General features: G+C 38.1%; 59 protein-coding genes and 4 pseudogenes (1 of these 63 running past the window's edge). 26 read left to right on the top strand and 37 right to left on the bottom strand.

Features of this window, described 5'->3' with window-relative positions; translation table 11 throughout:
- The 3 genes from STA7437_RS27260 to STA7437_RS23870 all read right to left on the bottom strand — a co-directional run.
- A protein-coding gene (locus tag STA7437_RS27260) for a Mom family adenine methylcarbamoylation protein (RefSeq protein WP_015195662.1) crosses the window boundary here: on the bottom strand, positions 1–218 show its 5' end (the start). It extends 1564 nt beyond the left edge of the window; the window shows 218 of its 1782 coding nt (coding positions 1–218); the start codon lies at positions 216–218; the stop codon falls past the left edge of the window.
- A gap of 28 nt (positions 219–246) precedes the next feature.
- The gene (locus STA7437_RS26355; protein ID WP_245562205.1) at positions 247–414 is read right to left on the bottom strand and encodes a hypothetical protein; all 168 of its coding nucleotides are present in this window, start codon (positions 412–414) and stop codon (positions 247–249) included.
- A 105-nt stretch (positions 415–519) separates the two neighbouring features.
- Positions 520–1695 (bottom strand): transposase, encoded by a 1176-nt coding sequence (locus tag STA7437_RS23870; RefSeq protein WP_015191547.1) that lies wholly within the window; start codon positions 1693–1695, stop codon positions 520–522.
- Positions 1696–1819: 124 nt separating this feature from the next.
- Between STA7437_RS23870 and STA7437_RS26010 the strand changes: the two genes are divergently transcribed.
- Complete coding sequence (locus STA7437_RS26010; protein WP_083856901.1) at positions 1820–3718, top strand: helicase-related protein; 1899 nt, start codon at positions 1820–1822, stop codon at positions 3716–3718.
- A 34-nt stretch (positions 3719–3752) separates the two neighbouring features.
- On the opposite strand, the gene STA7437_RS23860 is transcribed toward STA7437_RS26010, so the two are convergent.
- Positions 3753–5060, bottom strand: a complete 1308-nt coding sequence (locus STA7437_RS23860) for a type II restriction enzyme (protein ID WP_015195661.1) — start codon at positions 5058–5060, stop codon at positions 3753–3755.
- Positions 5035–6048, bottom strand: a complete 1014-nt coding sequence (locus STA7437_RS23855) for a DNA adenine methylase (RefSeq protein ID WP_015195660.1) — start codon at positions 6046–6048, stop codon at positions 5035–5037. The genes STA7437_RS23860 and STA7437_RS23855 overlap by 26 nt, the downstream gene beginning before the upstream one ends.
- 114 nt (positions 6049–6162) lie before the next feature.
- On the opposite strand from STA7437_RS23855, the gene STA7437_RS23850 reads away from it, so the two are divergent.
- Entirely contained in the window at positions 6163–6705 is a 543-nt protein-coding gene (locus STA7437_RS23850; RefSeq protein WP_015195659.1) for a hypothetical protein, read from the top strand.
- Here STA7437_RS23850 and STA7437_RS23845 read toward each other — a convergent pair.
- From STA7437_RS23845 to STA7437_RS23785, 13 genes are all read right to left on the bottom strand, one after another.
- The gene (locus tag STA7437_RS23845; protein ID WP_015195658.1) at positions 6692–6883 is read right to left on the bottom strand and encodes a helix-turn-helix domain-containing protein; all 192 of its coding nucleotides are present in this window, start codon (positions 6881–6883) and stop codon (positions 6692–6694) included. The genes STA7437_RS23850 and STA7437_RS23845 overlap by 14 nt on opposite strands.
- A 398-nt stretch (positions 6884–7281) precedes the next feature.
- Positions 7282–7707: a hypothetical protein gene (locus STA7437_RS23840; RefSeq protein ID WP_015195657.1), complete on the bottom strand. Its 426-nt coding sequence runs from the start codon at positions 7705–7707 to the stop codon at positions 7282–7284.
- Positions 7708–7727: 20 nt separating this feature from the next.
- Complete coding sequence (locus STA7437_RS23835; protein ID WP_150109199.1) at positions 7728–8066, bottom strand: hypothetical protein; 339 nt, start codon at positions 8064–8066, stop codon at positions 7728–7730.
- 218 nt (positions 8067–8284) lie between these two features.
- Entirely contained in the window at positions 8285–8653 is a 369-nt protein-coding gene (locus STA7437_RS23830; protein ID WP_015195655.1) for a hypothetical protein, read from the bottom strand.
- A 10-nt stretch (positions 8654–8663) separates the two neighbouring features.
- Entirely contained in the window at positions 8664–8816 is a 153-nt protein-coding gene (locus tag STA7437_RS26725; protein WP_015195654.1) for a hypothetical protein, read from the bottom strand.
- 157 nt (positions 8817–8973) lie between these two features.
- The gene (locus STA7437_RS23825; RefSeq protein WP_015195653.1) at positions 8974–9339 is read right to left on the bottom strand and encodes a hypothetical protein; all 366 of its coding nucleotides are present in this window, start codon (positions 9337–9339) and stop codon (positions 8974–8976) included.
- Between the two features lie 18 nt (positions 9340–9357).
- A complete protein-coding gene (locus tag STA7437_RS23820; protein WP_015195652.1) occupies positions 9358–11112 on the bottom strand; it encodes a vWA domain-containing protein in 1755 nt (584 codons plus the stop codon).
- Between the two features lie 140 nt (positions 11113–11252).
- The gene (locus tag STA7437_RS23815) at positions 11253–11777 is read right to left on the bottom strand and encodes a hypothetical protein (RefSeq protein ID WP_015195651.1); all 525 of its coding nucleotides are present in this window, start codon (positions 11775–11777) and stop codon (positions 11253–11255) included.
- Between the two features lie 2 nt (positions 11778–11779).
- Positions 11780–12442 (bottom strand): hypothetical protein, encoded by a 663-nt coding sequence (locus STA7437_RS23810; RefSeq protein ID WP_015195650.1) that lies wholly within the window; start codon positions 12440–12442, stop codon positions 11780–11782.
- 3 nt (positions 12443–12445) lie between these two features.
- Entirely contained in the window at positions 12446–12826 is a 381-nt protein-coding gene (locus STA7437_RS23805) for a DnaJ domain-containing protein (protein ID WP_015195649.1), read from the bottom strand.
- A 29-nt stretch (positions 12827–12855) separates the two neighbouring features.
- On the bottom strand, positions 12856–13428 hold the full coding sequence (locus tag STA7437_RS23800; protein WP_015195648.1) for a hypothetical protein: 573 nt from the start codon (positions 13426–13428) through the stop codon (positions 12856–12858).
- Between the two features lie 127 nt (positions 13429–13555).
- A complete protein-coding gene (locus tag STA7437_RS23795; RefSeq protein ID WP_015195647.1) occupies positions 13556–14935 on the bottom strand; it encodes a WD40 repeat domain-containing protein in 1380 nt (459 codons plus the stop codon).
- Between the two features lie 11 nt (positions 14936–14946).
- Complete coding sequence (locus tag STA7437_RS23785; protein WP_015195646.1) at positions 14947–20373, bottom strand: nSTAND1 domain-containing NTPase; 5427 nt, start codon at positions 20371–20373, stop codon at positions 14947–14949.
- A gap of 151 nt (positions 20374–20524) precedes the next feature.
- On the opposite strand from STA7437_RS23785, the gene STA7437_RS23780 reads away from it, so the two are divergent.
- The gene (locus STA7437_RS23780) at positions 20525–20767 is read left to right on the top strand and encodes a type II toxin-antitoxin system HicB family antitoxin (RefSeq protein WP_015195645.1); all 243 of its coding nucleotides are present in this window, start codon (positions 20525–20527) and stop codon (positions 20765–20767) included.
- Positions 20767–20985: a type II toxin-antitoxin system HicA family toxin gene (locus tag STA7437_RS23775; protein ID WP_015195644.1), complete on the top strand. Its 219-nt coding sequence runs from the start codon at positions 20767–20769 to the stop codon at positions 20983–20985. The genes STA7437_RS23780 and STA7437_RS23775 overlap by 1 nt, the downstream gene beginning before the upstream one ends.
- Before the next feature lie 44 nt (positions 20986–21029).
- Here STA7437_RS23775 and STA7437_RS23770 read toward each other — a convergent pair whose 3' ends face one another.
- Together STA7437_RS23770 and STA7437_RS23765 are read right to left on the bottom strand one after the other, a co-directional pair.
- On the bottom strand, positions 21030–21551 hold the full coding sequence (locus STA7437_RS23770; RefSeq protein ID WP_015195643.1) for an NADAR family protein: 522 nt from the start codon (positions 21549–21551) through the stop codon (positions 21030–21032).
- A gap of 108 nt (positions 21552–21659) precedes the next feature.
- Positions 21660–23186, bottom strand: a complete 1527-nt coding sequence (locus STA7437_RS23765) for a DEAD/DEAH box helicase family protein (protein ID WP_015195642.1) — start codon at positions 23184–23186, stop codon at positions 21660–21662.
- 371 nt (positions 23187–23557) lie between these two features.
- Between STA7437_RS23765 and STA7437_RS27255 the strand changes: the two are divergent.
- The 3 genes and pseudogenes from STA7437_RS27255 to STA7437_RS23755 all read left to right on the top strand — a co-directional run.
- Positions 23558–23638 (top strand): annotated as a pseudogene (locus STA7437_RS27255) (BrnT family toxin); the annotation flags it as partial.
- A 67-nt stretch (positions 23639–23705) separates the two neighbouring features.
- Positions 23706–23849 (top strand): BrnT family toxin, encoded by a 144-nt coding sequence (locus STA7437_RS27250; protein WP_245562219.1) that lies wholly within the window; start codon positions 23706–23708, stop codon positions 23847–23849.
- On the top strand, positions 23836–24138 hold the full coding sequence (locus tag STA7437_RS23755; protein ID WP_015195640.1) for a BrnA antitoxin family protein: 303 nt from the start codon (positions 23836–23838) through the stop codon (positions 24136–24138). The genes STA7437_RS27250 and STA7437_RS23755 overlap by 14 nt, the downstream gene beginning before the upstream one ends.
- Before the next feature lie 10 nt (positions 24139–24148).
- On the opposite strand, the gene STA7437_RS23750 is transcribed toward STA7437_RS23755, so the two are convergent.
- The 6 genes from STA7437_RS23750 to STA7437_RS23725 all read right to left on the bottom strand — a co-directional run bounded on the left by STA7437_RS23750 (position 24149) and on the right by STA7437_RS23725 (position 31500).
- Positions 24149–24472, bottom strand: coding sequence for a DUF4926 domain-containing protein (locus STA7437_RS23750; RefSeq protein WP_015195639.1), 324 nt, complete (start codon positions 24470–24472; stop codon positions 24149–24151).
- 31 nt (positions 24473–24503) lie between these two features.
- Positions 24504–29720: an nSTAND1 domain-containing NTPase gene (locus tag STA7437_RS23745; RefSeq protein WP_015195638.1), complete on the bottom strand. Its 5217-nt coding sequence runs from the start codon at positions 29718–29720 to the stop codon at positions 24504–24506.
- Positions 29721–29738: 18 nt separating this feature from the next.
- Positions 29739–30149, bottom strand: coding sequence for a hypothetical protein (locus STA7437_RS23740; RefSeq protein ID WP_015195637.1), 411 nt, complete (start codon positions 30147–30149; stop codon positions 29739–29741).
- An 84-nt stretch (positions 30150–30233) separates the two neighbouring features.
- Positions 30234–30626 (bottom strand): DUF1822 family protein, encoded by a 393-nt coding sequence (locus STA7437_RS23735; RefSeq protein WP_245562211.1) that lies wholly within the window; start codon positions 30624–30626, stop codon positions 30234–30236.
- Positions 30627–30631: 5 nt separating this feature from the next.
- Positions 30632–31090, bottom strand: a complete 459-nt coding sequence (locus STA7437_RS23730; RefSeq protein WP_015195636.1) for a hypothetical protein — start codon at positions 31088–31090, stop codon at positions 30632–30634.
- 92 nt (positions 31091–31182) lie between these two features.
- Entirely contained in the window at positions 31183–31500 is a 318-nt protein-coding gene (locus STA7437_RS23725; RefSeq protein WP_015195635.1) for a hypothetical protein, read from the bottom strand.
- 440 nt (positions 31501–31940) lie between these two features.
- Here STA7437_RS23725 and STA7437_RS23720 point away from each other — a divergent pair, with 440 nt between their 5' ends.
- Both STA7437_RS23720 and STA7437_RS23715 read left to right on the top strand, forming a co-directional pair.
- Positions 31941–32867, top strand: a complete 927-nt coding sequence (locus STA7437_RS23720; RefSeq protein WP_015195634.1) for a hypothetical protein — start codon at positions 31941–31943, stop codon at positions 32865–32867.
- Positions 32868–32944: 77 nt separating this feature from the next.
- Positions 32945–33622 (top strand): hypothetical protein, encoded by a 678-nt coding sequence (locus STA7437_RS23715; protein ID WP_015195633.1) that lies wholly within the window; start codon positions 32945–32947, stop codon positions 33620–33622.
- Between the two features lie 47 nt (positions 33623–33669).
- On the opposite strand, the gene STA7437_RS23710 is transcribed toward STA7437_RS23715, so the two are convergent.
- Together STA7437_RS23710 and STA7437_RS23705 are read right to left on the bottom strand one after the other, a co-directional pair.
- The gene (locus STA7437_RS23710) at positions 33670–34041 is read right to left on the bottom strand and encodes a hypothetical protein (RefSeq protein ID WP_015195632.1); all 372 of its coding nucleotides are present in this window, start codon (positions 34039–34041) and stop codon (positions 33670–33672) included.
- A 137-nt stretch (positions 34042–34178) separates the two neighbouring features.
- Complete coding sequence (locus STA7437_RS23705) at positions 34179–34505, bottom strand: hypothetical protein (RefSeq protein WP_015195631.1); 327 nt, start codon at positions 34503–34505, stop codon at positions 34179–34181.
- A gap of 545 nt (positions 34506–35050) precedes the next feature.
- Between STA7437_RS23705 and STA7437_RS26005 the strand changes: the two genes are divergently transcribed.
- Together STA7437_RS26005 and STA7437_RS25215 are read left to right on the top strand one after the other, a co-directional pair.
- Positions 35051–35245, top strand: a complete 195-nt coding sequence (locus STA7437_RS26005; RefSeq protein ID WP_051036145.1) for a recombinase family protein — start codon at positions 35051–35053, stop codon at positions 35243–35245.
- Between the two features lie 46 nt (positions 35246–35291).
- On the top strand, positions 35292–38252 hold the full coding sequence (locus STA7437_RS25215; RefSeq protein WP_015195630.1) for a bifunctional serine/threonine-protein kinase/formylglycine-generating enzyme family protein: 2961 nt from the start codon (positions 35292–35294) through the stop codon (positions 38250–38252).
- Between the two features lie 140 nt (positions 38253–38392).
- Here STA7437_RS25215 and STA7437_RS23685 read toward each other — a convergent pair whose 3' ends face one another.
- A complete protein-coding gene (locus STA7437_RS23685; RefSeq protein WP_015195629.1) occupies positions 38393–39676 on the bottom strand; it encodes a protein kinase domain-containing protein in 1284 nt (427 codons plus the stop codon).
- 461 nt (positions 39677–40137) lie between these two features.
- On the opposite strand from STA7437_RS23685, the gene STA7437_RS23680 reads away from it, so the two are divergent.
- From STA7437_RS23680 to STA7437_RS25210, 3 genes and pseudogenes are all read left to right on the top strand, one after another.
- A complete protein-coding gene (locus STA7437_RS23680; protein ID WP_015195628.1) occupies positions 40138–40686 on the top strand; it encodes a recombinase family protein in 549 nt (182 codons plus the stop codon).
- Positions 40679–42163, top strand: a complete 1485-nt coding sequence (locus tag STA7437_RS23675; RefSeq protein ID WP_015195627.1) for a Mu transposase C-terminal domain-containing protein — start codon at positions 40679–40681, stop codon at positions 42161–42163. Before STA7437_RS23680 ends, STA7437_RS23675 begins: the two co-directional genes overlap by 8 nt.
- A 34-nt stretch (positions 42164–42197) precedes the next feature.
- A pseudogene (locus tag STA7437_RS25210) lies at positions 42198–42368 on the top strand (AAA family ATPase); the annotation flags it as partial.
- Positions 42369–42475: 107 nt separating this feature from the next.
- Here the strand turns inward: STA7437_RS25210 and STA7437_RS23665 are convergent.
- The gene (locus STA7437_RS23665; RefSeq protein WP_015191547.1) at positions 42476–43651 is read right to left on the bottom strand and encodes a transposase; all 1176 of its coding nucleotides are present in this window, start codon (positions 43649–43651) and stop codon (positions 42476–42478) included.
- Between the two features lie 132 nt (positions 43652–43783).
- Between STA7437_RS23665 and STA7437_RS26350 the strand changes: the two genes are divergently transcribed.
- Positions 43784–44185: an AAA family ATPase gene (locus STA7437_RS26350; RefSeq protein WP_322785869.1), complete on the top strand. Its 402-nt coding sequence runs from the start codon at positions 43784–43786 to the stop codon at positions 44183–44185.
- A gap of 152 nt (positions 44186–44337) precedes the next feature.
- Positions 44338–44715, top strand: a complete 378-nt coding sequence (locus STA7437_RS23655; protein WP_015195626.1) for a recombinase family protein — start codon at positions 44338–44340, stop codon at positions 44713–44715.
- Positions 44716–44942: 227 nt separating this feature from the next.
- Here the strand turns inward: STA7437_RS23655 and STA7437_RS23650 are convergent, their stop codons facing one another.
- Both STA7437_RS23650 and STA7437_RS27540 read right to left on the bottom strand, forming a co-directional pair.
- A complete protein-coding gene (locus tag STA7437_RS23650) occupies positions 44943–45242 on the bottom strand; it encodes a hypothetical protein (protein WP_015195625.1) in 300 nt (99 codons plus the stop codon).
- A 68-nt stretch (positions 45243–45310) separates the two neighbouring features.
- The gene (locus STA7437_RS27540) at positions 45311–45445 is read right to left on the bottom strand and encodes a hypothetical protein (protein ID WP_281169290.1); all 135 of its coding nucleotides are present in this window, start codon (positions 45443–45445) and stop codon (positions 45311–45313) included.
- A 329-nt stretch (positions 45446–45774) separates the two neighbouring features.
- Between STA7437_RS27540 and STA7437_RS25715 the strand changes: the two are divergent.
- A pseudogene (locus STA7437_RS25715) lies at positions 45775–46098 on the top strand (SDR family NAD(P)-dependent oxidoreductase); the annotation flags it as partial.
- 117 nt (positions 46099–46215) lie between these two features.
- On the opposite strand, the gene STA7437_RS23645 reads toward STA7437_RS25715, so the two are convergent.
- Positions 46216–46449 carry a hypothetical protein gene (locus STA7437_RS23645; protein ID WP_015195624.1) on the bottom strand — a complete coding sequence of 78 codons (234 nt, stop codon included), beginning with the start codon at positions 46447–46449 and terminating at the stop codon, positions 46216–46218.
- 207 nt (positions 46450–46656) lie between these two features.
- On the opposite strand from STA7437_RS23645, the gene STA7437_RS23640 reads away from it, so the two are divergent.
- From STA7437_RS23640 to STA7437_RS23615, 8 genes and pseudogenes are all read left to right on the top strand, one after another.
- Positions 46657–47004 (top strand): hypothetical protein, encoded by a 348-nt coding sequence (locus STA7437_RS23640; protein WP_015195623.1) that lies wholly within the window; start codon positions 46657–46659, stop codon positions 47002–47004.
- A 198-nt stretch (positions 47005–47202) separates the two neighbouring features.
- Positions 47203–47367: pseudogene (locus STA7437_RS27830) on the top strand (HNH endonuclease signature motif containing protein); the annotation flags it as partial.
- Positions 47368–47828: 461 nt separating this feature from the next.
- Complete coding sequence (locus tag STA7437_RS23635; RefSeq protein ID WP_015195622.1) at positions 47829–48281, top strand: hypothetical protein; 453 nt, start codon at positions 47829–47831, stop codon at positions 48279–48281.
- Positions 48282–49281: 1000 nt separating this feature from the next.
- Complete coding sequence (locus tag STA7437_RS26720) at positions 49282–49428, top strand: hypothetical protein (protein ID WP_015195621.1); 147 nt, start codon at positions 49282–49284, stop codon at positions 49426–49428.
- Positions 49425–49859, top strand: a complete 435-nt coding sequence (locus tag STA7437_RS23630) for a hypothetical protein (protein ID WP_015195620.1) — start codon at positions 49425–49427, stop codon at positions 49857–49859. The genes STA7437_RS26720 and STA7437_RS23630 overlap by 4 nt, the downstream gene beginning before the upstream one ends.
- A complete protein-coding gene (locus tag STA7437_RS23625) occupies positions 49859–51643 on the top strand; it encodes a hypothetical protein (protein ID WP_015195619.1) in 1785 nt (594 codons plus the stop codon). The genes STA7437_RS23630 and STA7437_RS23625 overlap by 1 nt, the downstream gene beginning before the upstream one ends.
- A gap of 28 nt (positions 51644–51671) precedes the next feature.
- Positions 51672–52805: a hypothetical protein gene (locus tag STA7437_RS23620; protein WP_015195618.1), complete on the top strand. Its 1134-nt coding sequence runs from the start codon at positions 51672–51674 to the stop codon at positions 52803–52805.
- A gap of 43 nt (positions 52806–52848) precedes the next feature.
- Positions 52849–53574 carry an NADPH-dependent FMN reductase gene (locus tag STA7437_RS23615; RefSeq protein WP_015195617.1) on the top strand — a complete coding sequence of 242 codons (726 nt, stop codon included), beginning with the start codon at positions 52849–52851 and terminating at the stop codon, positions 53572–53574.
- 202 nt (positions 53575–53776) lie between these two features.
- Here STA7437_RS23615 and STA7437_RS23610 read toward each other — a convergent pair whose 3' ends face one another.
- Positions 53777–54553, bottom strand: coding sequence for an NYN domain-containing protein (locus STA7437_RS23610; RefSeq protein ID WP_015195616.1), 777 nt, complete (start codon positions 54551–54553; stop codon positions 53777–53779).
- Positions 54554–54705: 152 nt separating this feature from the next.
- Here STA7437_RS23610 and psb34 point away from each other — a divergent pair, with 152 nt between their 5' ends.
- Positions 54706–54876 carry a photosystem II assembly protein Psb34 gene (psb34, locus tag STA7437_RS26345; protein WP_015195615.1) on the top strand — a complete coding sequence of 57 codons (171 nt, stop codon included), beginning with the start codon at positions 54706–54708 and terminating at the stop codon, positions 54874–54876.
- An 88-nt stretch (positions 54877–54964) separates the two neighbouring features.
- Here psb34 and STA7437_RS23600 read toward each other — a convergent pair whose 3' ends face one another.
- From STA7437_RS23600 to STA7437_RS23590, 3 genes are read right to left on the bottom strand one after another with little or no spacing between them, the layout of a single operon-like run.
- A complete protein-coding gene (locus STA7437_RS23600; protein ID WP_015195614.1) occupies positions 54965–55309 on the bottom strand; it encodes a DOPA 4,5-dioxygenase family protein in 345 nt (114 codons plus the stop codon).
- Between the two features lie 42 nt (positions 55310–55351).
- Positions 55352–56482, bottom strand: a complete 1131-nt coding sequence (locus STA7437_RS27535) for a ParB/RepB/Spo0J family partition protein (RefSeq protein WP_015195613.1) — start codon at positions 56480–56482, stop codon at positions 55352–55354.
- Positions 56469–57110 (bottom strand): ParA family protein, encoded by a 642-nt coding sequence (locus STA7437_RS23590; protein ID WP_015195612.1) that lies wholly within the window; start codon positions 57108–57110, stop codon positions 56469–56471. Before STA7437_RS23590 ends, STA7437_RS27535 begins: the two co-directional genes overlap by 14 nt.
- Positions 57111–57188: the final 78 nt, after the last annotated feature.

Below are 57188 nucleotides of genomic sequence, written 5' to 3'. Positions count from 1 at the left end.
AGTTTTTCGGCAAATGATAGAAGTTCTTCTTGGAGTGTTATCGGCAATAGCCAATCGAATCCATCGGAAGAAATACCCGTAGCCGTGAGAGCAGAAAGTGAAGAGTGGGTCGGAATCGCTCTACCCAAATCGACACGTTCGCATTCAGCCAGAATGTCCGACAGTCCCAGAGTAGTCAAACACAATTCATTTTCCCTAACAATTTCTTTTCCTAACATAGCGATCGCCTCTTCGATAGGAAAATAGTTAAATTAGGTTGAGTAAGTCGGGATAGATCGAAGAGATTACACTCCTAATCCTTTCCCTCTGAGCAGAATTAGCTTGAGAAAAAGCAGCACGAAAATCTGGAAGTAGGATACCAATCAACCCAGAATTAGCAGCAATCTTTCTCGCCTGATGCTCTAAATAATCCAAAGTGATGAAATCATCAAAACAAAACTCTAAATCTTCATCACGGGGCGCATAAATGCCTGGGGAGACCCCAGGCGACGGCCCTTACAAGGGTAGGTTTTTTACAATCTACGAAGAATCAGAAAAAGCCAAATCGCTGAAGTGATTGAAAGAGAAAGGAAGCAAACGACCAAGAGCGACAGACTGACCATTGAGCAGTCGCGCTACTATAGTTAACAAACCATTAAGAAAACAAGAGATTTGACGAGTAGGAGTGGGTTCAAAAGCTAAAGAGCGATCGCCAATTAATTCATCCTTAGAGGAAATTTCCTGTTCTCCACCCAGAGTAACCATCCACAGCATAGCCACTGCCATTGCTAACCAATGACGTTCGGCTCTCTCGGCTTTCAAAAGACGAGTTTTATGCCATTGCCAACCATCACTTTTGACATCTCTATAGGAACATTCAATCCAAGAGCGAAATCCATACCAACCAATATCAGCATCAGTTGATTTTAAATCCGTGAGAATTAACCAAGGGTCAGTATAACCCTCATCCCATCGAGCTAGAAGAGTACAATCAATCTGATTGCTTTTAAAGCAAGTCACTCGTCCAGACCAACTCTCGCCAGCATCAGTTACAACTGTTGATAGAGAATACCATAAAGATGAATTTTGTCGTCGATATTGACCTTGGTGATTAATTCGTAAAAACGGATGCCAACCTAATTTCACAATCTGTTCGTATAGCCAAGGAGCATACAATCCTCTATCAGCACTAACGATTACCTTCCAATCTGTCGGCACAACATTGTTGAGAGATTGAAACAGTTCTTTCCAGTACGGTTTCCAACTACCTTTGTCTGTCCCTTTAACCACTTTCCAAGCTATAGGAATGGCACTACCTCGATATAAAACATTGATTGAAAGAACTACAAAATTTTGACCGATACTGGTGGCATCTAATGCCATTGGTAACTCTTGATTACTTTGAGGTAGTAAATCGACAATCCATTTTAGTAATGAGGCAAAACAGCCTTTTACTTCCAGAGATACTCTTTTATTCCCTGTTTTGGCTTTGGCTGTTTCTTCTTTGTACCATTCTTTCAATCTTTGGCGTACCGTATTGTCTTTCTCCTGATTGATTTTGGCAATTAACGTGGAAACTTTAGTCAGACTGCTTGATTGTGTCATTACCATTCCAAAACTCCAGGTTGCTAATCCAGAAACTTGAGGTAGACTCAGGTCTGGAAATTTTTGACTGACAATCTGTTTCCAATCTTTGAGATGTTGATTTAATTTCATCTCATGATAACTATACTATTTACTTCTCTTAATACTTTTACCTTATTTCTGAGCTTTTACTCCTCCCTTTGTAAAAAACCTACCCTTGTAAGGGGGACAAGATACCCTAACCCACTTTCAACGCATCTTTAGGGATGTTTATAACGAAACTGAAGCCAAGCCAATTGAAACTAAACTACAGAAGCTATCCCAACGGGTTAAGCATATCTTTATCGCTATTGACGAAATTACAGGCGATCGCAGTGGAGTAGACTTTTTACTAGGGGTTAGCGAACGATTAAAACTATATGGATTAACCAACCAAAATTACTTTAATACCAAAATTATTGTCGCAGATGCTTCGATTATTGATGCAGATGTTATCAAGCAACACTTATCAGATACTGCTGCCGAACCCAACAAAATATTTTTCAGAAAAGCCCCCAAATTAAATGCCTGTCTGACAACTGAATCATTTACATTTAATGCTGCCCCTGCTATAGCTATTAATACTAACTCCTATCCCGCAAATAATCTGCACATTACTTACAAAACATTAATTCAATCCCTTAGATTTCAAGAACGAAATAAGAAAGTTTACAGTACAAAAAAATACGACCTGGAACAACGTACACAAACAGAAATAATTAACGATCTAGAAAAAATACAAGCAAATTCACCTAAAGAACAAATAATTGTTTATATCCAAGATAAAAACCGCTTAAGCGATTTAATTAATACTCTTCAAAGTAATAAACAACGATTTGAACCCGATCTAGACTACTTAGAAATACACGCAGATTTATCTCAATTTGATAAACAAAAAATACACAAACATAAAGACCAAGTTCAAATCATCTTTATGACTGCTTCTGCTAGTCGAGGCTTATCTTTTCCTCGTGCCAAACATATTCTGGTAGATTTTCCTCGTTTCGAGATTGAAGCCAACTTAATGGAAGTCATTCAAGTAATCTATCGCGGGAGAGGAAACCCTCAAATAGATGCAGAAGATAAACATTTGATTTTCTATCTTACCGAACAAGCTGTTTACTATATTGAAGATGGAGATGACCGTAAATATTCACTACAAGAAAGTAAACTCAATCTACTTAACTTTTTAATCATTCTTCACGTCTCAATCAGAACGAGAATATATGGTTACGGGAATATTGCTAACGAAAAATACATGATGATTCCTGTAGGTGGAAAGTCAGTTTTTACCGCAGGAGAGTCTCTTAGCAATAAAATCGAAAAATTAATTAGAAGCCTCAAAAAAGAGTTTCGCAAACGCAGCCACGATTTACGCATTCAAAAAGCTGCTAAACAATTAGAAGAGTTGATGAAGACAGCAGATATTACTATTCACGATCTGGCAAAAAAAACAACAGATAAGCAATTATCTTATCTAAAATTATTAGATGATATTCGCCAAGCTTTTAATAAGTTAATTGATGGTAGTTTGCATACACTACTCGATTTTCCTGCAATTCAAACAGGATATATATTGGGAAGTTTACTTATAGTATCGCTAGATAATAAAAAAGTAGAAGAAGTTTATCGACTGAAAATAGACGACCAGACTATAACTTTAGCAGAAATTCTCTCTGAATTAGAACAAGATACCCGTTTATCAGAAAATATTCAGGTTTCAATTAAAGATGCTTTACAGTTGATCGTAGAGTTAGAACAGCAAAAGTATCGCAATCAAAGATTAGAACAAGAAAACAAATATTTCGACCGTTATTATGCCGTTCCACTATTTGTATTTTTGGTCAACGAGACTTTTACAACTTATTTTAGAAACAAAGAAATTGAACCTGAAGACCAAAGATTTCGGGATATTTTAGAAGTTTATGTAAGTTCTATATTTCCCATAGGTCAAATTATACCAATTGGTTACAAATACGAAAAAATTCCTTTCTTAATCTTTCGCAGCTATAGTCTCAAAGAGATGAGAGAGAAGCAATTCAGCGATAAATATTTGATGAATTCTAAAGAACTTAACATATTAAATTTGATTTTGTCTCAGTCTGAATTACAGTAATTTGTATCTCCAAGATAAAAAATTTTGTTTGAAATTATGGAGTGGTCATAGGTAATTCTAATATCCACTCAAGCCACCTTTCAACAGTGCTAGCTCTACGCATTTGAGTAGATTGAGAACCTTCTGAAATCTTTTCAGTTCCGTTCTTCATAATTGCTACAATCTCTTCTTTTGTTGGTCTTTGAGCTTTATCGAAGAAAATTTTTAAGGATAAGTTGAATATTCTGTGTCTCAATATACACCGAACTAATTCTAAGCTCCGTTTTCGTGGATGCTGAGATATGATAGTTTGACCCAATTCACTTAAAATATAGGTAACTTCATTCTCTTTAGTTTTTACTCTATTAACTAACTCTAAATAATTTGCTGCTGAAACATAGTAATTAGTCTGCCTAACATCAAAGGCATAGTTAAGAGTTATATCGTCTGTATTAAGAGGCTCTTCCGCATTGTATAATCGCCCCAAAAGATCGATGATTCTTGGAAAGCTATTTGCTTGGGGAAAGGTTTCACTTCGGTCGGGGACAATATTAGTAGTTTCTAAAATGTCTCTTATATCTGAAATTTCTATTTCTGACTTACTAATACAATATTTATACTCTGAAACTAGTTCGATAGAGTTATATACCTGTAAATCTGTGAAGCGAAATTTATAGAAGGTAAAAATATCGTTGGAAATTGTCAGAAAAATAGGAATAACTTCCTTAGAGATTTTGGAACTCCACAGTCGATAGGGATAGTAAAGTTGTCTAATAATAAAGTCATTAACAGTTTCAGCTTTAGCTTCAACAATGGCAAGTTGGCTATCTCCTTCAAAACCACCATCGATTTCGCACTGAGATTTGTTCACATCTATGATTTGCCTCGTGCCATTCTGGGTATTTTGAATATAGTATTTGAATGTCCCTGTAGACATTCTGCCTAAAATTGTAAAGTTGGTAGTTTCTCCAAGTACATCATCAATCATGCCTGAGAGAAAAGCACAGATAATAGCGGAAGACTCGGAGTAGATGTTGCTAGGCTCAAGGGTTTCAATGTTAGCTGGAAGTTCTCGATAAGCAACCTCTTCTGTAGACTTTTTGGGAAGCTGAAAATAACTTTCAAAACTCCCAATAATGTAATTCCCTCGCGAGGTAGGCTGAATCGTTAAGTTGTTGTCTTTAAATATTTGGGGCAGTTGGACGGCATGGTCGAACTTCGTCATTAAGCGAGCTTCACGCTGCTGATTGATTCTCGTAGAAGAAATCTGGAAAAAGCCATCTTGGGCAATGCGAGCGAGAATTTGTTCCTCCTCAAAAATAATCTCCCAGGCTTTATCATTCTTTGACTGGTTTGCGGTCATATCTGTTATGGATTAGCAGTTCGTTGATTCTGCCCCGTTTTGATGCCACCGCGTTAATCGCCCTAGAAGCTTTAACCTCTACAATCTCATACTTAGGGTCAGAATAAAGTTCTTTGATAAAAGTAGCAGAGGAATTGCTTACTAGTACCTGACAACCACGCTCGGTTAATTTGTCACAGACTTTTTTCAGTCTAATCTGCTCTTCTTCTCCAAACCCATTAACACTATAACCAGTAAAAGATGAAGTGTCAGAAATTGGATGATAGGGTGGATCGAAATAAATAAAAGCTCCTTTCTTTGCGGTAGCTACCGCCTTAGCAAAATCGCCTTCGATGATTTTGACATCTCTTCGATTGAGATAGGCACTGACCGACCTAATGACCGCAGGGTCGGCAATTACAGGGTTAGAGTAGTTGCCATAAGGCACGTTGAATTGACCACTACTGTTGACGCGAAATAAACCATTAAAACAAGTTTTGTTGAGATAAATGATTCTGGCAGCCCGCTCTACAGCACTTTTATCCTTAAAATCGTTTTTGCGATCTTGTTCTCGCAACCAATAATAATGCTCTTTAGAGTTTTTCTTCTGATGTTGTTGACACAATTCTAGTAGCTCTTCAGGATTGTCTTTAATTACGTGATAACAATTGATAAGCTCTCCATTGGTATCGTTGATGACGCTTTTTTTTGGCTGTAGGGAGAACAATACCGCACCCGCACCAACAAAAGGTTCGTAATATTGAGTGAATTTGTGAGGGACATACTCTTGAATGGCAGGTAAAAGCTGCCGTTTCCCGCCAGCCCATTTCAGGAATGGTTGCGCGAGAACGTTGTGCTTGTATGTTTTTTTGCCTTGGTGCGCGTTCCCAAGGGGCTGACTCTGAAAACAAGTTCCAGAGCTTGAACGCCCCGTTTGCGTCTTACGCCGACGCGGGGTCGCACCGTTTTTCTTAGCTTGAGGCAGTTTGGCAGCAGTATTATCTGGCATTGTTTAAGATGTGGTGTCCACTAATTAAAGGTATCATCTCTAAAGATAAGCACAAGGTAGAATGTCTTAATTTACTAGTACAATAATACCAAAAAATTGATTTTTTAAACAACTATGAATGCTGCTGCTGCTCAAAACTTAATTTTTTTTGGGATGAAAAAGCTAGGCAAAGCAGTAGCGGAAGTGACTTTAGAGGATTGTAATTCTGAGATTTTGATTCCATTGGCATTTTTAGATTCAATTGCTGCTGCCGAACTAATAATTCGTGGACACATACTAGAAGTGGAAGCAGAAACAGAAATGGAAGACTTGCGGGCAATCGAACTGATACACGGCTATTCATCCCAAATTGCTTTTCCTCGTCTTCCAGAGGTACTGAGAAAATCAACTGGCTATATTATTAAAAACCTCGATATTTACCGCCAAACAGCCCATTTAAGGACGCGGTTGTTTGGAGAGGAAGTAAACTCCCAGGAGTTAGTTGAATTTACCCTTCGCTTTGCTTTTGAGGCAATCGAACCAATGATGATTGAATTCTGGGAGCAGATTATCCTGCTTCATTTACCTGAATATGATTTCGAGATAGACCAGCATATTGAAACCTATTTGATTCGCTATCAAATTGATGTCTCAGACCACGATTCTATGGGAATGTAGTCGATTTAATAAATTTAGTTTGTTTAATATCGCAACCCAGCAAATTTAAAAACTTAAACAGGCGATCGCAATTTAAGCTATCTAGATTACCTTTAGTCAGATTAAGCGATGGCTTTGGAATGTTTAAATCGGCAAAAACATTACCAATGCTTGCTTCTCTAAGATTTACTTCTATCATACTGCTACCTCCTATTTCCTATTCTTCTGAATTTGAAGACTTGGCTTCAATTTCTGCTGCTGCTTCATTCAATTCCGCCTTTGTTTAGCAGAAGAGAAATTTTGGTCGCTAAGAGATTTTTTGAGAGCAACTGTCCCACTTTTAATGATTGGACATTGTAGTTAACAGCGTCTGTAATAGATATATAGCAAGAGCTTCAGAAAAAACTGTCCCAGTAAAGGATTAAAGCGGGACACTAGCTAAAATTTACTCATTATCATCATAAGCGATCGCGACAGTATTTTATTTATAAATCCAAAACCATTGATTTATAAAGATTATAGCCCCTACCGACCAAAATTTCTCCATTACTATACAAGGGCGGTAATGGAGAATTTCTTAAATAAAAAATATTTAATTTATTTTGGCAATAGTTTAAGTTTAGCTTCTGCAATTTGAGCTTGAATTTCTAACAATTTAATCTGTCGCTCCAAATGTTTTATTCTAGTTTGATGGGTTTCGGTTCTTCCAGGTTGAAAAACAATACCCATATATACAGTAGTTTGAGAGCTATCTACCCCTACAGACAAATTAAAACCAAAATCATTTTCCGTATTGGGAGGAGCGACTAAAGGAACGAGATAAGAAAGATCGATTTCATTGTTGTTGTGATTTTGAGCATTATTTTGATTGGGAATTTGAATGACATTGTTTGAATCCCCGCTAACTTGAGAATTATTCGTCGTACTCTGCTCGGTAGATTGAGCCAAAAGAGGCTCGAGCGAGTAACAAGAAAAAAGAAATAGAGTAGCAAAATATAAAAAGAAACGAGAGCGTGCGAGCATAATAGATGAGAATTATTTTTTTAATAAACATCGATAATTAGCTTTTGTTGTAAGATGCCACTTCCTGCTGTCGAAGTAGATATACTAGTCGTTTTTCCTTGGATTTCTATCGAAATTGAATTATTAATTGGTGTGTAATTGCCAATTAGCTCGATCTCATTTTTTCCAGGTAGTAGCAAAGTAGATAAATCGAGATTAAGATTATTTTTCAAAGGTACGATAGTACGTTTTTTGAATGATATTTTTCCAGATAAAATAGTAGTATCGCTCGTTTTAATTTTTAAGTACAAAGGCTGTTGTAGTTCTTGTTTGCTCAAACTAATTGTATTTTCTTGATAGGAAGTTTGGCGGTTTATCAAACTTTTTTGAAAATTATTATTGGAAGCGAATATGGCAGACTGTGCGAAAGAAGTTGAAATTAAATAAGAAAATAGTAACCAACTAAAAATCAAAACTAGAGCTATTTTTAACACGATCTTAACTGAGTAAATTTAGTCAAAGTGGGCAAGTTTAATTAAATTATTCATTTTTAAAATTACACCCACTTTATTGTTACTAAAAATTCAAAAACTGTTAGTTAGGGAAAATCGATTGACGTGTCGGGAGTTTCGACGGGAACGGGAACGACTACACTATTTTGAATCGTGGGTGCATTGACACCACTGGGATTGGGTGAAGAACTACTATGAGAATGTCTGGCACGTTGAGTTTGGGTAGCTCCCTCACCGCCAAGATTGGTTTGAGTACTACTGCTAGAACTGGTATTGCCAGAACAAGAGGGATTACTACTCATCTCGACCTCGTTACTCTGTCGGGTATGATGGTTTTTAGAAATATCGAGTTGGACTCCAGTATGGGATTGAACGCATTGTGCGCTAGCGGGATCGATTAAAATTGAAGGTAATAGGGGCAGACTTATAATTAGTGGCAATAATCTTAAGTTCATTGATTTCTCCTTAAATTATTTGGTTGGTAGTAATTAGTGCGATTGCAGGAGACTGGAGAGATTTTGTTTCGACATATTGAGCGACATCGATTAGTTCATCTATACCTAATAAATTAAAAGTAATCTCGCAAATTATGCCGATAAAAATAGCTTTCCAGTTCATGAGCCTATCCTGGTTGTGGTTTGAAATAAGCTTTCTTGGCTTATTGCTTAAAGGATAAAAAAGCCCAAAATAAAAACAAATAGCATTGGAATAAAGAGTTGAAGCGGTAAATGGCAGTAAATCAAAAGAAATAAATTGCCATTACTTAGCTATAAATTTAGGGCGGACAAGTCAGAATTTCGGTCTGAATCTGGCTGAATTGTAGTTTTTGATCTAATTCTTCTGCTGAAGTTCCAAAAGTAGCTAATTTAGCGATCGCACTGGGAGGAGGTGACGGTACGATCTCTTCTGTACCGAGACTGTTGGCGAGAATTACCGATTCTATTTTGAGTTGCCGACGGCGATCGCGATTGTATAATTGTTCGTATCTTTGGCTTACCTGTTGCCATTTTTCGTTCTGACAATAACTGGTATCGATCAGTACGACAATCGAAGGTGGTGGTAATAGAGAGTTAATGATGTAACCTGCGCTAAGCAAGCAGATAAAGCCGAGTCCTAATTTTTGATAGGAATTGAGTTTCATGGTTATTGGAGGTAAAGACTAAATACCGATTTGGAAAATATCTTTGAGTAGTAACTGAATATCTTGAGGAGTACCCGATTTGACAAAAGATTCTCCTAAAAGCGCGATCTCGTTGAGTTCGGAACGATTGACATCTCCGTAAGCGATGGGATAGTAACGAACCCCAGCGTATTTCAAAATGTCTTCGACTTCGGCAAACTGAAAACCTTGATTGGTATTGCCATCGGTGAGAACCAATAGATAAAAGCGTCCGTTGGGATGGGTTTGTTTTTGTGCCATTAATTCTTGTAAGCCCAACATCATTCCGTCGTACATGGCAGTACCGTTATCGGCATAAAGGCGATCGCTAGCTGCGAGAAATTTTTGCTGTTGTAGGGTATCCCAAGGAGCTAATTCGACTCGATATACGGGAGTGTCGCTAAAAGTAATCAACCCGACGTAATTACCGCGATTGACTTCGCGACTTGCCATTTGCAAGCCTTCTTTGACTGCCTGTAAGGGCGCACCTTCCATCGAACCCGAAGTATCGACAACTGCCATTAAAAATACTGGCTGTTCGCCGTCTTTGTTTTGCTTCCAAAAGGATTGAACTCGGTAAATCAATTCCCCAGTAGGAGTCGGTTGGAGTCGGTTGGCGGTGTATTCTGGAGTGGCAATAAAACCCAATTCTTTCGCTCGTTCTTGTCTGGTAGAAGTTTGGGCAAAATCGGCAAATTTAGCTAAGGCTGCTGTAGTTTGCGAATCATTCCAGCTAAAACCAACTAAGGGATTATTATGAACGATGCCAAAGGGAATAAATTGAGTATTGGTAAATTCGGGTACTTGCTTCAGTTCTAGATAGTTTTGGTATTCTAAAGGAAATGCTTGTAATTCACTAGAATCCCCTAAAAACATCTCCAGTAAATCGAGAGTGGTAGTAGTAGTAATGTAAACCTGTTGCTGAAAGCGATCGAAGACGGATTTAACTTGCTGGGAATCGAGATCGGCGGAAGTTAGGGGATGTTCCGCAGCAGTAGTAAAGATACTGTAGAGTAGGTTCAAGCCACTGGCACTACTATAGGGATTGGGATAGCCGACTTTTAGTTTTCCCGATGCGATCGCTTTTAAGACGGTAGGGAAAGTGAGGAGCTGTCCCCGCCCGTCGAGGGCGGGGCTTGTACGCTCCGTAACTTCTCCCTCAGCAGCAATCTCTCGATAAGCCGAATCGGTAAGAACCAAACCCGCCGTATTGGGTACGAGACTATCGGCAACGGCAATGGGTTTAATTCCTTCGCTTTCTAACATGGCAAGGGGAAAGTTATTGGAAGGAGTATAACCTGCTGGCTTGCCTTTTCCCGCAGTAATCATCTGGGATGCCAGAATCGAAGGAATATTTCTAATACCCACTCGAACGGTTTTACCGTCTACTTGTATTTGCTGTTGGTTAAATTCTTCGGCAGTTTCTGCCAACCATCCTTGAGTGGTTTTTTCCAGATTTGCTTTTTCCGAAGACGACCAAATTTCTACATATACCTCATTTTCATTGGGATTGGAGTCTGCGCCGTAGAGGGGAAACTGTTCGGGTTCGGGCAATCTCTCTGGGATGCTAGTGACGCTATAGGTACGAGCGATCGCGTCGGTGACAAAATCTTCCTGGTAAGTAATCTGGGGGAGAATATCTCGTTGTAGTTTATTGTAAGCACTATCGAAGGAATCGACGATCGCCTTATGGCTGAAAAATAAAATTGCCAAAGCGATTCCTACTATGAAAAAGAAAGGAATTTTTTTCCACATGATTTTAGTTTTGTTGAAAAGAGAGAAAAATTATATGGTTTTGTCTTTTACTTAAGACAGATCGCGTTCGGGAACTAATAGCTAATGGCTAAGAGCTAAAAAGAATTAATAATGTGGCTTAGCGAAAAACCGAAATGATCTTACAGGCGATCTAGTTGAATTTGGTGGTAAATCTGCTGTAATTGTTGATGTCTGCGTTCGAGTTGTAGTTGGTAATTATCTAGATGTTGCTTGGCAGTTAATTCAGATTGGGAATTATTTACTTGTCGCTTAACTTGACTGGCTTGAGCGATTTTCTCCGCATCGTTTAAAACATCGTGTAAAGTATCGAGTAGTTCGGGAATTGATGCAGGTTGTAATTGGGCGATCGCTCTGGCTAATTCTTGGGTTTCTAAAACTGTGGCGATCGCATTTTGGCAGTCGGATCGATTGAGAAGGCGTTTAGTGGCTTTAAAACGATGTTGGAAGTTTCTAGTATTGAGTAAATCGTTTCCCTCTTTCAATAAATAACTTCTAACCAACTGTTTGAGGGAATCAAAATTAAAGAGTAGAATGATAACCGCTCCAGTGATGAGAATAATAATTCTCGTCCCGAACCACCAGATATAAACTAGATACAGTATCGTCCATCCTACTGACGTTAGATAAGAGTGATGTCGAGTCATAATTAAACCAAGCGATAAACCATTGCGCCATCTTCGAGGCGATTTTCAGCAGTAATCAAATCCTGTTGTTGTAGTACCAAAAGTTGGTTGCGAACTAACTCGGCATCGACACCCGTGGTAATTACTAAATCGGCTACGGTGCTTTGCTCTCGGTTTTTAATCAACCGCAATAAGGTAACTCTTAAAGCTTGAGGATTGGTATGGTAGTAGTTTTGGTGTTGTTGCGATTCAAAATGTTGTTTGATTTTGAGCTTTTCGCGACTGTGGTGAATGGCGGTAGCGTTATCTACCAGGGAAGTTAGGAGAAAGATACCGACACAAGCAGATGAGATATCTGAATCTTCATTTTCTACTGCCATAACCATACCGAAACCAAAAACCATACTAAGACTAATCAATAAGGCACGATAACGTGCGGTATAGGTATAACTGGCAATACCTGTAAAGAAACTGAGAACTACGGCAAGCCAAATCTTTTTTTGGGCAACGGATGTTGTTTTATCCCAATTGATGTCTAATTTTTGCGTCATGGGTTTGTTGTAAATATCGTTAGTAAATTCAATTCGTTCGTAGGTAGGAGAAGTCTTTGGTGTTGGTGGGGAAGCAGGTTGTTGTAATTGTCGTACTCGCTCAAAATCGGCTTTAGCTCGATAGGCGTAACCCAATTTTTATAATAAAAAGCCACGATATTGATATGCCTGTAGATAATCGGGAGCGAGTTTTATTGCTAAATCGAACTGGGAAATTGCCTCTTCAAACTGTTGGTTTGCTGCTAGTTTCGCCCCCGCTTCATATAAGTCTTGAGGATTGGTTTTATTAACTCGACTGCGAAAAGTATTTTTACCGATAGAGTTATGATGTTGTTCGAGATATTCGTAAGCGAGATTGATTTGTTTGAATTTTGATTCTGCTGTTTGTTTGGCAGAATTATTTAAGAAACGATCTGGATGATATTGTTTGACAAGTTTACGATAAACTTTTTTGATTTCTGCCCAAGTATTGCTAGGTTTGACACCGAGAAGTTGATAGGAATTTTGTAAGTCAATCATTGATAATTATTTAATTTTTTAGCAACAAATTAAATGAGAGATAATGAATCTAAGAAGATAGAAGTTTCGTTATCAAAATAATCATTATTAGTTCCCGCACCCAAGATATACAGGCGATCTCCGACTAAATAAATTCTGCCTTTCATACGTCCGTTGCTGGCATTATCTCTAGCAATAAACTCGATGCCGTTAGCTGGATACTGTTGGGAATTAACTTGAATTGGTTTGCTATCTTCTAGGGTTAAATTTTTCTCTTCGATTACCTCATTAATCATTAAACCCAAAACCATTTCGCAGTTATATACGGCGCACTTTTGGATAACTTCTGTACCCAAACTTTCAGAATAAGCAAAATATCGAACACTGTTATGAACTCCTTCAACTCCATCTGTGGTAGTTAGAGAATATCCAGGCATCATAATGCTAGAATTAGAATCTAAATTAAATCTTTGCCATTGACTGGTAGCCAGTTGAGCGACAACTTGGCTGTTGCGATCGAGTAATTCTGTGGGCTTTGGGAGAGCAAAGACAGGAGTATTAGTAAATAAGATTAATAAGATAGATAAGAGTCGAAAACTGTTGAGATATTGAGGAGTAAGCATTAATTTGATATACCTTTTTTGTAACTAAAGGCATAGTAATCCGACCCCCAAATCAAAATAAATTGGTAGCAAATAAATATAAATAAAAACTAGATCGCTTTTCTTATTGTATCGAGCTAAAACCCAGTCAATGATAACGTTGGTCACAATTAGTCATCTTTTTTTCTCCCGCAAAATCTTCACGGGAACAAAGGGGAATCTTCCAGGATAGTAACTCGAAATCATCTTTTATTCCTGGTTTGTCAAGAGATTGCCAACCCATCAATCTAAACCATCCACCGTAAAAGAAATAATTTCCATCGGGTGTAAATTTAACATCTGTAACACGGGTAAGTAGACACAAATATCTCTTACCGTGAATGTCCCAAATTTTAACATTTTTGGATTCGCTAGCAGATACAAGAGTCTGTCCGTCCCTATTGAATTTAATACGAGTATACTTATCTTCAGGAAGTTGGCGATCGCGAATTGTCTTGAGTAATTTACCGTCTTTATTCCAGAGTTTAATCGTGCCATCTTCCCCAGCCGAAGCCAGCATTTGCCCATTGGGGCTAAAGTCGAGATCTTTTACATCGGCACTATGGGCAGTAATCCGACGAATTAGTTTACCCTGCAAAGTCCAGAAAGATATTACTCCCTTTTCATTGCCCGTAGCTATCGCTTGACCGTCGGGAGTAAATGCCAGATCGTGAATGTAATCGGAATGGGTAAATGTCTGTAAAAGCTTTCCCTCCAGATTCCACAATCTAATAGTGCGATCGTCGCTATAGGAAGCTAATATCTTGCCGTCGGGACTAAATTCGATTCTTCTAACCCAATCAGTATGACCGTTTAAGGTATGGAGTAACTTACCCTGTCGATTCCATAATTTGATAGTGCGATCGTCACTAGCCGAAGCAATAATTTTACCATCGGGACTGAAGGCAATATCTCGTATCCAGTCGGTATGACCGCTAATAAATTGATGTTCGCTAAATTCAAAATTACTCTGACGACGATCCCAAAGAACTATTTTTTTGGTGGTATTGCTGTAAGCCAAAAAGTTACCGTCGGGACTAATTTCGATATCGGTAATGCCGTCGAGGCGATCGCGTTCGGTATATTCTTGCAGAAATTCTTGTTTGTTCCAATCTTTAATTAGGCGGTCTTGACTTTGCCAGTCCAAATCGGCTTTACTGGATTTTTCCCAGTGAGCGATCGCATCGATATCCGATAGCAGATAATCAAGTAACATCTTTTGTCCCTGCCACAAACCCATCCCCGTTAGGATTAAAGCAAGTATCCATCCACCAACCCAGAAACCCCTAATTCGACGTTTGGCTAATTTTTGTTGTTTATCTCGTTCATCCAGACAAGCGGTAATAAATTCGTGACAGAGAGGAGAAAGGCGATCGCTAGTTTTGATATAGGTTGTTAGTATGTCGCTTAAAGCTTTACCTCGCAGTAAGTAAGCAGCACCTTGCTGATGATGCAGCCACTGTTGGGCATGAAGTTCGATTTCTGGCATGGTTTAAAAGTCTAATTATTTTCTGTAGCGATCCCATCGCAGATATGACGGTCTTCTTCACTGACGTTGGGGTTATTGGTTAAATAATCTCGCGCCCAATTACAACCTTGTGTGAGTACGTCGTTTAAATCTAAACTCCAGAGTTTAACTGTTCCGTCTTTACCAGCAGAAGCAATGATTCTACCATTGGGACTTACTGCAACATCATTAACCCAATCTGTATGGCTTTCTAGTGTTTGCAGTAATTCTCCTTTGATGTTCCAAATTTTTACTGTATTGTCCCAACTAGAAGAAACAATAAATTGACTATCAGGAGTAAATGTCACGTTAGTGATTGTATTTGTGTGACCTTTCAAAGTGTGAAGTAATTCACCATTCAAATTCCACAATTTTATCTTTTCTTCCTCATCACTAGCAAAAGCAAGAATCTTACCATCTGGACTAAATAGTAGGTTATTAAAAACATTGGTACGACCTTCTAAAGTGTGAAGTAATTTACCTTCTCGATTCCAAAGTCTGACCGTATCATCACCGCCAGCAGAAGCAATTATTTGACCGTCTGGACTGAATACTACTTTATTGACATAATATGTATGATCTTTAAGGACGCGGAGTAACTTACCTTCTCGATTCCAAAGTCTGACCGTATCATCACCGCCAGCAGCAGAAGCAATTATTTGACCATCGGGACTGAATGCTACTTGATTAACAAAATCTTTATGACCAGTTAGGGTATGGAGTAACTGACCTTTTTGATTCCAAAGTTTAACTGTACCATCTTCACTTCCAGAAGCAAGAATTTCACCATCAGGACTGAACACTAAGGTTTTTACTTGACTCTTATGACCAGTCAGAGTATGGAGTAATTTACCTTTTTGATTCCAAAGTTTGACTACACCACCATAATTAGCAGAGGCAATTATTTGACCATCGGGACTGAATACTATTTGATTGATAGAACTTTTACTACCAAAGCTGTAAACTAATTTACTTCGCTCATCTTCTAACTCTAGCATTCCTCTATCGCGATCGCTGGACTTATCTTGTAAGGTATGTAATAACTCACCCGAAATACTCCAAAGTTTAACCGTACCATCATCACTACCAGAAGCAAGAATTTTACCATCGGGACTAAACTCTACTTCATTAACTTGCTGCGTGTGTCCTTTGAGATTTGCGGGGAATCTTTCTTCTAAATTCCAAAGTCTTACTGTTTGGTCGTAACTAGCAGAAGCTAAAGTGTGACCATCGGGACTAAAAGCAACTTGATTAACTTGATTGATATGACCCTCTAGGGTATAAAGTAATTCTCCCTCTACATTCCAAACTTTTATTGTGTTATTTTCTCCCGCAGATGCCAGAATCTTACCATTAGGACTGAAAACTATTTTATTCTCAAAATAGCCTGAAGTTCCTTCAAGAGTATCAAGTAATTTTCCTTGTAAATTCCAGAGTCGGATAGTTCGATCGTCACCAGTAGAAGCAATAATTTTGCTGTCAGGACTAAATACTACATTTCTGACTAGTTTTGTATGACCTTCGAGAGTATGGAGTAATTGACCCTTAAGACTCCACAGTTTGACAGTAGAATCTGCATTAGCAGTGGCTATTATTTTACCATCGGGGCTAAATACTGCCCTAACGATAGGTCTGTCATTACTAGATAGAGTCCGAATTAATTTACTATCAAGACTCCAAAGATTAACTTTACCGTCTCCACCAACAGAAAGAATCATTTTACCGTCGGGGCTAAATACTGCACTATTAACAGAATTCGTATGAGTTTTAAGAGTGTGGAGTATTTGACCCTTAAGATTCCATAGCTTGACTGTAAAATCTGCACTAGCTGTAGCAATTGTTTGACCGTCGGGACTAAATGCTATATCCCTAATATCATCAGAATGTCCAGTGAGAGTGTAAAGTAACTTACCTTCTCTGTTCCAAAATTTTACAGTATTGTCAAAACTACCAGTAGCAATGATTTGACTATTGGGACTAAATGCTACATCTTTGATTCCTTCTTTGTGTCCTTTTAAATTATGGAGCAGTTTTCCGTTACGATCCCAAAGTTTAACTGTAAAATCTTTTACTTCATAGTCTTTTTCAGCAGTAGCAATAATTTGACCGTCTGGACTAAACTCAACAATGTTAACACTGGTAGTGTTACCTGCTAAAACATTAAAGTTTTTTATTTGATAAAAGATATCTTGCAATCCACCTATGACTTTAATCTTAGTTTTAGTATCGACTCCCAATTTATTATCTTTAATCTTTCTTCCTGCTTGTAATCCAGTTATCAGTGCATCGAGTTCTTGACCTGAAGCTAATTGTGCTTCTGCTGAGTTACTGAGGGCATCAACTTCATTAATAGTTGCTTGACGCAATTGCCAGATGGCAGCACCAGCTAATCCAGAAACGATCGCCAAAGCAGTTATCAAACCGCCAAAAATTAGACGACGATTGCGTTTAGCTTGTTTAAGTATGCGATCGCGTTCTTGAATACACTGATAAATAAACTTATTACTTAAATTTGAAAGCTCGTCAGCATATTTAATATATAACTCTTCTGCTCTAGCTAAAGCCGTTCCTCGTAGTAAATAATCATTATTTTGCTGATTTTCCTGCCATTGTCCCGCTTGTTGCTCGATTTCCCGCATTAAACGAAGGCGATCGCGATTAGCATCTAGCCACCACCTTAAGGTTTGCCAGTTACGAATTAGGATTTCATGGATGACTTCTACAGTAACTTCTGAGTTAGAGGAGACAGAAGGGGTTTCTTCTATATTATTGAGATTATTTTGAGAAGAATTGTTTTCTTCCAAACTGACTACAATTAACCGCGCATCGATTAAAGCTTGGAGAGTAGATTGAAATAGTTCGCGACTGGCTTTATCTCTATCGTACTTAGAAACTAATAATTGCGATCGCGTCAGGCGACGGCGGGTATCTTCTTTGCCTTCTCCTAATTGAACTAGGGACAGTAAAATCCATTGGGCGCATTTTTGTTGTTCTTTAGTGAGATTTTTATAGGTAAAATCCGCTTTATCTCCTAAAATCTTAGCTATTCCGCCGATATGCTGTTGATAGTCTTGCAGGGTTAAACTACCTGGGGTACGTACTTCCCATAATTCTGCTAGAGCAAATTGTAATAGGGGTAGGTTTCCCTGGCGGATAATTTCTTTAGTTTTGGGCTTTTCGGGATCATCTGACTGGGATTGTGGTGATAGAGGTAAGTTTTCTGTTTCTGCTTCTACGGTTAGATTTATTTGTAGTTCTTCAAGTAAAACTCGAACTAACTCTTCTTCTACCGTTATTCCAACTTGGCGGGCGGGTTTGGTAATGATTTGGCGATATTGCTCTTGGGTAAAGTAAGAAAGCACCAAAATGTGAGATTGCTGTACTCTTTCCCCTAATTCTGGTAAATTCAAGCACTCTTTCATAAAGTCATCCCGCAGGGTAATAATGACCTTGAAACAGTCTGAAGCTCGTTCGCAGACGGCTAAAATAAACTGAATGAATTGAGAGCGATCGCTTTCCCCTGTTAGAGTAAATAATTCTTCAAATTGATCGATTACTAATACCGACATTGGTTGAGGCTGTTGCTGTAACCACAAGCTAAAGGCATCTACCCCCAAATGAATTTTTCCTTCTACTAACTCTTTATTATTCGGTGCGATACTTTTAGCTAAAGCGGTAAAGGGATTATTACCAGTCCGCATTACCCAAGTCTGACAGAGTTGTAATTGGTTTGAGCGATCGCTATATAGTCCTTTGGTTTCTAGTTGAGGTAAGACTCCTGCTTGCACTACCGAAGATTTGCCACTCCCCGAAGCACCCATAACCGCCAAAAAAGAAGTATTTTTTAACTGACGGACGATCTCTTGAATTAAAGCATCTCTGCCATAGAAGAAATTAGCATCTTCTTTTTTAAAAGCCAGTAAACCTTTGTAAGGACAGTAATTAGCATCAAATTTAACTAATTTTCTCTCGGTTTGGGCTAATAATAGCTCTAAGACTTCTGTTGCTCCCGATAACCAAGGTTTTAAAGTAATTTCGGGATTAGATTGACAGTTTTTCTGTAACTGGGTGATTAATTCGGCTACCCAAAATTCTGCTTGAGTTTCGGCTGCGGTTTGTAATACCGTTACCAGTTGAGTAATAAATTCCGTTTGCTTCGATCCTTTAGCCGAAGCAGCAATGATACTTTGAGAACTTTTCGTACTGGGTTTGAGGAGATCGAAGCAGTTATCCAGATTATCGACACCAAAACAATCGAGAATAACAATTTTCTGGGCAACAGGAGAGCGATCTAATTGTTGTTTGAGCCAGTTTAAAGTAATATAAACAGAATCACTCAACCATAAACGATTGACATTTTTATCGGTTTCCTCAATCTTTCCAGCCAGATAGAGTAAAACAGTTTTACTAGCAGATTGCAAACATAAAGCGATCGCCTGTTCTAATTCCCCTTCCTCTTTATCTTCGGGGAAACAATAATCAACTTCAAATCCTCCTTTACCCTGAAGAATCTGACAGAGATTAACCGCAGCTTCCGAAACCGCTAGAGTTTTAATAACTAAAGCCTGTCTCTTAGTAGCAGTAACCGCCTTACCCAAAACAATATCTGCATTACCCCTAAAGATTTGTTGGGGAGTTTGAGAACGAGAAGGTTTAACTACAATACCTTTAGCTAAGTTTGCCTGTCTGATGTGGAAACGTTCGGGACTATTCCAATAGTCAATATACTTCTTAACGCGATCGCGTATATATTTAAATAACTCCTTAACTTCAACAATTCCCTCTCGATCTGCTGCTTTCCCTCGCAAACCTTTAATAAGATAGTAGGTAAATAAACCATGTCCCAATTCGGGAATTTCCCAAGAATATTCACCGCGATCGCACGATAATATAGCCGAGAAATTCTGACTTTGTTCGGCTTGCTTTTTTAAAGCTGCGAGTAATTGAGCGTTAGGATTACTATTACTTTGAATATTGAGCTTTTCCTGACAGGCATCCAACCAGACGACTTGATGCTTGGCTTTACATTCTGTCAATATATCTAAAACCGTCTCTAACTTTAATCCCGTACCTGCCAAATCTGCAAACTCGGTATCGGCAACACATAAGATGGGGTTGTTATCGCGATCGAGAAAACCATGTCCTGAAAAATAGAATAACACTGTATGTTCGGGTTCAGCTTCGCGAAACTTTTGAATACTGGTAATAATCGAAGCTAATTCTGGAGAATGAGACGCACCATCGTAATGAGCGATAATTTCTGTCGAGTGAAAGTTTTGGGTAGCAATCTCAAAAGCTTCCATCAAACCCCGACAGCCATTGGCACAACAATTTAAGTCTTCAATCTTTTCATCTCGATACTCGGTAACACCGATTAAAACGATCCAGAGTTTAGAAGATTCTGCTGCAAAAAGAGACATTATAGTTTAGATAATTGAAGTAATCGCGGTTTCGGACTCCAACCAAATGGTATAACGGCGAAAAATCAAGATAAATCAAACCTAAATAAAATTAAATAAAAAAGTATTCAGATTATTAAGATTGAAAGTAAAGGTAAAAACCAAATTTCTCATGCTAACAAAATACATTCAGACAGCAATGCACCAAGCTACTTACGAACTCCTTGAAGATGGAACATTTTATGGAGAAATAACAGGATTTGCAGGAGTTTATGCCAACGCTGAAACTTTAGAAGCTTGTCGCGACTTATTACAAGAAGTTTTAGAGGGGTGGATCGTTCTCGGATTGCGATTACAACACCAATTACCTGTTATTGACCAAATCGATCTTAACTCTCAGCCAGAAGTTGCCTAATGCCACCCTTCAAACCAATTAAACGCCAAGAATTAATTCGTAATCTCAAAAAACTAGGCTTTTCTAACCCCATAGCTGGTGGCAATCATCAATATATGGTTAGAGGAGAACTAAAATTATTTATACCTAATCCTCATCGGGGAGAAATTAGTAAAAGTTTACTTGCTCGTATTCTCCGTCAGGCAAACATTAGCAAAGATGAATGGGAAAATCTTTGAAAAAATATTTAAAATATGGATCAAAATTTCTTCTGTAGTAATCACTACAACCACCACCTATAACTAGCACTAGGATGGTTTTTCAAGCGTTCGGTTTTCTTTTGTAAAATATTTCTTACCGACATCAAAATTTTCCCGAGTTTATTATCTCCAGTACCATCTTCTCCACAACCCCAGTAGTAGTCCGAAGGAGAATGATAGACGATCTCTAGCTCTCCCGTACTGAGTAAAATTTTTCTAATATCTCTATGAGAATTAAATTTACTTAGCACCCCCTGATGCATAATTTGGTCTTTTACTTCTTCCCAGTCACTACGCCAAAATTGTCGATAATTTTCAGCCAAAGCGATCGCTAATTCTGGGGTTTTTGCTGCTAGTATTTCTTTTAACAAAAAATCATTACGCTTTGCTTCACGCTCTGTTGAAGAGCTACCCTCAAATTTTTGTGCTTGGAAATAGTGTTCGCTCGTTCTGCACCAAAATATAGATAGTTGAACTCTATAAAATGCAAAATTTGAAAAGCATCCATAAGGATTTTCGCCTGCATCGTAGAAGTAAATAGTCATAGTAGTTCACAAATGTTTTAATTTAGCTATTGTCAGTATCGTCAGTAGAGTTTAAAATCCTGCACCAGTAAGACTCAAATAGAACCTTACTGGCTGACAGTCTGACGATTAAGAAGCAATCTTTTCGATCTTAATTACACGAGTACCAGACTTTCCTCGACGCTCGAAATTAACTTCTAAACCTACAGCACGCAATCCTGGATTGATTTTCCGTAGCTGGACGCTAAGTTTGTTGGCAGCCTTGGGTAAGTCAGAGGCGGAGTATTCATATTTTGTTGCATACCCCTTAATAAACTTCAATAACTCGGTTGCCGTTCCCTGCCAGCAAGACTCTCTTTCTAGTAAAGATTGAATTGCCATTGCTACGGGAGAATCTTCAATCGTGAGGGGCTGTCCCCCGAATTCGATTCGGGGGCTTGTACGCCCCGTCAGCCGTTGAGATTGTTCGCGGTTGGTTTGATAGGCTTGGAGAAAAGTACCCGCTTCAAAACCAAAAGCTGGTTCTGCTGCCGTTACCCACTCGGCAAAATCTGCCATACGGGGAGATTCTTCTAAATTAACTCCTGCTCGATTGGCTAAAGCCTGACTGACGGCAGTGCAGAGTAGTCCTAAAATTCTTGGTTTTAATTGTTCAAAGCAAAGGTTAATTTCTTTTTCCGAACGTCTTTGATCTGGAGAAATAGGATCGAGATGGATGCAAATAGAGCGGTCTAGTAAGTCTCCATTGGTGAGGGGCTGTCCCCCGAATTCAATTCGGGGGCTTGTACGCCCCGTTACTGTATCGACAATACTGGTAATAATTACGGGACGCGCTGCTTCGATTACCGTTTGTTCTCCGTCACTGTAGAGCTTTCGGTCTACATAACTATTACCCGTACTGAGTCGGCACAAACCGTCAGAAAGAGACTGAGAAAGTTTGGAGAAATTGTCAAAGCATAATACCCAAGTATTCATGGCAGCAACCATCAAACTGCGTTCGTCTTTGGGTTGGGAACGCAATACTCCTTTTCCAGGATCGATTAGTTGTTTGAGCATTCTTGCCAAACTGGATTTACCAGAACCTTGTTCGCCAGTAATAATTAATAGAGGATAGGGAGGATTGGGATTTAATGTACCTAACAACCAACCTGCTACTAAAATCAGTTGTTCGAGATTGAGATTGGTAATCTCTAACAAGTCTGCAAGTTTACCTCCCTTGACTGGAAGGGGTAAGGGTTGGATAAAATGGGAAGTTTTAAATCGAACGGGAGGATTGGTAACAATTTTCCATCCTTTTTTTGTTATAGCGATCGCGCTTCCCTTGTCGTCCCCTACGTTGATATAAATAGTTCCTTTGTATTGAATGACACGATTCTGGTAAATTTCGGCTTTTGGTTTGAATTGAGCTAATGTTTCTAATTGCTCTAAAAGTAAATTAACTTCTTTTTTGGTCAAATAGATTTTGTATTTGGCATAAGCAAAGCATTTCAGCCAGCGTTTAAATTCTTGGCTATTGACTGGATAGGTCTGACGAAGTTGATATCTATAGACATCGATGTATGCCGTATCATCGGGAGTATGAAATAAACCCGAACTGAGTATTGTAAAAATTGCCTCTAATATTGTTGTTATTACCGTTTGAATCGGTTTAATCATAGTAGGTGATTCTAATGAGTAAAAGTCCTACGGTTTTGTCGTAAAAAACATTAAATCGAGAGAACTTTTGCAACTCAAAGAATACTAATATGACTATCAAATCAAGGTAAATTATCTTCAAATAAACCTGGGTAAATTTTAATAAAAAACTTTTAAAAAAAAGTAATAAAGAGCGGTAAAGTCTTCATTTTATAAGGATTTGGAGAGATGTTGTTGATTAGATATTGTTAAAACGTAGGGACTAATTTGTTAAATTCCATCACAGATATGGCGATCGCTTTAACTTATTTAGATATTTTTCCTTTTTGTCGCATTAATTACATACAGAAATAATTCTCGATCGTACGTACAAATTGTATTAACATTAATTCATGTTTGAATGGGATGATAGTAAAGCCAAAAAAAATGAAGCCAAGCACTCGATAAGTTTTGTCTTTGCTACCAGAGCGTTTGACGACGAGAACAGAATAACTGTTGTTGACGATCGCGAAGCGCGGCGCTGGCGCGATCGCTTTGATTATGGGGAAGTTCGCGCTTCTTACCTTAGCTCGTATAGACCAGCGCGTTTACGTCCTGGCTTATACCATTAGAGGTTCTGTGATTCGTCTCATTTCGGCAAGAAAAGCTAATAGTAAAGAGGTGAAGCGTTATGACAACCGTTAATTATACTCCAGACCCCAATCGAAAACCTCAACTCACTGAAGAACAAGAACTAAGAATTGCAGAGTTAGAGGATGAAGATATTGATTATTCCGATATTCCAGAATTAGATGATGATTTCTGGAAGAATGCTAAACCCGTCATGCCAGACTTGACTAAGCCTGTTACCTTAAGAGTCAAACAATCGGTAATTGAATATTTTCAGGCTAATGGGAAAAAGGGCTATCAATCCCGAATGAATGCAGTGTTGGAAAGCTACGTCAAAGCCCAACAAACTAACAATAATGAATGATTAAAGGCACTTAAGCACTCTTTTCTTCGCTTTTCTCTTTTTGCCACAGAAAATCGAGGTAATCTTCTATTTGCAAAAGTCTGGTTTCAGACAACTGACGCAGCTTGGTTAAAATTATTTCTTCTTTCTGCCATCGAGGAAGAGAAACAATCTGTGAAGCTGCCACCTCGATTGTCACTTCAGGTACATCAAAACCTTCTAGACTATAACCGTCTTCTCCTTCAGCCATAGGATAGTGTTCGACAATTGTGCCAACTTCTCCGCGTTTGAGATTATGTTGTGGTAGGTCTTGAGTGAGAACAACCTGAGAAAATAAAGGATATTGTATGTTCATCGATTTACCTCCCTCTACTGTTGAGATAATCTTAAATTCCATCGCAGATATATCTGTCGCTTTCGCTAACGTTGGGGTTATTGGTTAAATAATCTCGCGCCCAATCACAACCCCGTGTGAGTACATCATCTAAATCTAGACTCCAAAGTTTGATTGTGCTATCACCACTAGCAGAAGCAATGGTTCGACCATCAGGACTAAACGCTATATTAGAAACCCAGCTTCGGTTAGTATGACCGTTGAGAGTGGCAAGTAATTTTCCTTGGAGATTCCACAATTTGACTGTATTATCACTACTAGCAGAAGCAATTAACTGCCCATCAGGACTAAATATTACGCTATTAATCGAATCCTGATGACCGTTGAAAGTAGCAAGTAATTCTCCCTTTAAATTCCATAGTTTGACTGTACTATTTTTACCAAAAGAAGCAATGTTATTATCTGAACTAGCAAAAGCAATGGTTTTACCATCGGGACTAAAGATTACGCTATTAATTAAATAATCTTTATGATTATTGAGAGTAGCAAGTAATTCTCCCTTTAAATTCCAAAGCCTTACCGTATTATCTGAACTAGCAGAAGCAATGGTTTTACCATCAGGACTAAACACTACCTTGTAAATTTGATCGGTATGACCGTTGAGAGTAGCAAGCAATTCTCCTTTGAGATTCCACAGTTTGACTGTTTTGTCGTAGTCACTAGCAGAAGCAACGGTTTGACTATTAGGACTAAATGCTATGCTCTCCACCTGACTATTATGACCATCAAGAGTAGCAATCAATTCCCCTTGAAGGTTCCATAGTTTGACTACATGATCTAAACCTATAGAAGCAATGGCTTGACCATTGGGACTAAGCATTATACTATGATGCATATCAGTACTACGCTCAAGAGTAGCAAGTAATTTTCCTTGAAGATTCCACAATTCAACGCTTTTTTTGTAGCCACTAGCAGAAGTAATGGTTTGACCATCGGGACTAAATGCTACCTTATCGATTGGCTCTGTATGACTTTTTACGCTCCAAAGTAACTTTTCTTTCAAGTTCCAAAGTTTAACAGTTTTATCCGAACTAGCAGAAGCAATAGTCTTACCATCGGGACTGAATGCTAAACTATAAACACTATCTGTATGACCATTAAGAGTAGCTAGTAATTCTCCTTGAAGATTCCAAAGTTTAACAGTTTTATCCGAACTAGCAGAAGCAATAGTCTTACCATCGGGACTGAATGCAATACTGTGAAATACGTCAGTATGACCATCAAGAGTAGTGAGCAATTTTCCTTTAAGATTCCATAGTTTGACTTGATTACTACTTATAGAAGCAAGAGTTTGACCATCGGGACTGAATGCTAAACTACCAACCCAACCTGTATGACCCTTTAGTGTATAAAGTAATTCTCCTTGAAGATTCCAAAGTTTAATTGTTTGATCGTTACTAGCAGAAGCAAGAGTTTGACCATTGGGACTAAATATCACTGTATTAATATCATTTATATGATCTTTTACACTCCAAAGTAATTTTCCTTTTAAGTTCCAGAGTTTAACAGTTTTATCCGAACTACTAGAAGCAAGAGTTTGACCATCGGGACTGAATGTTATGCCATAAACTGAGCCAGTATGACCGTTAAGAGTAGCTAGTAATTTTCCTTTTAAGTTCCAGAGTTTAACAGTTTTATCCGAACTAGCAGAAGCAAGAGTTTGACTATCGGGACTAAATGTTACGTTTTCCACCAGACCAGTATGACCATTGAGAGTAGTGAGTAATTTTCCTTTGAGATTCCAAAGTTTGACTGTTCTATCCGAACTGACAGAAGCAATTAATTTACCATCAGGACTCAATATCATATTATCAAATGAGCCACTATGAACATTAAGAGTCTTCAAAGTAGTAAGTAATTTTCCTTTAAAATTCCAAAGTTTGATAGTTTTATCTTCACTAGCAGAAGCAATTAATTTACCATCAGGACTCAACTTTATCTCTCGAACACCATCTTGATGACCTTCTAAACGATTAAACTCTTTAACTCGATAGAAAATATTTTGCAACGCACCCATCTCTTTAATCTTAGTTTTGGTATCAACTCCCAGTTTGTTATCTTTAATTTTTCTTCCTGCTTTCAACCCAGTTAGCAGCGCATCAAATTCTTGATTAGATGCTAATTGTGCTTCGGAAGTATTAATTAAAGCATTGATTTCATTAATGTTAGATTGATGTCCTTTCCAAATAGCAACTCCAGTCAAACCTATAGCTACTATAAAAGCGATCGCTAAAAACTTAGCCCGTCTTTGAGCAGTTTTACGAAGTTTTATTTCTCTTTCAAGACGTTTCCTATCTGCTTCCTTTAAGCGATCGCGTTTCTCGATCGACAACCCCATAAATTGATGCACTCGTGTTGGAAGTTCATCGGGGTTATTAATATAAAACTCTTCGTATTTAGCCAAAGCAGCTTCGGGCAATAAAAAACCATCCTTCTGACTACTGTGGGTTTGTTCCCATTCGTATGTTTTCTGTTCAAGTTCTCGCATTAAACGCAAGCGATCGCGATTTTCCTGCAACCACCAGCGCAGAGTATCCCAATTACGAATCAAAATTTCATGGGCGACTTCTACGGTTACTATATTTTCTCGATTACTATTACTCTCCTCTTCTGGTTTGTCTTCCTTCTCCTGATAGGGGAGAGGTTTTGGAGTTGGGAAAGTTGTTTCTCGACTTACTACTAATAACCGCGCTTCAATTAAAGTCTGCAAAGTAGCATCAAAAACATCTTTGTACTTATCAACGATTAATTCCGATATCTGTAAGCGACGGCGAGTATCTTCTGTTCCTTCTCCCAACTGCACTAAAGAAAGGAAAATCCACTTAGCACATTTTTGTTGTTCTGAATTTAACTTATTGTAGGTTTCTTGAGCTTTTTGACCCAGAATGCTCCTTAATTCACCAATTTCTTGCTGATAAATGGCTAAAGTTAAAGTTCCATCTTTGCGTTTAATATACAAATCTTCTAAAACAAACTGCAATAGGGGTAAACTTCCAGCTTCTAGTTCTTGTAAGAGAAGATTAACCAACTCAAATTCTACTTCCAAACCAACTTTTTTGGCAGGTTGGGTAATAATCTGACGATAATCTTCTTCATCAAGGCAAGATGGCACTAAAACGTTGTTTTGAGCGATTAAATGAGCTAATTGACTCATTGCCAAGCATTCTTGCAGAAAGTCATCTCGCAGAGTAATAATGACTTTAAAGCGATCGCCTGTTTGTGAGATTGCACCGATAATCAGATCGAGAAAATTGTTTCTATCTATTACTGAGGCGGTAAACAATTCTTCAAATTGGTCGATTACTAATACAGATATTGATTGTAGTTCTCGATTATCGGGTTGTAATTGGCTAGCTAAAGCAGCAAGAATATTATCATTTTGTGGTTGTAATAAATCTGTCGGGCGAATTATCCAGGTTTTACAACTTTGAAATTGTTCTTGTTCGGAAATATATAATCCCTGACTAATTAATTGAGGAACAACACCCGCTTTAACTACTGAAGATTTACCACTCCCCGATGCACCTACTACTGCTAAAAAAGAGGTAGATTGTAACTTATCAAGAATTTCTTGAATTAATGCTTCTCTACCGTGAAAAAAGTAAGCGTCATCAACATCAAAAGATTTTAAACTCTTAAAAGGACAGATATCTATTTCAAAAACTCTATTATTAGATCGCTGTACTTCTGGTAACAATATTTCCATTACTTCTGTCGTACCAGATAGCCAACAATCTAAGTTAATATTAGTTTTTTTTCTACTCCATTTTTGTAGCTGGGTAATTAATTCCGATGCCCAAAATTCTGTTTCCTTAACCCCTTTTAAAATGGTTATTAATTGCTGAATAAATTTTCTCTGACTAGGTTCAACGGTGGTAGCAGTAATCAGACAAATCGATTTATTTTTATTTGGGTTTAAAGTTTTACTTAAATTTAATGGGTTTTGAATTTCCAGGCGATCAATAATAATAACAATTTCTCTAACAACAGAAGTTTGTAACTGTTGAGCTAACCAGTTTAAACTTATCTTATTTTCCGCATCAAAAACTAATTCTGGTTCGGATGTTGAATTAATATTTACTGCTAAATATAATAAGACGGTTTTAGTATCATTATCTTGTAAATAACTATCAATAGTATCTCGAACGTTATAGTTTTCTTGCTCTTTTAAATAACGATAATCAACTTCAAAACCACCTCTAGTCTGTAGAATTTTACACAGATTGATATTCGCGATCGCATTCCACAAACTATCGACAATCAAAGCTTTTCTAGCATGAGGAGGAGTTGCCAAACCAATAATTAATTTTCTCGATCCACTCGTAATACGACTAGGAGTTTGAGACTTTTCATCACATAGCTTTATATTGAGTAGATTATACGATGTTGAGCGAACCATCGCTTTTGTAGTTTGGCTCTCCTCTACTGATTTTTGTTCGGAGTTATTTATAATTCGATCGTTTTTATTCTTTTGATACTTGAGATAGTTTTTGACTCGTTCGAGTACATAAAAATACAATTGATCTACTTCAATTTCACCTTTATCATTGGCAGCTTTACCTTGTAATCCTTGAATCAAAAAGTAGGTAAATAAACTATGCTTCAAAGATTTAATTTGAATTGATTTTTCTTTTTTATCACACGAAAGAATTACATAAAAGTTAGTACTTTCTTGACTGTCTACGGCTCGCTCGTTTAATATTTCTAAGAGTTGACCAGTTAGATTTTGATTTGTTTCATTATTTTCAGAGTCTACAGATTGACAGGCATCTAACCAAATAAGTTGATTTTGTGCTTGAGAATTTTTTATTTCCCTCAATATAAAATCTAAGGAAATTGATGTTTCTGTTAAATTTTCTATTTGAGTATCTGCAACACAAAAAACTGGTCGATTATTAGAATTTAAATAACCGTGTCCCGAAAAATAAAATAAAATTGTATTTTCGGGTTTTGCAGAACCAAACTTTCTAATACTGCTAATTACTTCATTTCTAGTAGGTTTTTTCTCTCCACCATCGTAAAGAGCAATAATTTCTGTCTGCTGGTTTTGATTCGCTATTGTTAATACTTCTGCTAATTCTCGACAATCATTAGCACAATAATTGAGGGTAGAAATTGTCTTGTCTTGATAAGTATTGACACCAACTAAAACAATCCAAAGTTTGCCAGTGTTTGTTTCTTTTTCGTTAGAATTTACTGGATAAGACATTATTCTAAAAAATACACTTTAAAGACCATTTTTAAGAAAATTTGTAATTCGTGTTACAACTGATTTTGCTTCACCATGTAGAGACTCATATTTTGAACTTGCTGTTACTATGGCTACGGTTCTATCTGAGCTTTCAATACAATGAATTGCAACTGATGTTTCTGCGGTATTACCAAGTAATTGAAAAGCTATGCTATTTTCTGATGGAGTTTTAACATTACTTAATACTGCATTTGCTGCATTAATAGCTCTAGCTTTACATTCTTCATTACTAACAGATAAAACTACTAAGCTTGAGTTAGAATATGGTGGATCTGCTAAAGCTTTCTCCATCGGCAAAAATAACAAAGATGCAGATAACCCCAACATCAATCGCGCAGCAACTAAAGATTTGCTAAATCTAGAATTGTTTTCTGTAGAAAATGCCATTTTTATCTCAAATAATTCAATTAAGTTAATTTTTGCACCAAGAATAAGTATTGTTGAAACACAATAACCATGTACCTAATCCTTCTAAAAAATTAAGATTTCTCTTTGATAGCCTTCGGGAATCGGCTCGATTTCCCAAGTCAAAGCCGAACCTGTCACCAAATGCACATCCACATAAAGCCTGTCTACAGCTTTTCTCGCTACAGCTTCATTTTGAGGAAAAGAGTCTCCCGTTTCCGTCAGCACCCTCAACTTAAACCCCCCAGGAATCAAACCCGAAGCGGTTTTATTTTGTAGTTGAAACCGCCAAGCATCATTTTGAGGAATAATACTCAACAAGTATATTTGTCCTGCTATTTCTAGCTGACGGAAAGGATAGATCGAAAACAAGGGAAACTCTTTGGTAGATGCAAAGCAATAGTTAGATTGAGAAGTAATCTCTCTGGAATTAACAGCAGAAAAGTAATTATCGTTCATGGCTTCTATTTCCCAAATGCACCTACACCGTAATAGCAAAAACTAGCACTGCAACTGGGCATACCCACCTGAACTGTATAGCGATCGCTAAAAATAGGAGTTACACTAACCATCGGATGATCGTCATATTCCACGTCACTATCGATGACATTACCGCTACTATCCAACAGTTTTAAATCTAAATCGCCACAGTCTGCATCGCAGACACCGACAAAACCGTAAGTAGCACCACTTCTTAAGTTAATACTGAGACTTGTTTGAGTATTATCTCGCAGTTGACCGATTTTTGGAGTATTAATTGGTTGATATCCTCCTAATCCTACTGCTGCTGCTGCCATAATTAATTGTGCTTGTACTTGAGATACCCAATCATTAGCTGTAGCGGGAGAAATATTAACCGCAGCCAAACCAACGGAAGATAGTAAGGAAATACCTACAAAGGCTTTCAATTTAGAAATTTTCATCTTTCATCAAACGAACAAATAAGGGAAGGAAACCCACACATCTCATAGCGTGCGGGTATTTGATATGGAGTGAGGAAAACTAATTTGACCGATTAGCGATCGCTACGGATAGTAGTGCTACGCTGTTCGTTATTCTGACGGTTGTAATTACCATAGCCACGAATCAAACCATCTTGAGTATTAGTTTGAGAACTACCACTATTACCAGTGGTATAACCATTACGAAAATCGCGGTTTTGTTGAGTGCTGGTTTGAACCGAAGTATTTCTTTCTCCTTCGATAGTATTGACTTCGTAAGAGTCTTGAATATTGGCACTGTCGTTTGCCCAGACACTAGTTCCAGTCATTCCAATACCTAGAGACATAGCCACGAGTAAAGCAGTTTTCGCAGATTTGAAAGTTGTATTCATTAGTTTTTCCAGATCGTATTTAATTTAGTAATCTCAAGAAACTTACAAGCTATGTTCGATTTTGCTAGTAATCCTAATGAGTTAGATAGAAAACAATTTTTACCTTTTGGTAAACCCTAACTGTTGCTTTCTAGTTCAATTCTCGATTGGAATTACTAGGAATTAGCAAGCTTGTTTTTCTTGCTAATTTCAAATTATTATTCTCTCAAAATAAAAAAAATCAATTTATATCAAAATATTTGAAATATATTTTTAGCGATAAAATAATTGATATACATGAGTTTATCTTTAAAAATTGTTTATTTTTAGATTAGAACTATTAAAAAAGCTATATACAAATAAACGAAAATAAATACTAATAAAATAAAATAAAAGTGCTTATTATTAGCCAATTCAAGTTATTGTAAAATGAATGTTTTTTTAATTCAAAGGATTAATCAATGTCTCTACGGCTATATTCACTGCCATATATTTTTCAAAAAAGCGTAATTCAAGAGATTTTGCCGAGTAACTCGCCGTCGGAAATCCAGGGTTATACATTTATGTATCGATTCGATCCTAGTAACTATTCTCTACAAAATATAGAGATAGGCAAAGAGCTTAGTGATACTCTAGGCGGAGATTACGTCGGAGGGATTAATCAAAATATTAAGGAAGTTATTAAAAAGCTCTATCACACCTATGAAGACGAATTAACCCAATATGATAATAAGATTAGAGAACTGCTTGGGCTAGGCAATAATAATCCCAACGGCAGAAAACGATATGGACAAGCATATCCTTGGCAAGTTGTTTATGAATGGTTATGGAAAGTTAAATATCTTCGCTGGCAACAAGATTATCTTTGGGAAAGTTGGAAACAAGTCGCACAGCATAATTCTCAATGGATTCAATTTAATCCTTCAGAATGCGGAACAATGGGAATAGTAATTCCCGAACCCGCATCTCAAGAAACTATTCCTATCAACACCCCATTAAATTTGAAGATCGAGCTTGATTGTTTGGGTAGTTATCTTTATCTCTTCAATCGTGGAGTCGATACTCGAGGTAATATAACTAAATATTTAATTGCACCTTCTCAGGCATTTGCACCTAACTGCCAGTTACTAGACGAAGTTATCATCATGCCACAAAAGGGAGCAATGTGCGAAGATATTGAATTTGATGCAGTTGGTCGAGAAGAATATCTGGGAATAGTAGTAGACAAACCTCTGCCTCTATCTTCATTCAATCCCGATCCCAGTAATCCTGCTTTGGAATGGCAGGGTAATCATTTAGGACAAGTATGGGAACAGTTGCAAGATAAAAATTGGCGCGTTTTCTACAAAGAATTTGAGGTTGTCTCTTCCGAAGATTTGGCAGCTTAATTAAACCAAAAATTAACTTGTGGGCGGTAACATCCGCCCTACTTTTTATTCATTTTGAAATACTTGAATTGTGAGTGATGAATAATTGTCCTATCGGTCTGTTGTGCAGTGAATTATCCAAAAATGAGGAATCGTGCGACAACCAAGAATCTTGTCAGAATTTAGCTAGACCTTGGGAACTTCCCTATAAACTTGAAGCTATGTGTTTTTACTTTAACAATAAAAGGGAAGTAAAATTAATTCTGTTTGTTCTAGATTTTGAAAGCACCTACCCCTACGATTCTTATTCTCAAGAATTTTATGAAATTCGGGCTGCTGGATGGGCAAAAGCCGATCCCTTACCCTACAGGTATTATTTGGATAATGGACAATATCGCCGAGAGGTTGTCGAACAATTCAATCCTAATTATCTAGAGTTTTTATTACCGCCTCGTTATCTAAATTTTCCTAGGTTATTTCATTTGAGAAACCTCGATCCGAGACTCAAACTTCATTTTTCTCCTCCAGAAGAGCTTCCCTATCAATACGATCTCGAACTTCGTTGCCTAAAAGTTATTGCCACTTGTTACCAAAGAAAGTATACAGATAGACGACGTAACCAATATGTTATTGAATGTACATACGGTCGTCCTGTAGACCTACCCTATAACTATGTATACGACAAAGAAGCTAATTTAGGAGTGTTATTAGTTACTCAAGAAGTATATTTGGATGGGAAGAAAATATTTGCACCTGCTTCCTTGTTGCCAGAATAATTCAAATCAGATGCTATATATGCAAAAATTTTTATCAATTACCATAATTAGGATTTCCAGTTCCAATCGCCAGTAAATATTACTTGATAGCGATTGGAAGCTTCACAGGAGTCGTGAGTTAACTTGAGGTTTTTCAATCCTTCTATGGATAAACTTGGTGGATTGAAACCGTAAGTATTAAATTCTAGAGCTAATAATTGTGAGTGTGAAAAGTTCGAGTTTTGTAAATCATAATCTGGCAACGATGCTTGCCACATCCCCCAATTTAATTTTAGTGATGGTATGGGTTTTTCTGCCAAACCCAAAATACATATTTTTCCATGATGATTGGGATCGATATCGATTGTTTCTGCTCTAGTTAGATTTCCCGTTCCTAATGCTATTAAACAAGAAATTACAATCAATCTTGATTTTTTCATTTTCCGTATGACAATTTTCAATAAACTTCAGACAAAGCGATCGCTCCGTGCCTCGCTCTTCTTTGACGTACTTCGTGTCCGAGTACGCGAGAACTAATCAAGAAAAGTAGCGATCGCCATGTTCCTACGACGAACGATTAAATTTCAGGAGATGAAACGAGCGAAAAATCTCGGTCTAGATTTACTTCGATCTTGTCCCAGTCGAGCGGTTCTTCTAGTTCGATCTCCGACTCAATCTGATAACGGCGATCTATACTCCAATTGTTACTTTCGTACCAAACACTAATTAGTGTGTTCCCATCAAAATGCTTTTGCTTTCCAGATCGTTCGGTATCGTATTCTTGCTGCCGATTTAAAGCAGTTTCTGCTAGAGTTTGAAGTGGAGTAATAACAGTTAAACCTAATAAGGTTAAAGTCAATGGAACTGATAGGTAACGGCGAATTTGTGTGTGAGTAGAATTCATGTTTTAGCTCCCGATTTAATACAAGCTATACTTTGAAAATATCGAGAGGTTCGCTCAAAATAAATCAGATTGCTGTAAAAACAAATAAAAAGCTTATTTGGGGTTTTACGCCTTTGAGTAGCAAGTGTACAGTAACTTACTCTAAGGCTGTAATTCAGTCACAGTAATGGTTTTAGAAGCTGCGTTTTGTAAACTTTTGTATCGAAAAAACTGGTATAGTTTAACTAAGGTCTATTTGGTACAGAAATTTTCAACGAGATTTCAAGGGTTTCAGGTATCTGATTTTCAGATGGTTTAATTGGTACAGTTCTTAGCGTAACTTTCTGTACGAATAATACTCAAACTCCCACCAGTTCTTTGTTAACTGCCAAAGCTGCCCGAACCTGAGCAGTGCGGATGCGTTCTTTAAGGGACGTTAAAGTGAACTCTTAGCAAATTAGAAAGCGCAAGTTTTAGTTATGGATTTTTCGTAATAGTAATGGGTTAGAACTTCTCAAAGTCAAAGTAGAAAAAGAGGATATGATATTTAGACTAAACTCGATCGCATGGGCAGAGATACCGCCAATACGATCGACCTGATTAAAGAGTTCTATAGTTTGGGGATAGCTGTCCGTTTCCTCAATGAGGATATCAGCACCGAAGGCACAATGGCAAAAATGGTGGTAACTATATTATCTGCTGTGGCTGAAGCAGACAATTCAAACTACTGTTCCAAGAGTTTTAAGCATTACTTTAGATAGACATCTGGTACTATAAATTAATCGTGCTGAAATCATCTCAGAGTCAATGGTTTGGGGAAAAGGCAAACAACTCAATAACGGCAAATTTGTTGTTGTCGGTGAAAAACCTTTAGGTAGCGGTGGTTTTGGTATTACATATAAAGTAGCTAGAACTCGCGATCGCCAATTATTTGTCATTAAAACACTTAACGACATAGCCCGAAATAAAAGGAACTTTCGTCAAATAAAAGATGATTTTCTTAATGAAGCCCATACATTGGCTGGTTTCAAGCAGCCTAATATTGTCAAAATTTACCCCAAAGGATTCACTGAAGAGATAGAAGAAAAAAATGAACTCTGGTGTATGGTGATGGAGTTCATCGAAGGGCAGAACTTAGAAGAGTATTTTGAAGAAAACAAAGAAATATCGGAAATTGATGCGATCGCTCTAATTACCAGAGTAGGAGAAGCTTTAACTTATATTCACCAAAATAGGTACGTACATCGTGACATCAAGCCTAGCAATATCATGTTGCGTAACTGCAATCTATCATCTCCAGTGTTAATTGACTTTGGTTTAGCTAGAGAGTTCGATCCCGAACAGTCTTTGACAATGGATAGTAAGTTAACAGAACACTTTGCTCCTTTAGAGCAATACGATTTAGATTCTTTTGTCAAACATCTTAATCTAGATAGAAATCAGTACAGAGTCGGTGCTTGGACTGATGTTTATGCTTTAGCAGCAACCCTATACAGGTTGCTAACGGGTGATTTGCCCATGACTGCTCCAATAAGGAAACTAAGTCCAAATAATTTTAAACCTCCACAGCAACTTAATCCCAAGATTAGCGATCGCACTAATGCAGCTATTCTTAAAGGAATGGCGATTGAACCAAGCGATCGCCCTCAAACGGTACAAGAATGGTTAGATTTATTATCGGGAAAATATCTGCAAAATGGTTTGTATCGTATTGAGCGAGATATTAAGAAAGACTGTTTGGGTGAAGAAGAAGCTTATAATCCTAACGTTGCTAATAATCTTGTTTTTCGAGCCACAGAAACTAAAACAAATACTCTGGTGGTAATTAAAACAGTCGATTCAAACAATCAAAATTCTTCTCAGGTAGAAAAAGCGAATTTTTGTTTAAAAAATGAAGCTCAATTATTAAAACGACTAAAAGATAAACATCTTAATATTGTCCGTTATCGAGATTCCTTTGAAGAATACGGAGTCTTTTATTTAGTAACGGATTTTATTGAGGGAGAGAATTTATATAGATTAGTAAAAAATCAAGGTAAGCTTTCGCAAACAAAAGCTATTGAATATATCAAACAAATTGCTAAGGAAATAATTACCTGTCATAAAAACAACATTTATCATCGAGATATTCATCCCAGTAATATAGTTATTAGTTCTTTAGATGATACAGCTATCTTAATAGACTTCAAGGTAGCTGCAAATTTCGCTCTATCTGGTAATCCTTTTTACCAGCCACCAAAAGCCTCAATAGTAAGAAAAAATTTAAATACAGATTTATATTCTTTGGCTGCTACTCTATATTATCTAGTTACGGGATATCCCAAAAAACATCAAAAATCTTTAGGTCATAGCTGGTTTTATTATTGTCATAGAGACAAGAGACGAAAATTAGAACCACCAAATAAGTTTAATCCCGATCTTGAGGATTATCTTAATACAGCTATTATTAAAGGCATGAAGTTTGAAGAGAGCAATCGCCTGCTTTCCATGCAGCAATGGCTAAACTTATTAAATCCTCCTGTGCCACCAGTACCAGAACAAAATCCACCAAATATTAAGTTAACGCGAAGAAAATGGCTTAAATGGGCTGGTTTTGGCACTTTGGGTGTACTAGGAACAAGTGGACTTTGTTTATATAAATATTTGCAGTCAGAAGATCGAGATAAACCTATCGATATTTCTGTACTAGATTCTTATCTAATAAAAAATCCTTCTTCAGAAATTAACTCTTATCCCTCATCCAATCTTTCTAACCAAGCCTTAAAAGAATTTGAGTTTGATGTTATTACCGTAAATGATAAAGGCGAAGAAATTTCTCAGAAGAAAAAAATAGCTCAATATTTTACAAAAGAAATTGGAAAAATCAAAGTTAAAAACTTCTATTATAATCCTCAACAAGAGAAAGAAAAGCAATCATTATCATTAACTGATGAATTCTGGAAGCAGCCAAAACTTGAATATTTTACTGAAAATATTAGTATAGATATGGTTTATATTCCTGGTGGTGATTTTACAATAGGTTCTCCTCAAACTGAAAAAGGAAGTAAAGAAGACGAAAGACCACAACAAAAAATTAAAATCTCTGGATTTTACATGGGTAAATATCCAGTGACTAAAAAACAATGGAACGCAGTAGTACAACTACCCAAAGTAGAGAAAGATTTAAAGCCTGTTTCTATTGTAAATTTTGATTATTTGAATTTCTATTTTTTTAAACTTAGTAGTAGTATAACCAACGTTTCTTGGTATGATGCAGTTGAATTTTGCGCCAGATTATCAAAGCATACTGGAAGAAAATTTAGATTACCAACAGAGGCAGAATGGGAGTACGCTTGTCGGGCTGGAACGACTACACCCTTTTGTTTTGGTGAAACTCTAACTCCAGAGCTAGCTAACTATGATAGCAGTAAAACTTATGCTAAGGAGCCAAGACAAGATAAGAAAGATATTTCAAATATTTTTGCTTCTTATCCTCCTAATGCTTTTGGCTTGTATGAGATGCACGGTAATGTTTGGGAATGGTGTGCTGATAACTATCATGATAATTATGAAAATATTCCTAAAGATGGTAGTGCTTGGACAAATTCGACAAACAATAATGCAAATAACTGGTTTTTTGTATTTAATAAAATTGTGCGTGGAGGTAGCAACAAGACAGAACCTGAGCTTTGTCGTTCTGCTAGTCGCTTTTATAGATCATCTGCTTATTTTTCAAATCAATCGGGCTATGATGATGTTGGTTTTCGATGCGTAGCAGAATTTGACTAGATATTTCAGATTTTATTGAAAAATATAAAGATACTCCGAAAAAAAACACCCGATCTTAATTAAATATAATTTAGTCTTTTGGTCACAGATTAGTTTAACTCTTATCAAGCTATAAATTGGTTAGTTTTGATTGTGAGCAACTAAATTACACTTAACAAAGCATTTTTAAACGCAATCGCACTTTTGAAATGTAATTCGGATTTATCCATTAAAGCCAAATCAATTAATTCTGCTAAAGGTTTGGGAATAGAAGCATCTCGTTTTCTAATGGGAATAGGCTGTCTGGTTAAAATAGCAAACCAAGGTTCGATCCCCTCAAAATTTCTCGGACATTCTAAGGTCAGCATACAATAAAGTGTTGCAGCCACAGCCCAAACATCCACATCGGGTTGAGAGTATTTGAAATCTAAAACTTGTTGACGGGGCATAAATTTAGGCGTACCCATTTCTTTGCCAGTTATAGATAGTCCGCTTAAACCCGCCAGATCGAAAGCTTTGGCTAATCCGTAATCTCCCAATTTGGCAACAAGTTTTCTCTCTTCAACCGTCAAAAATATGTTTCCAGGTTTGATATCGCGGTGAACTATACCTTTTTCTGTATGGGCATAGTGTAAACCATCCAATACTTGCAAGATAATATCTGTTGCTTCTTCGGTCGATAATTTTCCCCCACGCTTTTTCATCAGATCGATTACCGAACCCCTGTCACAAAATTCCATCGTGAAGAAAAATATACCATCGGTAAAACAATAGTCTTCGAGTTTAACTAGATTGGGATGGTTTAAAAGCTTAGTGTTTCTGGCTTCTCTCAAAAACCTTTCTTTCATGGTGGGCATAACGGCTACTTGAGGAAGCATTAATTTCAGGGCTACCAATTCCCCTGTAACATCTTTACGGGCTAGATATACCTCACCAAAACCTCCTTTGCCCAATAGTTTTATTTTGGTATAGCCCTTGAGAGAACCTAGGTTATCGTCTAAATTAAATTTTATTTGAGAAGGTACATCTGCTACTAATGGTATGTGAAAAGTTGGAGAACAGATCGGCGAGACTTTTGACTCTGATTCGATTGCTACCACAAATACTGTACGATCTAGCTGAATGCGATCGCCATCTTGAAGATCGTGTTCTCTTAAATTCAATTTTGCAGCTTCTTCTGGAGTTTGATTTTCTTCTCGCTTACCAATACACTCACCATTGACAATAGTTCCGTTACGACTGCCAAAATCACGAATGCGAATCTCAGGAGGATTGATATCTAATAAACAATGATAGCGAGAAATTCGAGAATGATGCTTATCGTTAGGTATTTGTATATTACAATCCTCTGCCCTGCCAATAATACAAGCAGTACGAGAATCAAATGTAAACTGTTTTTGGTTTAGTTTGCCTTCGGCGAGCTTGAGAGTAACTTTGGACGGCATAGGTTACAGGCAACTGAAGAATGTGGATCTAAAAAAATTATCGTTTCGTTGAACAAATAAAATAATGTTATCGAACTAAACTTATTACAGACAATGTAATCAATTCTAAAATCAGCTTTTAGACAAAAGTTATACTTTTAACATAAGTTCATTCGCGATTTAGGCGAACTCTCAATGACATATCTTGGATAAAGCATTTACTTTTTTGGAAATATTTTTCCATATTTGATTTTTTTGTAACTTTCAAACATTAGTGGCGTAAAATCTTTAGAGCTATTTGGCGCAATATAAAATAACTGCTGTAAAATAATTGAGTTAGGCTGTCGCAAAAGTTTCAAGTTTTGCCACAAAATTCACGCTCGCGGTTTGATTGGGTTTTAGTTGTTGCAAATGTTAGTGGTAAAAGGTGCTAATTTATGCACTATGTTTTGCGACGAATTTGACCAAGGGAGATCCCAAAATTGAAAATCGGTTATGCTCGCGTGAGTACAAATGACCAAAATCTCGATTCGCAAATTTCTTTGCTAATTGAAAATGGTTGCGAAAAAATTTTTGAAGAGAAAATTTCAGGAGCGAAAAAATCTCGTCCCGAATTAAAAAAGCTCCTAAATCAGCTCCGTAAAGATGACACTTTGGTAGTTTGCAAATTAGATCGTCTTGCTCGCTCAACTCATCACCTACTAGAAATTGTCGAAACCCTACGAGAAAAGAAAGCAGCTTTTTGTTCTTTGGGCGAACCTTGGGCAGATACCACGAGCCATGCAGGGAAAATGATTATGACCGTCTTTGCAGGTATTGCCGAGTTTGAGCGAGACTTAATTCGCGAGCGTACTAGCGTAGGACGAGAAGCAGCCATGAAGAGAGGAATCAGATTTGGTCGTCCGAGAAAACTCTCTCCAGAACAAAAAGAACTAATTCTCAAATTGAGAGAAGAAGGTAAGTCAGCAACCGAGTTAGCTAAAACCTTCAATGTAGACCGTTCCACCATTTACCGTTTATCAAATGTCTGAATCAACTCGTGATTCATTACCAAACCTTAGTGAGTTACCCGAAAACTCAAGAGCAATAGTCTGGGAGCGTTACCAGATACTGCGCCCTCATCTAGAAGACTCCGTTCCTCTCCGTCGAGCGATCGCCGATGCTGGTATCCCCTTAAGAACTGCCCAACGTTGGGTGGCAAATTACAAAAAACTAGGGTTAGCAGGATTATGCCGTAGCAAACGCAAAGATAGCGGTATTCATAAAGTTATTAATGCCGAGGTGAAAAAACTAATTGAAGGATTGGCTTTACAAAAGCCAGCCATGACCAAAGCTACCATTCATCGTCGAGTCAAAGATTGGTGCAATAGTTCTGGAATTACTGTTCCTTCTTACGAAACCGTTTATGGAATTATCCGCCAGATCGACCCAGCTTTAATGACACTGGCTCACGAAGGAACAAAAGCCTACAAACAAACCTTTGACTTACTCCATCGCCATAATGCAGAAAAGCCTAATGCCATCTGGCAAGCAGACCATACTCTATTAGATATTTGGATCTTTGACGAAAAAGAACGGCCAGTCAGACCTTGGCTGACGGTGATTATGGACGATTATAGTAGAGCGATCGCTGGATACTATATTTCCTTGGATGCTCCCTCCGCTTTACAGACAGCACTGGCTCTAAAGCAAGGCATTTGGCGTAAAAATAATCCTGCTTGGCATATCTGCGGTATTCCAGAGATTCTTTATACAGATCACGGCAGCGATTTTACTTCTCATCACATAGAACAGGTTTGTCTTGACCTCAAAATCCGACTTATCTTTTCTACGATTGGCGAACCTAGAGGCAGAGGCAAGATCGAACGATTTTTTAGGACTGTTAATCAACTACTGCTCGCCAAATTGCCTGGATACTCACCATTAGGACACAAATCACCCAATCCAGTTCTAAATTTTAACCAGCTTGACTCTGAGTTAGAAAGGTTTCTCATTGAATACCATCAAACAGAACACAGTCAAACTAAAAAAGCTCCTCAGAAACGTTGGAATGGCAAAGGATTTCTCCCTCAACTCCCAGAATCATTAGAAAAACTAGACCTGCTGCTGCTAACTATCAAAGATACGAGGCGCATTCGACGAGATGGCATTAAATTCCAGGGTTTGAGATATACAGATTCTTTGCTGGCAAACTTTATCGGGGAAGATGTCAGTATTCGTTATGACCCTAGAGATCTGACAGAAATCAGAGTTTATCACCAAAATAAATTTCTCTGTCGTGCTATCTGTCCCGAACTATCTACTGAAACTGTTAGCCTCAAAGAAATCCAGACTGCTCGCAATCAAAGACGCAAACAACTCAAGCAGCAGATTAAAGATCGAGTATCCATTGTTGATGCCTTAATGGGTAATAAAAAACAATCTTCTCATACCCATTTTGAACCAGAACAACCCACCACTACCAATAAACCTAAGAAGCCAGCTTTAAAGCGATATTACAATGACTAATATCCCCAAGAAATGCGTTGATGATACAAGTGCTATAGAAGAACAGAACTCTTTTATTCTGACCAAAGAATATCGACGATTCGCTGAATTCTGCGATGCCTGTCGTAGAGAGAAATATATTGGTTTATGTTACGGTGCGCCAGGGGTAGGTAAAACTCTTTCGGCTCGTTACTATGCCAAATGGTTTTTTCTCGAAAACCGTCTTCCTACTCATCTTCCCTATTTACCTTTACCCCCTGAAATTAAGGAGTGCCATACCTTACTCTATACAGGGGAGATGTATAATCCTTACAAGGGTAGGTTTTTTACAATCTACGAAGAATCAGAAAAAGCCAAATCGCTGAAGTGATTGAAAGAGAAAGGAAGCAAACGACCAAGAGCGACAGACTGACCATTGAGCAGTCGCGCTACTATAGTTAACAAACCATTAAGAAAACAAGAGATTTGACGAGTAGGAGTGGGTTCAAAAGCTAAAGAGCGATCGCCAATTAATTCATCCTTAGAGGAAATTTCCTGTTCTCCACCCAGAGTAACCATCCACAGCATAGCCACTGCCATTGCTAACCAATGACGTTCGGCTCTCTCGGCTTTCAAAAGACGAGTTTTATGCCATTGCCAACCATCACTTTTGACATCTCTATAGGAACATTCAATCCAAGAGCGAAATCCATACCAACCAATATCAGCATCAGTTGATTTTAAATCCGTGAGAATTAACCAAGGGTCAGTATAACCCTCATCCCATCGAGCTAGAAGAGTACAATCAATCTGATTGCTTTTAAAGCAAGTCACTCGTCCAGACCAACTCTCGCCAGCATCAGTTACAACTGTTGATAGAGAATACCATAAAGATGAATTTTGTCGTCGATATTGACCTTGGTGATTAATTCGTAAAAACGGATGCCAACCTAATTTCACAATCTGTTCGTATAGCCAAGGAGCATACAATCCTCTATCAGCACTAACGATTACCTTCCAATCTGTCGGCACAACATTGTTGAGAGATTGAAACAGTTCTTTCCAGTACGGTTTCCAACTACCTTTGTCTGTCCCTTTAACCACTTTCCAAGCTATAGGAATGGCACTACCTCGATATAAAACATTGATTGAAAGAACTACAAAATTTTGACCGATACTGGTGGCATCTAATGCCATTGGTAACTCTTGATTACTTTGAGGTAGTAAATCGACAATCCATTTTAGTAATGAGGCAAAACAGCCTTTTACTTCCAGAGATACTCTTTTATTCCCTGTTTTGGCTTTGGCTGTTTCTTCTTTGTACCATTCTTTCAATCTTTGGCGTACCGTATTGTCTTTCTCCTGATTGATTTTGGCAATTAACGTGGAAACTTTAGTCAGACTGCTTGATTGTGTCATTACCATTCCAAAACTCCAGGTTGCTAATCCAGAAACTTGAGGTAGACTCAGGTCTGGAAATTTTTGACTGACAATCTGTTTCCAATCTTTGAGATGTTGATTTAATTTCATCTCATGATAACTATACTATTTACTTCTCTTAATACTTTTACCTTATTTCTGAGCTTTTACTCCTCCCTTTGTAAAAAACCTACCCTTGTAAGGATGTATAATCCCGCTCGTGTTATCAAGCAGAGAATTTTAATGATGCGAACTCAGTTGGGACGTTTTCATGAAGAACTTTTACCTCCTGAAAAACAAAGTTGGATTATTAGTGACGATTACATTAATCGCTCTTGCGAGTTGATTATTGTGGATGAATCCGAACGCTTGAAGATGAGTGGTATCGAGCAGTTTCGAGAAATTTACGACGCTGGAAATATCGGCTTGATATTTATTGGAATGCCAGGATTGGAGAAGAAGTTATCCCGATATCCTCAACTTTATTCTCGTGTTGGCTTTGCCCACCAGTATCGTGCTTTGAGCCAAGAGGAGATGCGGTTTATGCTTGCTCATTACTGGGAAAGATTGGATTTGAAGATGAATCCTAATGATTTTACCGATGCAGAAGCCATTGCTGCGATCCGAAGGCTACGCGAAGCGTAATCGCTCGGATTACTAATGGTAATTTCCGCCTTCTGAATCGTTTGTTTCGCCAAATTCAGCGCGTAATTAAAATTAACGAGCTTAACTGCATCACAGCAGAAGTGGTTGAGGCTGCCAGGGAATGTTTAGTTATTGGAGCAATTTAGAGAGAGATGAAAATTGGTTATGTTTGCAGTTTCAAAGGACAGAAATATAATACTAATTCCGAACAAATCATTGCTTTAAAAAAAGCAGGTTGTCAAACAATATTTAACGATCTGCTCGATTGTCCTGGAGATGACCAGTCAAATTTAATATTGGCTTTAGAATATGCTAGAGCGGGAGATATTTTAGTTGTTTGGGACACTTCCACGCTCTGTTTGGATATTCAGAACTTCATAGATATTATAGAGACACTACAGCAAAGAGATATTACTCTACAAATCCTGGCAGGAAACTTTTTAGAAATTAAACCTCGTAGTTGGGAGAGTTTAGTTATGTTAGAGTCCTACTCTGTTCTTGCCAATTTAGAACGTAATTACCTCTGTTGAAAGCGTTTGAATTACGCCAGATAACTCTAAAGATTTTACGCCATTAATGTCTAAAAGTTACAAAAAGTTAAGACAGATAAACTCGTTTCTAAAAAGATAGGTAAGACTAAGGGTTTCATGTTCTCCTCCTTTTGTATCTATCAATAATTAATAGGTCGGTAGGAGTTAATTTATGCTGTTTAAATATTAAAGAAAGCAATCATAGCTTCGCTCTCGGTGCGACCGCACTAACGATACTGAGAGGTAGGATAAAGTTCGACTGAAGTTTGTCCTACATGAGAACGATCTGTGAATTGAACTCCCAAAGCAAGTCCGATTAGAACGAGATTGGCAATTATTTCCCAATGGATAATTCTATTTGGATTGGCTTGGCGATTGGGAAGGGGTTGAGTAATATTATTCATAGCTTCCGTTAATATCATTGCTTCGACATTAAAACTCCGAGACATCCACGAACTCGAATTCATTATCCGATAGAGAGATTCATCAGAACTAGGAGGCGTGTAGCTATCTCTTGAGTGTGGCATGGGATTTTCAGTAGTAGGGCGAACTAAAGGATAGATTACGTTTGCCTTATTCGTTTCATGCCATTAAATTAAGCAGCAATCGAGAAAAAGCAGAGATGGGAATTTTTTTTGGCAATCTCTCTCTGACTCGCTCCTTGAGCCATCATTTTTGCTGCTTTTAATTCTCGCGGTGTAAGAGGTTTTTCCTGGTATCTTCCTGTCATTAGAATTTTTAAGCACTGAACAATCCCTCTATATTAACCTTTGAACCTCTTTTGCTTAAGCACAAGCGATCGATTTTAAGCGTTTGTAGGAGTAAAAAAATTCTCACTGGCTATTTAGCCAGTGAACGAATGTACTAATTGAGTCAAAAAGTTTCACTCTAGCTCTAAGCTATAAGCTTTTTGATAAATACAAAGTTGAGTAAAAATAATACGCAGATATTAAGCAATGTTAAGCAAACAAACTTACCTCGTATATACGAAGTAAACAAATGTACTACTTAGGTAAAGCAATATAGTCTGCTGCCAAACATTCGATCGCTTGTCCCATTGCGATCGCTCCTTTGAGGTTAACTCAGGCTTTATTAAATAACTTAAAATCAGGTTTAAAAGTCATTTTGATGACCAGCCGTATGGGTTCAATTGACGATAATACCTCTGGTGGTTCTTATGGTTATCGAATGTCGAAAGTTGCTTTGTCAATGGCTGGAAAATCGCTGTCTGTGGATTTAAAATCACGAGGAATTGCCGTAGGCATTCTTCATCCAAGGTTGGTAAAGACTCGGATGACGGGTTTTACTAGCTCGCATTGACGAATTGATTTAGAAAATACTGAAACTTTTTTGCCTTCTAATGGTGAAATTTTGCCTTGCTAAAAGCGCGATCTCTCGCTTGCTGTTTCGATTACAGACTGCTTACTTTTTTACAGGAGTACGTCGATTTTTAAAGCTTGAAAATTCTTCAATTACTTAAATGCTTACTGCATTACTTAATTACTTATTTGTATTTTTGAGCTTCTTTTTCTTGCCTGTTTCTTTCTGCTTCCTCAGCTTGACAAGTTCTTCTGCAAGAACCTGCCTAACAATTTCTTGCCAGTTTTGATATTCCTTTAATTCATCAAGCATTGAGGGAGGTACACGCACTTGTAATTTGGCAGTGCAGGGTTCTTCCCGATCTGTTGTAAATTGATGTTCCGTCAAAGCTGGATTGCCACCAGGTCTAGACATTGCTCTGCATTCAGTTACTAGCTATTAATTAACAATATAGCAAGTATCCTTACTATTAATTTTTATAACTATCAGTATAATTGCGTGTATCCATGCTATTGTATTGATAGTTGATTTAAAAAGAAATTTGTTCTTAAATCAGAGCCGAGGTAGAAACGAACCAAAGTATCCAACCTCGGCTTAACCCCAAATAACGAGGTATTTATCATGTTAAACGATTTAGTTTTAAAAGTTTCCCCAAAGGGAAGCTTCAAAGTCACACAACTATGCGAAAATGTGGCTATTTGCGAAGCTACTAAAGAAGATCGCTATGGTTGGGGAAATGCCACCGAAACAGAACTAGCTTTTCTAGTTTACCTGGGCTGTAGCGAAGCAGAAATATCTGGATATTTCAAAACCATCAATACTTTCTATCGCTGTTCTTGGAGCGAAATTAGAAAACCTAAATATCTCAAAGGATATGATGCTGAGATAAAAATTCGAGGAATGCAACGCTACGCAGACTCTTACGCTTTCGGGTTGGATTATTTAGTCGCGCGGTTCGTTTCTAGGTAAATTCATAGCCTAGAGTCCTTGCAACGCCTGAGCTTTGCTCGAAATAAGGCAAGGGTAACTTCGGTCATGAGGAGGTTAAATTCCTCCACGGTCAGGGATGCCGATACGCCAGACCTATCCACACAGAGGGTGAAATAACACCCAAAGTGAAGCTGGAAGTAGGACGGGGACAACAAAAAGTTCCAATGTAACGCTTGTCAACTTAAATTTCTCCCTGGTGACACAGTTGAACTACACCATATCGATGGAAACCATAACAATTGGAAACCAAAGAACTTGGAAGCCCTACACCGAGAATGTCACCAGCACAAAACCATTCACGGTCTTGTGAGGGTTGAACGGCTGAAAAATCAGACCAAGTAATCAGTAATCAGGAGCGTAGTGCGGTGAAAGTTGCACGCTACGTTTTGAACGAGAGGTGTCCTCTGGTAACAGAGGCATCGACTCAACCGAATCTGAAACAGCTAAACATTTCGGTGCAGACTTCGACGATTACCAGTATTACTCAACTGGCTATTCACCTCGCTGGTGAGGAGTCGTCCCCCAAATCGAATTCGGGGGCTTGTGAACCCCGTAAATGAACGGTTAGGTGTAGTTAATTAATGAACTGCACCTATCATCAAAACCTTTCAAACATCAATTCAAGTTCATTCCAGGAAATAATTCATTATGGCTCAGAGGCTTGGAGAGCGAGATTGCATCTCTGAAAAGATCGATGAAGCTGTAAACGAATATCTAGCAGCATAAATCAATATTCAAGCCATTGCAAACATCTAACCAGAATTAAGCGGTGGCTGAACGAAACATCTTCAACAGCTAAAACAATGCCAACTCAAAAATTAGACTTAACACCACCGACTCATCCTGGGGAATGGTCGCTAGCTCAAATTCAAGAAGCGTTCAAACGCAAATTACCCCCAACCATGCTAAAGAAATTACCCGCCGATAAAGGTTTTGCTTTGTATCTGCCTTGGTGGTCGTGTAACAAAATCCTTGATAAGTACGCCCCTGGCTGGACTTGGGAAATTAAAGAAACTTTAATCAGTCGCGATCGCTTATTCATAGTGGGTCGTCTGACTATTCCTACCTCAGAGGGAAATGTTTATCGCGAGGCAACGGGAACTGAAGAACTCAAGCGAGAAAAATACAACAAAGATAATAATTCTTATGAGGTAAAAGAAATCGCTTATGGCGATCCTTCCTCGAATGCCGAAAGCATGGCGTTTCGTCGCTGTGCTGCACGGTTTGGATTGGGATTATATCTTTACGAAAAATAGAGGACACGTCGGGTGAACCAAGTTCACCCGCTCGTGATGTCCGTGAGGTGGCGACATCCGGTTCTCTACGCGCAGCGTCTCTTGGCTCGGATGCGTGAGAACGCCGTAATATTAACTCAAAACAACAACAACAAAGAATTAAAAATTATGACAACTTCAACAAGTCAATTGCACATAGTCGAGAGACCCGACCGTGCCTCGACTTCAATCAGACTTTGAGAACTATCAGAAGAAATTCAACAATTAGGGAGAGAGCCGAGATATGCCCGAAATAGTGCAAGATAGCTGTTAAAGCTATATACAGCAAAGGTTTCAGCAATTGGGATATTTTTCTGATTTTTGCGATCGCTCTTGACGAAAGAATAGGCTTTTCAAGCTTTAGGATTGATAAAAAATAATTTGTTGGATTTGCCTATTTTAAAAAATATTGCCGAAAAAGAACGTTGAGTATGTTTATCTTTAAAAGCTGAAACTATTAATAAATAGTGCTTCTGAAGTTTGAACTTTGCCGAGAATGGTATGTTTTAGGCAATGAAATAGATGTCAAATATCAACTTTTTTAGGCGAATGATTTTAAAGCTATATACAGCAAGGGTTAGAGGTCTATCTTGCACTATTTTACACATATCTCGGCACGCGCCCGACTACAATCAATTTCATTCATCGACCGCCCCCAATATAATCTTCATTGTTGTAAAGAGATGTTACAAGGTTATAAATTCTACATAAAATCTTACTAATGCGTCCGAGTAACGATGGGTTAACTATTATTCAAATACCCTTGATTGGGAAAAAATCTAAACAATCTTAAAATGTTGCGATCAAAAAGCGGATAAGTACCACAATCGTTTTACAATTTCTCTATAGAAAAGCAGAAACAGTTGCCTGACTTTCCGACGGTTATGACAACTGCTTTCTTAAAAACCAACCGCCTTCTCTATCGAAATAGGTGGAGCGGTTTTTTATATAAATTTTCTGTGGTTGAACCCACACCAGAATTATGACACAAACTAAGACTGAAAAGAAATTTTTTTGGGTAAAAATTGATAAATTTTTTTCAAACCTCGCTTCTAAAATAGACAAAAACCCTGCTATAGCTAATTTTCAGGTTGCAAATAAAATTATTGTTAAAGGAGATGAAAAATGAATACCATCTCCACGCACGATCGCATTTTACGAGTTGAGGGACGAGAAACCAAATTCGACATTGTAACTGTTTCCAATTCTCTAGTGGCACTTTTAGGAAGTTACGAAGAAGCTATTATCGTCCAGCAAATACATTCTTGGACACTAGATGGTCGAGGAATCGAAATCGACAAAAAATTTTGGTTTGATAAATCGATTAAAGATTGGATTACCGAAGTCGTCCCTACAGCTTCTGATTGGAAAATGCGTTCTTATTTGGCATCTCTGGTAGACAAGGGAGTATTAGAGCGCAAACATCTCTATAAAGAACATCACGGTCACAATTATTCACCGAAAAACCGAACGTACTACTACCGACTTGATTACGAAAAATTATCTGAATTAGCAAGAAGAGCGATTTCAAATTCAAACAATGCTGGAGGTGAAGAGTGATGCGTCAAGTTACCTTTAACACTCCAGTTCTCAAAATAGAAGGTTTATCCGTCAAGTTTGATGTTATCCCCGTTTCTAACTCTTTAGCCGTTTTACTGGGAGACAAAAATAAAGCTTCAATCGTACAGCAGCTTCATTACTGGGGGCTAAAAGGCTATGGAGAAGTTATCGATGGCGTGAGATGGATCTACAAATCGATTAAAGAATGGATCTCTGAAGTATTCCCCACTCTTACTCCCTGGCAAATGGGCAAGCTGATGAGCCAATTAGTAGAACTAAGAGTTGTCAGACGGGAAAAACTATTTACCAAACATCACGAAATCAAACACGACGATCCCTATTGGCATCCTAAAAATCAAACTTATTATTACAGTTTGAACACTGAAAGATTACAAGAGTTGGCTGATAATTACCAATTATCTCAGGAAGAAGCTCTTAGCCTTGAAAATCCCGTATTTGAAAAAACCCAAATACTAAGTAAACAGGAAATTCTTGATACTAAGTATTCTGACTGTGCAAAAAACACTACAAATACAACTTCCATAGAAAACATTACAAATAAACCCCACTCTCAAGCGGGGGGAAAAATTTCTCAAAACAATAAATTAGAAATTCAAGAAGAAAACCAAGAAGAACGGACATATCAAGCGTCCGAGCTTGGCTCGGACGGCTTGTCCTCATTAATTGGTACTTATGAAGTAAACAAGACTCTCGAAGAAGAAACTGATCTAGGTCAACAAATCTTAAAAGAAGAAGAAGTCTTCCGCGATGTTGATGAAAAAATCAACATTAAGAGCAAAGATACTAATTGTCAGGATACGGATACTTCTGAGCCAGATGAACGGGAGCTAAATACAACTGCGACCCAACCACAAAAAACTCCCAAAGGTACTAAGTCAAGACGTAAAGAAGTCTTTGCTCTTTGGAGTTCTCCAGAACAGCGTGAAAGATTTAGAAAAGATGTAACTGCTGCGATCGCGTCTGGGGTAGGTAGGGCGAGAAATATTACCGCTCTGGTAGCTCACGTGATGAACGAAGTCCGTCAGGGACACTCTCATACCTATTGGGAAGAATGGATTGCAGAGAAACCTATTGGTAGTTCGGAAAAACAAGAATGGGAAGCGAGTACTGGTAAACCCTATCCCAAATTCGTCGAGTACTTGCTAGAGAAATTAATCTATCCACAAGAATCGAGAGAACAAGCCCTATTTAGAGTCGGAAAAATCTTAAGTGACCGAGAACGAGCAGAACTCTATTGGAGAGACTTTAAGCGCAATATCGAAGCGTTGAGGCAACAATCGGAGCAGATGGAGCGAGAGGGTAAAACTCCTACCGTTCCGACTTGGTTTGTAGACAGGGTTGATGTTTCTGTCGAACGAGCTTCTGAATCAGCCCAAAAGGTAACTCAACTGACTCCCAATCAAAGAGATTGGATTGAAGAGAAGCTGCCCGAATCAGAGAAGTTAATTTCTGGAATGAACTGCCCACTTTTACCACCAGCCGAAGAAGTAACGGTAGAGGATACGGCAGAGGAGGGGCCGTCGCCTGGGGTCTCCCCAGGCATTTATGCGCCCCGTGATGAAGATTTAGAGTTTTGTTTTGATGATTTCATCACTTTGGATTATTTAGAGCATCAGGCGAGAAAGATTGCTGCTAATTCTGGGTTGATTGGTATCCTACTTCCAGATTTTCGTGCTGCTTTTTCTCAAGCTAATTCTGCTCAGAGGGAAAGGATTAGGAGTGTAATCTCTTCAATCTATCCCGACTTACTCAACCTAATTTAACTATTTTCCTATCGAAGAGGCGATCGCTATGTTAGGAAAAGAAATTGTTAGGGAAAATGAATTGTGTTTGACTACTCTGGGACTGTCGGACATTCTGGCTGAATGCGAACGTGTCGATTTGGGTAGAGCGATTCCGACCCACTCTTCACTTTCTGCTCTCACGGCTACGGGTATTTCTTCCGATGGATTCGATTGGCTATTGCCGATAACACTCCAAGAAGAACTTCTATCATTTGCCGAAAAACTGTCATCTCAAAACGGACAGCTCACGCTGTCGAGCTTGGTTCGACAGACGTGTCCTCAATTACTGGGGGGAGAAAGAGGGGAAAAATCGGAATCAAAGAAAGGAGAATCAACTCAAACCAAGAAGTTTTCTATTCCCTGCATTATCAAACAATTCAAACAACCCGAACTTAAGGGATTTATTCAGAAAGATTTAGGCGATCGCTTTATTGTCTACATTCCTGAAGATGATTCCACTATTACTGTTTCCAAGCTGCTGGTCTATCCAGATTTTCCTGAAAGTAAAAGTAGTGGACAGATAAATAAAATTCCCTCCACTAAAAAGGTAACTCCCCCCAGTAAAAATTCCCTTACCTTAACCAGACGGAACAAAGGTGATGGAACTGGCTATATATACCATCGCACTATTACAAGAAGAGGTAAGCAGTACGAAGAGTTTTACTATCGCTACCGCGATGAGGCTGGAAAACTGCGGTCTAAATACATTCCGACTAGATTGCTAGATAAGGTTCGATCCGCTGAATTATCTAAAAAACCTATTACAGATATTTTGTTTTTACTGGGGGGAGGTGACATAAGTAGGGGGGAACAGTCCGACACTTTAGATGATGGAAACGTACAAATTGGTGATGAAAATAATGAGTCAGATTCTATAAATAGGGGGGAACAATTAACACCCCCCAGTAATAAAAAGCGCAAACAAGGATGCGGTACGGGTTATATCGAATGCAAACCCATCAAACGCAGTGGGAAAGAGTACAAGCAATACTGGTATCACTATGAGGAGTGGAGGGAAGGAGAGTGTATTGATAAAAAGAGTAAATATATTCCCAAGCGATTAGTGCAAAAATTAGAAAAGATGGATAATGAAAAACAACCAGTGAGAATAATTTTGGAGTTGTTAGAGGTTAAGAAATAGCGATCGCCTTCGTCTTATCTGTTGTCGTCAACCAAGAAAATCTATGACTAACTTATTTATACCAGTGATTCTCGGCACGACTCGCCAAGGTCGGATGAGCGAACCTGTCGCCTTGTTTGTAGAAGAGCAGGTAAGTCAGTGGAGTGGAGTAGAAACCGAACTTATTGACATTCGCCAGCTTCATTTTCCCATAGATGATGCGGGACAAGAGATTAAAGCTCCTGAGTTTGCTGCTACTTGCGAACGAGCAGATGGATTGATTCTCGTCGTTCCAGAATATAATCACAGCTTCCCTGGTTGGCTCAAGCACGTTCTCGACACCAATTTAGAAGAGTACATCCATAAGGCTATAGGAATTTGTGGAGTTTCTGCCAGTCCGTTTGGAGGGACGCGAGTAATTCAAAGTTTACTACCTGTAATGCGTGAGTTGGGTTTAGTAACCACTTTTTACGACCTCAACTTTGGCAGTGTCAACAAATTATTTGATGAGTCGGGCAAAATTATCGATACAGAAAAAGAAGCCTATATTCGACGCTTTGAACGATTTATGAAAGAGTTGGTTTGGATGTCTACTGTCTTACGCTATGGACGCTTGAATGTCAGTGTTGAAGGGCAGCAAGTTGAAACAGTCGCTCCCAACTATCATGCTAATAAACCCTGTCCTGAAATAGCTGCCAAGATGGAAGCGGAAACGACAGATATGTTTCTGCAAGTAACTCGTACTCAAACAGGAAAAGTTGAAGTTACTCCTGTCACTCAGAAGAAGTAATTCTAATTTGCACTTTATAGTCTTTACTTTGACTATGCAAATGTTCTTCTGCCATTGGTTTATTATTTGGTGTTTGTTTAGCAAAAGAGAAATTTTGATCGCTAAGAGATTTTTTGAAACTGTCCCTGAACAATAAGAAAGTACCAGTTGAAGAGATCTTGAAGGTTTTGAGAGAAAGAAAAAAGTAATGAATTAAAATTAATTATTCATCAGCCCGAGGAATAGCAACAAGTAACCAAGGTCGATTGGCTTCTCCTGGTTGAGTTTCAATCGTTTTTTGTCCCTCGAAAAAATTAACCAGTGTTTTAAAGCTTTTGAAGCTAGTATTTCTCATATCGAGTCCGGGATCTGACAATTTCATGCGATCGTGTATGACTGAAATATTACAAGGAAGCCGATCTGGATCGATGGTTTTGAGTACTTCAAGAAAAGCTTTTTTGGCAAGTTCATCATTCTCTTGTTCGTCAATGTTATCCGTTTTTTGAAAGGCATCTCGTTCGGATTCATAATAGTCTTCTAAGTAAAGCAATTTATCGAAGGCGTTTGACAAGATCGCTCGCTCTCTATCTTGTTTTCTACAGACAAGCCAGACATCTTTGCCATAAGTTCTCAGCTTCTCTCCAATTACAGTAAAATCTGAATCGCTGGTTAAAAATATATAGCGATTGATTTTGGGATTATCTAAATATAGAGACTCGAAAGCGTCAATACTAATAAACAAATCCGCTCGGTTTTTCTTTTCACCAATTCGGATCGTATGAATCATGTAAAATCCGAGTTCTGAAAGTTGTTTTTTAAAATCGGTATTAATAGAGTCTAATAAACCGTAAGCTTTTTTAATCGAGAAAACGGGCTTGATAGCAGAATTATTGCCTTCATTGGATTCTAATTCTAATTGTTTGATTAAAGCTTTTAATTGAAACTTACTACACGGTATGTTTTCGAGATCGATATAGATTGCTATAAATAATCTGTTCATATACCATCTGTTCGCAATTTGCGCGCTCGCTCTAATTCGATTAACTATTCTTATAGAGAGTATATAAAATTATTTGTCAAGATGTTCTTTACAAAACTAAACAATATTGTTACATTAATTTACATAAAGAACAAAATATAGGAAAAACAATTATGTACACCACTCAATTGGACAACGGAACTCTTAATAACTACGCTGTTGAACCCAAAGTGACTTATCAAGAATATCCAACAGTGTGGGAACAAAAGAACTATTTTAAACAAGCCGCGATTGCTGCTAGCTTCATTACAGCCGTAGTTTTAATTTCATTTGCAGTCAGCTAACGAGCTTAATTTTTAATCTCTCGTCAACAGTTATTGGATTTCTTCTAATAAACCTTGGTATGTGCGCCGAGGTTTTTTTGTGTTCGCTCTACTCAAGCACGCTCAGTTTCAAAGCCTGTGGTTCTCCCATCCAGGAGGCATAATCAGTATGGTCTTTTAGGTCGTTTCCAGATAAAGGGTGAATCAATACTGTCAGACCGTTTCTGTTTAAGGCTAGCCAAGTTAGTAAATCTGTATGCTGCTCGTGATTAAAAGCAAGCTGACAACTCCAACATGGATGAGGGCCGATCGCTCTATGGTGCATCCGACCTACAGTGACTCCAAATAATTTACCCGCTTCTTCACACAAAGCTTTGGCTTGTTCGACCGTCGCTTCGTCGAAGTAAACGTGAGCGTGATAACCTTTAATCGAACTGATATCTTGAAATTCCATTTTGTTTCAATCCCGTTAATAAACAATTTCTCAAGTGGCTTTCTAACTTTTCTGCACCCAAACCTCTCCTTTCACTTCCCATTGTTCGGTTAATGCTTTAGCTAAAACTTGTCCTCTAGGTTTTTGTCCCTTAACTCGATAATCACTAATTAAAAGATTGCTGACACCCAAAAGTTCTGCTAGTTGCCCATCTGTCAGTCCCGTTTCTTCCTTAGATTCTTCTGTTGAGGTTTCAGAAGTTGATTCGTCCTTAGTTTTGCTTACCTCACTTTTAGCTTCAGATTCAATTAATTGTTCTAACTGAGATAGCAGAGATTCGAGTTTCTTTCTCTTTTTTGGGTCTTGCCAGAGTTGTTTTGATTTCTTGGCGATTTTGTAGGTTACATCGAAGCGGTTTTGTAATTCTTCTTTCTGCTTGACTGGTTTGAGAGCATTTACTTTCTCTTTGATCTGACTCAGGGAGAGGGAGTTGGTAATCGCATCAGAGAGTAATTCTTTTCTGAGTTCTTCATCTTTGAGAGTAGCGATCGCTTTAGCTTTAGTGTATTCGATCTGTCCGCTTCTGAGAGCTTCTAACACATCTTCGGGGAGATTGAGAAGAGGTAGGCGATTACCGATAAAAGAATCTAATTCCATCAGTCCTAGAGACTCGAAAATAGCTTGAATTTGCTCGATTATTTCCGAGCCAATAACGTTATTGGCTGCCCTTCCTCTTAACTGTTTTTGAATTTGATGGAGTAGCGGAGAGACTTCTGTGACTGTGGTTTTGAGCCTTTGGGCTAGAAGATGAAGAATTCCCTCCGTTTCCTCGACTGGGTTTAAATCTTCTCGTTGGAGGTTTTCGACAATGGCGATTTCTAGAGCTTGTTCGTCGCTCAGTTCGAGAACGATAACTGGTACTTCAGTCAGTCCTGCCAGAGCAGCAGCGCGATAGCGTCTTCCTCCAGCCACTAATTCATATTGATTTTGCCGAGGTAGAGAGCGCACTAATAAAGGTTCTAAAACTCCGTGATTTTTAATCGTTTGTGCTAACTCTTGTAACTTGGCTTCGTCAAAATACTGTCGTGGTTGAAGGGCAGGAAGCTTGAGGTCGGTTAAAAAGACTATCTGTACTGCACCATTTTTTTCACCTTTGAAGATAAAGTCTTCTACTGATTTTCTAGTTCTTGCCATCTAATACCTCACTCGTTTCTTGAAAAAGTAGATCGTATTCACTTGCTGCGACTTTTGCCGAAGCTCCGCTCATTTGCCATACCACTTGACCCTGGCTCGGAGCGTCCGTAATTATAGAGCGATCGTAAATAACTGCATCGAGTAATTCGATTCCAGTTTTAGATAGAGCAACTTTAGCTTCTCTAAGTAAAACAGTACCTTTTTTAGCTTGATTCAAAAACAATGCAGCTTTGGGTAAACCTCCTCGTAAATCTTTAGCTTGTCTGATCAATCTGATAACGCGGTTGGTGCTGTGCATATCCAAACCTGCTGGTTTACAAGGAATTAAGGCTAAATCGGCACGAGTTAAGATAACTCTCGTCGTTTCACTAAAACTAGCCGGGCCATCGACAATAACAAAATCATAATTCTCGGCAAGTTCGGGAAGTCGGTCAAACAATTCATCAGGCTCATTGATGATCTCACAAGGCAACTTCAATTCTTCAAGCCAAGTGGCACTACTCTGTTGGGCATCGGCATCGACCATTAGAACAGTACCTTGTTGAGAGAGCCAATAGGCAAAGTGGACGGCAGTAGTAGTTTTGCCCGCGCCTCCTTTTTGATTGACAATGGCAAAGATTTGGCTCATCTGAAAATTGGTTATTTTATCTCATCTAAAGTAATACTATCTCGCTCGTAATGGATGATTTCTTAAGAGAAAAATAAA

Origin of the sequence: Stanieria cyanosphaera PCC 7437, assembly GCF_000317575.1 — a bacterium.
GTDB classification, from domain to species: domain Bacteria; phylum Cyanobacteriota; class Cyanobacteriia; order Cyanobacteriales; family Xenococcaceae; genus Stanieria; species Stanieria cyanosphaera.
Note: the sequence above shows the minus strand (reverse complement) of the source record. Positions and strands in the feature narration are given on the sequence as shown.

Excerpts from the sequence above, each read along its gene's own strand:
- STA7437_RS23870 (WP_015191547.1), bottom strand. The coding sequence starts at position 1,695 with ATGAAATTAAATCAACATCTCAAAGATTGGAAACAGATTGTCAGTCAA.
- STA7437_RS23860 (WP_015195661.1), bottom strand. The coding sequence starts at position 5,060 with ATGACCGCAAACCAGTCAAAGAATGATAAAGCCTGGGAGATTATTTTT.
- STA7437_RS23855 (WP_015195660.1), bottom strand. The coding sequence starts at position 6,048 with ATGCCAGATAATACTGCTGCCAAACTGCCTCAAGCTAAGAAAAACGGT.
- STA7437_RS23850 (WP_015195659.1), top strand. The coding sequence starts at position 6,163 with ATGAATGCTGCTGCTGCTCAAAACTTAATTTTTTTTGGGATGAAAAAG.
- STA7437_RS23845 (WP_015195658.1), bottom strand. The coding sequence starts at position 6,883 with ATGATAGAAGTAAATCTTAGAGAAGCAAGCATTGGTAATGTTTTTGCC.
- STA7437_RS23840 (WP_015195657.1), bottom strand. The coding sequence starts at position 7,707 with ATGCTCGCACGCTCTCGTTTCTTTTTATATTTTGCTACTCTATTTCTT.
- STA7437_RS23830 (WP_015195655.1), bottom strand. The coding sequence starts at position 8,653 with ATGAACTTAAGATTATTGCCACTAATTATAAGTCTGCCCCTATTACCT.
- STA7437_RS26725 (WP_015195654.1), bottom strand. The coding sequence starts at position 8,816 with ATGAACTGGAAAGCTATTTTTATCGGCATAATTTGCGAGATTACTTTT.
- STA7437_RS23825 (WP_015195653.1), bottom strand. The coding sequence starts at position 9,339 with ATGAAACTCAATTCCTATCAAAAATTAGGACTCGGCTTTATCTGCTTG.
- STA7437_RS23820 (WP_015195652.1), bottom strand. The coding sequence starts at position 11,112 with ATGTGGAAAAAAATTCCTTTCTTTTTCATAGTAGGAATCGCTTTGGCA.
- STA7437_RS23815 (WP_015195651.1), bottom strand. The coding sequence starts at position 11,777 with ATGACTCGACATCACTCTTATCTAACGTCAGTAGGATGGACGATACTG.
- STA7437_RS23805 (WP_015195649.1), bottom strand. The coding sequence starts at position 12,826 with ATGATTGACTTACAAAATTCCTATCAACTTCTCGGTGTCAAACCTAGC.
- STA7437_RS23800 (WP_015195648.1), bottom strand. The coding sequence starts at position 13,428 with ATGCTTACTCCTCAATATCTCAACAGTTTTCGACTCTTATCTATCTTA.
- STA7437_RS23795 (WP_015195647.1), bottom strand. The coding sequence starts at position 14,935 with ATGCCAGAAATCGAACTTCATGCCCAACAGTGGCTGCATCATCAGCAA.
- STA7437_RS23785 (WP_015195646.1), bottom strand. The coding sequence starts at position 20,373 with ATGTCTCTTTTTGCAGCAGAATCTTCTAAACTCTGGATCGTTTTAATC.
- STA7437_RS23780 (WP_015195645.1), top strand. The coding sequence starts at position 20,525 with ATGCTAACAAAATACATTCAGACAGCAATGCACCAAGCTACTTACGAA.
- STA7437_RS23775 (WP_015195644.1), top strand. The coding sequence starts at position 20,767 with ATGCCACCCTTCAAACCAATTAAACGCCAAGAATTAATTCGTAATCTC.
- STA7437_RS23770 (WP_015195643.1), bottom strand. The coding sequence starts at position 21,551 with ATGACTATTTACTTCTACGATGCAGGCGAAAATCCTTATGGATGCTTT.
- STA7437_RS23765 (WP_015195642.1), bottom strand. The coding sequence starts at position 23,186 with ATGATTAAACCGATTCAAACGGTAATAACAACAATATTAGAGGCAATT.
- STA7437_RS27250 (WP_245562219.1), top strand. The coding sequence starts at position 23,706 with ATGGGGAAGTTCGCGCTTCTTACCTTAGCTCGTATAGACCAGCGCGTT.
- STA7437_RS23755 (WP_015195640.1), top strand. The coding sequence starts at position 23,836 with ATGACAACCGTTAATTATACTCCAGACCCCAATCGAAAACCTCAACTC.
- STA7437_RS23750 (WP_015195639.1), bottom strand. The coding sequence starts at position 24,472 with ATGAACATACAATATCCTTTATTTTCTCAGGTTGTTCTCACTCAAGAC.
- STA7437_RS23745 (WP_015195638.1), bottom strand. The coding sequence starts at position 29,720 with ATGTCTTATCCAGTAAATTCTAACGAAAAAGAAACAAACACTGGCAAA.
- STA7437_RS23740 (WP_015195637.1), bottom strand. The coding sequence starts at position 30,149 with ATGGCATTTTCTACAGAAAACAATTCTAGATTTAGCAAATCTTTAGTT.
- STA7437_RS23735 (WP_245562211.1), bottom strand. The coding sequence starts at position 30,626 with ATGAACGATAATTACTTTTCTGCTGTTAATTCCAGAGAGATTACTTCT.
- STA7437_RS23730 (WP_015195636.1), bottom strand. The coding sequence starts at position 31,090 with ATGAAAATTTCTAAATTGAAAGCCTTTGTAGGTATTTCCTTACTATCT.
- STA7437_RS23725 (WP_015195635.1), bottom strand. The coding sequence starts at position 31,500 with ATGAATACAACTTTCAAATCTGCGAAAACTGCTTTACTCGTGGCTATG.
- STA7437_RS23720 (WP_015195634.1), top strand. The coding sequence starts at position 31,941 with ATGTCTCTACGGCTATATTCACTGCCATATATTTTTCAAAAAAGCGTA.
- STA7437_RS23715 (WP_015195633.1), top strand. The coding sequence starts at position 32,945 with ATGAATAATTGTCCTATCGGTCTGTTGTGCAGTGAATTATCCAAAAAT.
- STA7437_RS23710 (WP_015195632.1), bottom strand. The coding sequence starts at position 34,041 with ATGAAAAAATCAAGATTGATTGTAATTTCTTGTTTAATAGCATTAGGA.
- STA7437_RS23705 (WP_015195631.1), bottom strand. The coding sequence starts at position 34,505 with ATGAATTCTACTCACACACAAATTCGCCGTTACCTATCAGTTCCATTG.
- STA7437_RS26005 (WP_051036145.1), top strand. The coding sequence starts at position 35,051 with ATGGGCAGAGATACCGCCAATACGATCGACCTGATTAAAGAGTTCTAT.
- STA7437_RS25215 (WP_015195630.1), top strand. The coding sequence starts at position 35,292 with ATGGTTTGGGGAAAAGGCAAACAACTCAATAACGGCAAATTTGTTGTT.
- STA7437_RS23685 (WP_015195629.1), bottom strand. The coding sequence starts at position 39,676 with ATGCCGTCCAAAGTTACTCTCAAGCTCGCCGAAGGCAAACTAAACCAA.
- STA7437_RS23675 (WP_015195627.1), top strand. The coding sequence starts at position 40,679 with ATGTCTGAATCAACTCGTGATTCATTACCAAACCTTAGTGAGTTACCC.
- STA7437_RS23665 (WP_015191547.1), bottom strand. The coding sequence starts at position 43,651 with ATGAAATTAAATCAACATCTCAAAGATTGGAAACAGATTGTCAGTCAA.
- STA7437_RS26350 (WP_322785869.1), top strand. The coding sequence starts at position 43,784 with ATGATGCGAACTCAGTTGGGACGTTTTCATGAAGAACTTTTACCTCCT.
- STA7437_RS23655 (WP_015195626.1), top strand. The coding sequence starts at position 44,338 with ATGAAAATTGGTTATGTTTGCAGTTTCAAAGGACAGAAATATAATACT.
- STA7437_RS23650 (WP_015195625.1), bottom strand. The coding sequence starts at position 45,242 with ATGCCACACTCAAGAGATAGCTACACGCCTCCTAGTTCTGATGAATCT.
- STA7437_RS27540 (WP_281169290.1), bottom strand. The coding sequence starts at position 45,445 with ATGACAGGAAGATACCAGGAAAAACCTCTTACACCGCGAGAATTAAAA.
- STA7437_RS23645 (WP_015195624.1), bottom strand. The coding sequence starts at position 46,449 with ATGTCTAGACCTGGTGGCAATCCAGCTTTGACGGAACATCAATTTACA.
- STA7437_RS23640 (WP_015195623.1), top strand. The coding sequence starts at position 46,657 with ATGTTAAACGATTTAGTTTTAAAAGTTTCCCCAAAGGGAAGCTTCAAA.
- STA7437_RS23635 (WP_015195622.1), top strand. The coding sequence starts at position 47,829 with ATGCCAACTCAAAAATTAGACTTAACACCACCGACTCATCCTGGGGAA.
- STA7437_RS26720 (WP_015195621.1), top strand. The coding sequence starts at position 49,282 with ATGACACAAACTAAGACTGAAAAGAAATTTTTTTGGGTAAAAATTGAT.
- STA7437_RS23630 (WP_015195620.1), top strand. The coding sequence starts at position 49,425 with ATGAATACCATCTCCACGCACGATCGCATTTTACGAGTTGAGGGACGA.
- STA7437_RS23625 (WP_015195619.1), top strand. The coding sequence starts at position 49,859 with ATGCGTCAAGTTACCTTTAACACTCCAGTTCTCAAAATAGAAGGTTTA.
- STA7437_RS23620 (WP_015195618.1), top strand. The coding sequence starts at position 51,672 with ATGTTAGGAAAAGAAATTGTTAGGGAAAATGAATTGTGTTTGACTACT.
- STA7437_RS23615 (WP_015195617.1), top strand. The coding sequence starts at position 52,849 with ATGACTAACTTATTTATACCAGTGATTCTCGGCACGACTCGCCAAGGT.
- STA7437_RS23610 (WP_015195616.1), bottom strand. The coding sequence starts at position 54,553 with ATGAACAGATTATTTATAGCAATCTATATCGATCTCGAAAACATACCG.
- psb34 (WP_015195615.1), top strand. The coding sequence starts at position 54,706 with ATGTACACCACTCAATTGGACAACGGAACTCTTAATAACTACGCTGTT.
- STA7437_RS23600 (WP_015195614.1), bottom strand. The coding sequence starts at position 55,309 with ATGGAATTTCAAGATATCAGTTCGATTAAAGGTTATCACGCTCACGTT.
- STA7437_RS27535 (WP_015195613.1), bottom strand. The coding sequence starts at position 56,482 with ATGGCAAGAACTAGAAAATCAGTAGAAGACTTTATCTTCAAAGGTGAA.
- STA7437_RS23590 (WP_015195612.1), bottom strand. The coding sequence starts at position 57,110 with ATGAGCCAAATCTTTGCCATTGTCAATCAAAAAGGAGGCGCGGGCAAA.